This window comes from Nocardia sp. JMUB6875 (assembly GCF_041154655.1).
Taxonomy (GTDB): Bacteria; Actinomycetota; Actinomycetes; order Mycobacteriales; family Mycobacteriaceae; genus Nocardia.
The window spans coordinates 1-57,671 of record NZ_BAAFGR010000003.1 but is presented as its reverse complement, the minus strand read 5'-3'; the positions used below and the strand labels follow the sequence as shown (position 1 = coordinate 57,671).

At 68.8% G+C, this 57,671-nt stretch carries 42 protein-coding genes (1 of these 42 running past the window's edge); 23 read left to right on the top strand and 19 right to left on the bottom strand.

What is annotated here, in order from left to right; genetic code table 11:
• Nucleotides 1-776 carry the 3' portion of a plasmid pRiA4b ORF-3 family protein gene (locus tag ACAM49_RS01455; RefSeq protein ID WP_369633617.1) on the top strand. It extends 679 nt beyond the left edge of the window, so the window shows 776 of its 1,455 coding nt (coding positions 680-1,455); its start codon lies beyond the left edge, outside the window; the stop codon is at nucleotides 774-776.
• 429 nt (nucleotides 777-1,205) lie between these two features.
• On the opposite strand, the gene ACAM49_RS01450 is transcribed toward ACAM49_RS01455, so the two are convergent.
• From ACAM49_RS01450 to abaF, 4 genes are all read right to left on the bottom strand, one after another.
• Nucleotides 1,206-1,793, bottom strand: coding sequence for a Fic/DOC family protein (locus ACAM49_RS01450; protein ID WP_369633616.1), 588 nt, complete (start codon nucleotides 1,791-1,793; stop codon nucleotides 1,206-1,208).
• Nucleotides 1,790-2,101, bottom strand: a complete 312-nt coding sequence (locus ACAM49_RS01445) for a hypothetical protein (protein ID WP_369633615.1) — start codon at nucleotides 2,099-2,101, stop codon at nucleotides 1,790-1,792. The genes ACAM49_RS01450 and ACAM49_RS01445 overlap by 4 nt, the downstream gene beginning before the upstream one ends.
• A 258-nt stretch (nucleotides 2,102-2,359) precedes the next feature.
• Nucleotides 2,360-3,022 carry a GntR family transcriptional regulator gene (locus tag ACAM49_RS01440; protein ID WP_369633614.1) on the bottom strand — a complete coding sequence of 221 codons (663 nt, stop codon included), beginning with the start codon at nucleotides 3,020-3,022 and terminating at the stop codon, nucleotides 2,360-2,362.
• A gap of 48 nt (nucleotides 3,023-3,070) precedes the next feature.
• The gene (gene abaF, locus ACAM49_RS01435) at nucleotides 3,071-4,456 is read right to left on the bottom strand and encodes a fosfomycin efflux MFS transporter AbaF (protein ID WP_369633613.1); all 1,386 of its coding nucleotides are present in this window, start codon (nucleotides 4,454-4,456) and stop codon (nucleotides 3,071-3,073) included.
• Between the two features lie 174 nt (nucleotides 4,457-4,630).
• Between abaF and ACAM49_RS01430 the strand changes: the two genes are divergently transcribed.
• Genes ACAM49_RS01430 through ACAM49_RS01400 form a run of 7 tightly spaced genes read left to right on the top strand, consistent with a single transcriptional unit; the run spans nucleotide 4,631 to nucleotide 12,468 of the window.
• On the top strand, nucleotides 4,631-5,542 hold the full coding sequence (locus ACAM49_RS01430; RefSeq protein WP_369633673.1) for a dihydrodipicolinate synthase family protein: 912 nt from the start codon (nucleotides 4,631-4,633) through the stop codon (nucleotides 5,540-5,542).
• Complete coding sequence (locus tag ACAM49_RS01425; RefSeq protein ID WP_369633612.1) at nucleotides 5,539-7,002, top strand: aldehyde dehydrogenase family protein; 1,464 nt, start codon at nucleotides 5,539-5,541, stop codon at nucleotides 7,000-7,002. Before ACAM49_RS01430 ends, ACAM49_RS01425 begins: the two co-directional genes overlap by 4 nt.
• Nucleotides 6,999-8,219: an NAD(P)/FAD-dependent oxidoreductase gene (locus tag ACAM49_RS01420; protein WP_369633611.1), complete on the top strand. Its 1,221-nt coding sequence runs from the start codon at nucleotides 6,999-7,001 to the stop codon at nucleotides 8,217-8,219. Before ACAM49_RS01425 ends, ACAM49_RS01420 begins: the two co-directional genes overlap by 4 nt.
• Nucleotides 8,216-8,530, top strand: coding sequence for a (2Fe-2S)-binding protein (locus ACAM49_RS01415; protein WP_369633610.1), 315 nt, complete (start codon nucleotides 8,216-8,218; stop codon nucleotides 8,528-8,530). The genes ACAM49_RS01420 and ACAM49_RS01415 overlap by 4 nt, the downstream gene beginning before the upstream one ends.
• Complete coding sequence (locus ACAM49_RS01410; RefSeq protein ID WP_369633609.1) at nucleotides 8,527-9,993, top strand: FAD-dependent oxidoreductase; 1,467 nt, start codon at nucleotides 8,527-8,529, stop codon at nucleotides 9,991-9,993. Before ACAM49_RS01415 ends, ACAM49_RS01410 begins: the two co-directional genes overlap by 4 nt.
• A complete protein-coding gene (locus ACAM49_RS01405; RefSeq protein WP_369633608.1) occupies nucleotides 9,993-10,994 on the top strand; it encodes a proline racemase family protein in 1,002 nt (333 codons plus the stop codon). Before ACAM49_RS01410 ends, ACAM49_RS01405 begins: the two co-directional genes overlap by 1 nt.
• Before the next feature lie 55 nt (nucleotides 10,995-11,049).
• On the top strand, nucleotides 11,050-12,468 hold the full coding sequence (locus tag ACAM49_RS01400) for an amino acid permease (RefSeq protein WP_369633607.1): 1,419 nt from the start codon (nucleotides 11,050-11,052) through the stop codon (nucleotides 12,466-12,468).
• 101 nt (nucleotides 12,469-12,569) lie between these two features.
• Here the strand turns inward: ACAM49_RS01400 and ACAM49_RS01395 are convergent, their stop codons facing one another.
• From ACAM49_RS01395 to ACAM49_RS01375, 5 genes are read right to left on the bottom strand one after another with little or no spacing between them, the layout of a single operon-like run.
• The gene (locus tag ACAM49_RS01395) at nucleotides 12,570-13,811 is read right to left on the bottom strand and encodes a glycosyltransferase (protein WP_369633606.1); all 1,242 of its coding nucleotides are present in this window, start codon (nucleotides 13,809-13,811) and stop codon (nucleotides 12,570-12,572) included.
• Between the two features lie 3 nt (nucleotides 13,812-13,814).
• The gene (locus ACAM49_RS01390; RefSeq protein ID WP_369633605.1) at nucleotides 13,815-15,104 is read right to left on the bottom strand and encodes a glycosyltransferase; all 1,290 of its coding nucleotides are present in this window, start codon (nucleotides 15,102-15,104) and stop codon (nucleotides 13,815-13,817) included.
• 25 nt (nucleotides 15,105-15,129) lie between these two features.
• On the bottom strand, nucleotides 15,130-16,203 hold the full coding sequence (locus ACAM49_RS01385) for an alpha/beta hydrolase (RefSeq protein ID WP_369633604.1): 1,074 nt from the start codon (nucleotides 16,201-16,203) through the stop codon (nucleotides 15,130-15,132).
• Nucleotides 16,200-18,413, bottom strand: coding sequence for a thioester reductase domain-containing protein (locus ACAM49_RS01380; protein ID WP_369633603.1), 2,214 nt, complete (start codon nucleotides 18,411-18,413; stop codon nucleotides 16,200-16,202). The genes ACAM49_RS01385 and ACAM49_RS01380 overlap by 4 nt, the downstream gene beginning before the upstream one ends.
• On the bottom strand, nucleotides 18,410-28,525 hold the full coding sequence (locus ACAM49_RS01375; RefSeq protein ID WP_369633602.1) for an HAD-IIIC family phosphatase: 10,116 nt from the start codon (nucleotides 28,523-28,525) through the stop codon (nucleotides 18,410-18,412). Before ACAM49_RS01375 ends, ACAM49_RS01380 begins: the two co-directional genes overlap by 4 nt.
• A 186-nt stretch (nucleotides 28,526-28,711) precedes the next feature.
• On the opposite strand from ACAM49_RS01375, the gene ACAM49_RS01370 reads away from it, so the two are divergent.
• The 4 genes from ACAM49_RS01370 (at nucleotide 28,712) to ACAM49_RS01355 (ending at nucleotide 32,511) form a co-directional block, all read left to right on the top strand.
• The gene (locus tag ACAM49_RS01370) at nucleotides 28,712-30,040 is read left to right on the top strand and encodes a cytochrome P450 (protein WP_369633601.1); all 1,329 of its coding nucleotides are present in this window, start codon (nucleotides 28,712-28,714) and stop codon (nucleotides 30,038-30,040) included.
• Nucleotides 30,041-30,146: 106 nt separating this feature from the next.
• On the top strand, nucleotides 30,147-31,187 hold the full coding sequence (locus ACAM49_RS01365) for a medium chain dehydrogenase/reductase family protein (RefSeq protein ID WP_369633600.1): 1,041 nt from the start codon (nucleotides 30,147-30,149) through the stop codon (nucleotides 31,185-31,187).
• A 15-nt stretch (nucleotides 31,188-31,202) separates the two neighbouring features.
• The gene (locus ACAM49_RS01360) at nucleotides 31,203-31,970 is read left to right on the top strand and encodes an EI24 domain-containing protein (protein ID WP_369633599.1); all 768 of its coding nucleotides are present in this window, start codon (nucleotides 31,203-31,205) and stop codon (nucleotides 31,968-31,970) included.
• 34 nt (nucleotides 31,971-32,004) lie between these two features.
• Nucleotides 32,005-32,511 carry an STM3941 family protein gene (locus ACAM49_RS01355; protein WP_369633598.1) on the top strand — a complete coding sequence of 169 codons (507 nt, stop codon included), beginning with the start codon at nucleotides 32,005-32,007 and terminating at the stop codon, nucleotides 32,509-32,511.
• 9 nt (nucleotides 32,512-32,520) lie between these two features.
• Here the strand turns inward: ACAM49_RS01355 and ACAM49_RS01350 are convergent, their stop codons facing one another.
• Nucleotides 32,521-32,985 carry a hypothetical protein gene (locus ACAM49_RS01350; RefSeq protein WP_369633597.1) on the bottom strand — a complete coding sequence of 155 codons (465 nt, stop codon included), beginning with the start codon at nucleotides 32,983-32,985 and terminating at the stop codon, nucleotides 32,521-32,523.
• Nucleotides 32,986-33,393: 408 nt separating this feature from the next.
• On the opposite strand from ACAM49_RS01350, the gene ACAM49_RS01345 reads away from it, so the two are divergent.
• The gene (locus tag ACAM49_RS01345; protein WP_369633596.1) at nucleotides 33,394-34,875 is read left to right on the top strand and encodes a flavin-containing monooxygenase; all 1,482 of its coding nucleotides are present in this window, start codon (nucleotides 33,394-33,396) and stop codon (nucleotides 34,873-34,875) included.
• Nucleotides 34,876-34,878: 3 nt separating this feature from the next.
• Here ACAM49_RS01345 and ACAM49_RS01340 read toward each other — a convergent pair whose 3' ends face one another.
• Nucleotides 34,879-35,325, bottom strand: coding sequence for a PaaI family thioesterase (locus tag ACAM49_RS01340; RefSeq protein ID WP_369633595.1), 447 nt, complete (start codon nucleotides 35,323-35,325; stop codon nucleotides 34,879-34,881).
• Between the two features lie 78 nt (nucleotides 35,326-35,403).
• On the opposite strand from ACAM49_RS01340, the gene ACAM49_RS01335 reads away from it, so the two are divergent.
• Nucleotides 35,404-36,057, top strand: a complete 654-nt coding sequence (locus ACAM49_RS01335) for a winged helix-turn-helix transcriptional regulator (RefSeq protein WP_369633594.1) — start codon at nucleotides 35,404-35,406, stop codon at nucleotides 36,055-36,057.
• A gap of 10 nt (nucleotides 36,058-36,067) precedes the next feature.
• Here the strand turns inward: ACAM49_RS01335 and efeB are convergent, their stop codons facing one another.
• From efeB to ACAM49_RS01320, 3 genes are read right to left on the bottom strand one after another with little or no spacing between them, the layout of a single operon-like run.
• Nucleotides 36,068-37,300, bottom strand: coding sequence for an iron uptake transporter deferrochelatase/peroxidase subunit (gene efeB / locus ACAM49_RS01330; protein WP_369633593.1), 1,233 nt, complete (start codon nucleotides 37,298-37,300; stop codon nucleotides 36,068-36,070).
• Nucleotides 37,301-37,322: 22 nt separating this feature from the next.
• Entirely contained in the window at nucleotides 37,323-39,386 is a 2,064-nt protein-coding gene (gene efeU / locus ACAM49_RS01325; RefSeq protein WP_369633592.1) for an iron uptake transporter permease EfeU, read from the bottom strand.
• A gap of 38 nt (nucleotides 39,387-39,424) precedes the next feature.
• Nucleotides 39,425-39,910 (bottom strand): GtrA family protein, encoded by a 486-nt coding sequence (locus tag ACAM49_RS01320; protein ID WP_369633672.1) that lies wholly within the window; start codon nucleotides 39,908-39,910, stop codon nucleotides 39,425-39,427.
• A 156-nt stretch (nucleotides 39,911-40,066) separates the two neighbouring features.
• On the opposite strand from ACAM49_RS01320, the gene ACAM49_RS01315 reads away from it, so the two are divergent.
• The gene (locus ACAM49_RS01315; RefSeq protein WP_369633591.1) at nucleotides 40,067-42,310 is read left to right on the top strand and encodes a phosphocholine-specific phospholipase C; all 2,244 of its coding nucleotides are present in this window, start codon (nucleotides 40,067-40,069) and stop codon (nucleotides 42,308-42,310) included.
• 3 nt (nucleotides 42,311-42,313) lie between these two features.
• Here the strand turns inward: ACAM49_RS01315 and ACAM49_RS01310 are convergent, their stop codons facing one another.
• The gene (locus ACAM49_RS01310; RefSeq protein WP_369633590.1) at nucleotides 42,314-43,063 is read right to left on the bottom strand and encodes a hypothetical protein; all 750 of its coding nucleotides are present in this window, start codon (nucleotides 43,061-43,063) and stop codon (nucleotides 42,314-42,316) included.
• Between the two features lie 6 nt (nucleotides 43,064-43,069).
• Nucleotides 43,070-44,494: a lipase maturation factor family protein gene (locus tag ACAM49_RS01305; protein ID WP_369633589.1), complete on the bottom strand. Its 1,425-nt coding sequence runs from the start codon at nucleotides 44,492-44,494 to the stop codon at nucleotides 43,070-43,072.
• Between the two features lie 559 nt (nucleotides 44,495-45,053).
• Here ACAM49_RS01305 and ACAM49_RS01300 point away from each other — a divergent pair.
• From ACAM49_RS01300 to ACAM49_RS01290, 3 genes are all read left to right on the top strand, one after another.
• A complete protein-coding gene (locus ACAM49_RS01300) occupies nucleotides 45,054-47,300 on the top strand; it encodes a sensor histidine kinase (RefSeq protein WP_369633588.1) in 2,247 nt (748 codons plus the stop codon).
• Nucleotides 47,297-47,944, top strand: coding sequence for a response regulator (locus tag ACAM49_RS01295; RefSeq protein ID WP_369633587.1), 648 nt, complete (start codon nucleotides 47,297-47,299; stop codon nucleotides 47,942-47,944). Before ACAM49_RS01300 ends, ACAM49_RS01295 begins: the two co-directional genes overlap by 4 nt.
• A 100-nt stretch (nucleotides 47,945-48,044) precedes the next feature.
• The gene (locus ACAM49_RS01290; RefSeq protein WP_369633586.1) at nucleotides 48,045-48,473 is read left to right on the top strand and encodes a DoxX family protein; all 429 of its coding nucleotides are present in this window, start codon (nucleotides 48,045-48,047) and stop codon (nucleotides 48,471-48,473) included.
• 116 nt (nucleotides 48,474-48,589) lie between these two features.
• On the opposite strand, the gene ACAM49_RS01285 is transcribed toward ACAM49_RS01290, so the two are convergent.
• The 3 genes from ACAM49_RS01285 to ligD form a co-directional block, all read right to left on the bottom strand.
• On the bottom strand, nucleotides 48,590-48,784 hold the full coding sequence (locus ACAM49_RS01285) for a hypothetical protein (protein ID WP_369633585.1): 195 nt from the start codon (nucleotides 48,782-48,784) through the stop codon (nucleotides 48,590-48,592).
• Between the two features lie 55 nt (nucleotides 48,785-48,839).
• Nucleotides 48,840-49,232, bottom strand: coding sequence for a hypothetical protein (locus tag ACAM49_RS01280; protein WP_369633584.1), 393 nt, complete (start codon nucleotides 49,230-49,232; stop codon nucleotides 48,840-48,842).
• Nucleotides 49,233-49,685: 453 nt separating this feature from the next.
• Nucleotides 49,686-50,645, bottom strand: coding sequence for a non-homologous end-joining DNA ligase (gene ligD, locus ACAM49_RS01275; RefSeq protein ID WP_369633583.1), 960 nt, complete (start codon nucleotides 50,643-50,645; stop codon nucleotides 49,686-49,688).
• Between the two features lie 121 nt (nucleotides 50,646-50,766).
• Between ligD and ACAM49_RS01270 the strand changes: the two genes are divergently transcribed.
• The 5 genes from ACAM49_RS01270 to ACAM49_RS01250 all read left to right on the top strand — a co-directional run.
• Nucleotides 50,767-52,383, top strand: coding sequence for an FAD-binding protein (locus ACAM49_RS01270; protein WP_369633671.1), 1,617 nt, complete (start codon nucleotides 50,767-50,769; stop codon nucleotides 52,381-52,383).
• Nucleotides 52,384-52,481: 98 nt separating this feature from the next.
• Entirely contained in the window at nucleotides 52,482-54,080 is a 1,599-nt protein-coding gene (locus ACAM49_RS01265; RefSeq protein WP_369633582.1) for an adenylate/guanylate cyclase domain-containing protein, read from the top strand.
• Nucleotides 54,081-54,266: 186 nt separating this feature from the next.
• Nucleotides 54,267-55,667, top strand: a complete 1,401-nt coding sequence (locus ACAM49_RS01260) for a nucleobase:cation symporter-2 family protein (RefSeq protein ID WP_369633581.1) — start codon at nucleotides 54,267-54,269, stop codon at nucleotides 55,665-55,667.
• Between the two features lie 98 nt (nucleotides 55,668-55,765).
• Nucleotides 55,766-57,283 (top strand): cytochrome P450, encoded by a 1,518-nt coding sequence (locus ACAM49_RS01255; protein ID WP_369633580.1) that lies wholly within the window; start codon nucleotides 55,766-55,768, stop codon nucleotides 57,281-57,283.
• A gap of 9 nt (nucleotides 57,284-57,292) precedes the next feature.
• A partial coding sequence (locus ACAM49_RS01250; RefSeq protein WP_369633579.1) for a TetR/AcrR family transcriptional regulator occupies nucleotides 57,293-57,671 on the top strand: 379 nt, incomplete at its 3' end.

Genomic DNA, 57,671 nt, shown 5'->3' with positions numbered 1-57,671 from the left:
CCACCACCGACGCGATCACCGAAGACCTCCCCGCGGCCGTGGCATCGGTCATCCACGCCGCGCATGGGATGCTCCGCCGCAAGCTCCTGACGATGGCCGGCCGAGCCCATATCGGTGCACCCACATTGGTGGATACCGCGGTCGCCGAACGAACTCTCCACCGCTACCTGCGGCTGCTCGACCACGTCGGGGAGGGCATCACCCTCACCAACGCCGGCTACCTGCCACCCAAGATCGTCGAGGCGCTCTACACCGAACTCGGGATGAGCTCCGAATGGATCGGCAAAGGAAACCGCGAAGACCAAACCTACCCGGTCCTGTCCCTGCGGGAATCCGCCCAATCCCTGGGCTTGCTGCGCAAACATCGCGGCCGACTGCTACCGACGACCAAAGCTCGTGCGCTGCACGGTAACCCGATGGAACTGTGGCGGTATCTGGCCCGGCGTGTACCCGCGCTACTGAAACAGCCTTACCATCAGCACGGCGGCCTGCTGTACCTGCTGGCGCTGGCCGCCGACGACACCGGCGATCCACAGGAATTCGTCGCACGCACCCTGCCCGCACTCGGCTGGATGATCGACCACGACCACTTCGACGCCGCCATCTACGACGCCACCCGGCCGGTTCGTTACCTCCTCACCCAACTCGGCCTGCTCACGTGGCAGCCGACAGAACTTTCCAACGTGGAGATCCCGACCAAGGCCGCACAAGCCTTCGCACGCACCGTGCTCACGGAATTGCCCAGGCAGAGCACTACCACCGCAAAACAGCGATGATTCACGGCAGCCGCAATCGCGCTGATCGAAGCCGCGCAACAGGGCCTGCGGGAGCGAGGGCTGGACATCACCGTCGAGGAGATCGCGGTACTTGCCGGGCTGAGCACCGGACCGACCCTAATCCCGTTGTGGCAGACGGTGACCGCGCACCTATGCTTCCTGTTCACCCAAGCCGTCGTCCGCGATGGCGCCACGTCCCCGGAATTCGCGGTGGACCCGACCTGCCAAGCAACCGCCGCGGTCCTGCGCCAACGCCTCGACAGACCCACGAGACAGTGACGACAGCGGCGGCACTTCGCCGCCGTTCATTCGAACGCCACCGGCTGGCGCTGCTTGACGACTGAAGGTAGGCCAGATGCAAGTGCGAATTGCGATCAGGTGCGCAACCTTCCGACGAGACCCGACAGATCGCGTCTCGATGACGCTAGGTCAGTCAGAGGCACCGGATGGGCGCACGAGCGAGTCGAGCAACGTGTGCAACGGGTCGTTGTCGCCGCGCAATGACGCCATCGATGCGTGAACATTCTCCCCGGGATCAAGTCTGGACCAGTCGATCACCCAACCGGCCTCGCGGCCCAACTGATGAAAAAAGGCACGCTGGGTGCGCCCGTTGCCCTCGCGGAACGGATGGATCGCGTTGACTTCGGCCAGATAGTGCGTCAGCTTCGCGACGAAACCGGCTCGGTCCAACCCGCGGAGGTACCCGTCGGTCGCGAGTGCGGCGAACACCTCCGCCGCGTAGCTCACGATATGACGCGGAAGGCAGAACGGATCCGACTTGGCGATCCCGACAACCCGCACCTCCCCGGCCCACGGATATACATCACCGAAAATCTCCCGATGGAATGCGCACATGTGCGCCAAGTCGTATCGCCCCGGTACCGACCGCAGACCGAGATCGGCCAGTGCGGCCAAGCTCAGATCCGCTTCCACCTGTCGCAACAATGCGGCATCCACGATCCCCAGGCGGTTACGCAATACGCCCGATTCCGGGTCGATGTACGGGTCAACCGTCATGCGGCGCCGTGCAGACTCCGGACCAACTCCCGCATCCGCGACGTACTGATCTCGCCTCGCGCCCACTGCGCCATGATCACTTCGGCAGCGGGGCTCGCCGACTCGCCTTCCGCCCGCACCGACGCAGCCGCCTGAGCCAAGGATCGCGACCGCTCCGCAGTCAGCTCCTCGAACACTTCGAAAGGCACCATCACCGCCTCGGTCTTGCGATGAGACCCAACCCCCACAGGTCGGCTGTCACCTTTACGGAACCGCGCCAACAGACCCGAGAGCTGCTCCCGAGCTTCCCGCACCGACAAGGTTTCCATGAGAATAGTGTACCCAAATGTGTACACAATTGGCGACCGTTCAACTGGACGATCCACGAGAGTTCCCGGATGCCACCGCGTATTCTAGTGCACATGAACACGAGCCTCGGGCTCGTGAACCGGGTTCATGTGTTCAAGTCCCGCCTCGCGCACAACTCGAACACCCTCCCGCGGCAGTCGTGCCACGGGAGGGTGTCGTATTCCTCTCCAGCTTCGCGCACAGCCGCGAGCATCCTCTCGGCAAACCCTGTGCGGGGCTTACTCTTCGGGCTTGGCCCAGCGGCCGCGGGCCTGCTGGATGTGAGCGCGCAGGAAACGTTCGACGGCGTCCTGGTCGCGGGATTCCAGGAGGTCGACGATGGTGAGGTGTTCGCGGGCGACGTCCACCAGTTCGCCCTTCTTGGCCAGGGAGGCGAGGCCGAACAGGCGGGTGTGGTCGCGCAGGTCGGAGACCAGGGCGTTGAGGCGGGGGTTGTCGGCGTAGCCGAGCAGTGTGAGGTGGAAGATCTGGTCCGCGGCAGTGTATTCGACCAGGTCGCCGCCCTCCGCCCCCTCGACGATCTTTTCCGCGAGGGAGCGCAGATGCGGGAAGTCCGCGTCGGGGATCAGCGGGGTGACCTCGCGGACGACCGGCGGTTCGAGCAGCAGGCGGATGCGGGTGATGTCGTCGAGATCCTTCTCGGCGACCTCGGTGACGCGAAAACCCTTGTTGGGCACGATCGAGATGAGGTTCTCGCGGGCCAGATCCTGCATCGCCTCGCGGACCGGAGTGGCCGACACTCCGAAGCGCGCACCCAGGGTCGGAGCGGAGTACACCACGCCGGGTTCCATTTCACCGGCGATGATGGCCGCGCGCAGGGCCCGCGAGACCTTGTCGCGCAGGCTGACCTTTTCCACCTGGGTGAACTGGTCGATACTCACGTGCTCACCCCTGCCCAGGATTGTCCGACTCGATCGATTCACGACAGTCTATGCCATGTCACGTGGCATAGACTTCGTCCGGGTCGGCGCGGCGTCGGCGTCGACCGACCACAGGGACTTGCCCACGGTCTCCTCGGCCAGGCCGACCGCCACGACCGAGATCGCCGCGGCGGCAACCAGATACAGCGAGATCGGCACCGAGCTGTGGAAATGGTCGAACAGACTGATGGCGATGAGCGGGGCCAGTGATCCGGCCAGGATCGGGGCGACCTGATAGCAGAAGGACAGCGCCGTATAGCGCACGCGAGTGGGAAACATCTCGGTCATGAGGGCGGAATACGGTGCGTAGGTGCATGATTCGATGGCCAGACCGACGGTGATGGCCACGATGATGAGCGCGTAGTTCCCGGTGTCCATGAGCGGGAAGGCAGCGAAACCCCAGCCGGCGGTGAGCACGGCGCCGGTGAGGTACACCGGCCGCCGACCGATCAGGTCCGACAGCAGACCCGCCGCCGGAATCATGAAGAAGTGCAGCAGGTGTGCCACCAGCATGAGCGCCAGGATCGGCGCGGTGTCCACGTGCACGGCCAGCTTGAGGTAGGTGATCGAGAAGGTCACCACCAGGTAGTAGAGGATGTTCTCGGCGAACCGCGCGCCGATGCCGATGAGGACCTGCCGCCAGTGGTGGCGCAGCACCTCGACGATGCCGAGCGCGTGCCGCCGGTCGGCATCGGAACGCTGTTGCGCCGCAAGGAATATCGGCGCGTCGTCGACGCTGGAGCGCACCCAGTAGCCGACCAGCACCACAACGGCCGAGAGCCAGAAGCCGATGCGCCACCCCCAGGACAGGAACTGCGCCTCGGACAGATTCGCCGACAGCACCAGCATCACCACGGTCGCCAGCACGTTGCCCAGTGGCACGCCCGACTGCGGCCAGCTGGCCCAGAACCCGCGCCGGTCATCCGGACTGTGCTCACTGACCAGCAGCACCGCCCCGCCCCATTCACCGCCGAACGCGAAGCCCTGGATCAGGCGCAGGGTCACCAGCAGCACGGGCGCCCAGTAGCCGATCACGGCGAAGGTCGGCAGGCAGCCCATCAGGAAGGTGGTGATGCCGACGACCACCAGGCTCAGCTGCAGCAGCGCCTTGCGCCCGACGCGATCGCCGAAGTGCCCGAACAGGATTCCGCCGAAGGGCCGGGCCAGGAATCCGACCGCGTAGAGCGCGAAGGCCGCGATGACGCCGTCGATGGCATTGCCGCCGGAGCGGAAGAACACCTGACCGAAGACCAGCGCGGAGGCCGTCCCGTACAGGAAGAACTCGTACCACTCGGCGACCGCGCCGGCCATGGCCGCGGCCACGATCCGGCGCAGTCCGGCGGGCGGGCCCGAATCGGCTTGCTGGGCGGTCGCGGAGTCGTCTAGAGCGGTCATGATCCACCTTCATCAGTGATGTGTGACATTGCACCATAGGGTGGTGACCCGGATCACGCAAGCGGTTGACCGGGCATCACTCCATCACTTACCTTCAGTGCAATGTCACACATCACATGGTGGCAGGCGGCCGGGGCGCTCTCCCCCGGAACTTCTGACCTGATGGAGACTCGGATGTCCGAAACCACCACGACGTCGGCGAACAAGCCCTGGCACGGGGTGATCGTCGCGACCACCCTGCCGTTCACCGAGGACCTCTCGGTCGACTACGACGCCTACGCCGAGCACGTCCGGTTGCTGGCGGCCAATGGCTGCCACGGTGTGAGCCCCAACGGCTCGCTCGGTGAGTACCAGACCCTCGATGACACCGAGCGCGCCCGGGTGGTGACCACCGCCATCGAGGCCGCGCCGCAAGGCTTCTCGGTCATGCCGGGCATCGCCGCCTACGGTGCGCTGCAGGCCCGCAAATGGGCCGAGCAGGCCGCCGCGGCGGGCGCGGAATCGGTCATGCTGTTGCCGCCCAACATCTATCGCGGCAATCGGGAGGTCGTGCTCGACCACTATCGGACCGTCGCCGCGGTCGGCCTGCCCATCGTGGCCTACAACAATCCGATCGACACCCGCATCGACCTGACCCCCGACCTGCTGGCCGAACTGCACGCCGAGGGGCTGATCGTGGGCGTCAAGGAGTTCACCGGCGATGTCCGGCGCTTCTACGAGATCAAGGAACTGGCACCGGAACTCGACGTGCTCATCGGCTCCGACGACGTGGTGCTGGAACTGGGCATCGCGGGCGCGGTCGGCTGGGTGGCCGGATACCCCAACGCCATTCCGCAGGTGACCGTGGAGCTGTACAACGCGGCGGTCAACCGCGACCTGGACAAGGCGCTACCCCTGTACCGGGACCTGCACCCGCTGCTGCGCTGGGATTCCAAGACCGAGTTCGTGCACGCCATCAAGTTGTCGATGGATCTGGCCGGACGCCCCGGCGGGGCCTGCCGCCCACCGCGCATTCCGCTCGCATCCGAACTGATCGCCAAGATCACCGCCGACACCGAAGCGGTGCTGGCCAAGGGCTACCGATGATCGACACGACAGCCGAAGCGATCGCCGACACCACGGCACTCGAGGTCGATGCCGTGGTCGAGGCCGCGGCCGCCGCCGCACCGGCATGGGCGGCGACGGGTGCGGCCGGACGTGCCCGGGTGCTGGACGGCATCGCCGACCGGCTCGACGCCCGGGCCGCCGGCCTGATCGCCCTGGCGCAGCGCGAAACCCGGCTGTCAGCGCCACGATTGACCGCTGAAATGCGGCGCACCACCTTTCAACTGCGCTTGTTCGCCGAGACGGTGCGCGACGGCCGCTATCTGGATGTCCGCATCGACACCGCCGATGCCGAGTGGCCGATGGGTGCGCCCCGGCCGGATCTGCGCCGGATGAAGGTTCCGCTCGGCCCGGTCGTCAATTTCGCGGCCAGCAACTTCCCGTTCGCCTTCTCCGTCGCCGGTGGCGACACCGCCGCGGCCCTGGCCGCCGGTTGCCCGGTGATCGTGAAGGCGAGCCCGGGCCATCCGGCGCTGTCCCGGGCCGTCGGCGCGATCATCGCCGAGGCGCTGGACGAATACCGGTCCCCGCGTGGAGCTTTCGGACTGATCTTCGGACTCGACGCGGGCGTGCGTGCGCTGACCCATCCGGCCGTGGCCGCGGCGGCGTTCACCGGCTCCGGCAAGGGCGGGCGGGCCCTGTTCGACATCGCGAACGCCCGCCCGGTACCCATCCCGTTCTACGGTGAAATGGGTTCCGTCAACCCGGTTTTCGTCACCGCCACGGCCGCACGGAACCGGGCTGCGGAGATCACCGCCGGACTGCTGGGCGCGCTGTCGGCCAGCGCCGGCCAGCTGTGCACCAAGCCGGGGCTGATCGCGATCCCGGTGGGGTCACCGCTGCTGGACGAATTGGCGCGGTCGGCACCCGAACCGACCGGGGACATGCTCAATGGCGCGATCGAAGCCGGATTCATCGGGGCCGTCGAGCAATTCCGCGACCACCCCCGGGTCCGGATCCTCAGCGGCGGTGCGGCGGGCCGGACCCTGCTGCTGACCACCACCGCCCAGGACGTCCTCGCCGATCCGGAAGCGCTCATCCACGAGATGTTCGGCCCGGCAGCGCTGATCGTGACGTACCGCGACACCACCGAGCTACTCGAGCTCGCTCGCACGGTCGGCGGACAGCTGACGGTTTCGGTCTTCGGCGAGGAGGCCGACGCCACCGCGACCGTGCTCGTCGCCGAGGGTGTCGCGAGCGCGGGCCGGGTGCTGTGGAACAGCTGGCCCACCGGGCTCTCGGTGACCTACGCGCAACAGCACGGCGGTCCCTACCCGGCGACGACCGCGCCCACCGCGACCTCGGTGGGCACCGCCTCGCTCGAACGGTTCCTGCGCCCGGTGGTGTTCCAGTCGATGCCTCAGGACCTGTTACCGCCGGAACTGCGCGACGACAACCCGCTGTCCGTGCCGAGATCGGTGAACGGAGCTCGGGCGCAATGACATTCGACGACCCCGGCACATCGTCCGTGAGGGGGACCGATGTGCTCATCATCGGCGGCGGCGTGATCGGCTGCGCACTGGCCGACCGGCTGACGCTGGCGGGCCTGACGGTGCGGGTCTGCGAGGCGGGCGGGGTGGCGTCGGGGACCACGGCGCACGGCGAGGGCAATGTGCTGGTCTCCGACAAGGGTCCGGGTCCGGAGTTGGAGCTCGCGCGACTGTCGCGGCGGCTGTGGCCGGAGACGCTCCAGCGGATCGGCGAGCGGCTGCCCGCGGCCGTCGCCGCCGTCGAATGGGATCCCAAGGGCGGCATAGTCGTCGCCACCACCGAGGACGGGGCGGCCACGCTCGCAGCCTTCGCCGATGGCCAGCGGGCGGCCGGTGTGCGGTGCGAGGCGCTCGACGCGGCGCAGCTCACGGCGGCCGAGCCCGCGATCACCCCGTCGGCCACCGCTGCCGTCCACTACCCCGAGGACGCGCAGGTGCAGCCGGTCGCCGCGGCGACCGCCCTGCTCGCCGCGGCGACCACGGCCGGGGCGATCGTCGAAACCCGTTGTGCCGTCACCGGTTCGATCGTCGGCGGCGGGCAGCTGCTGGGGGTGCGGACCACCCGCGGCGACCGGTTCGCCGACGTGGTGATCAATGCCGCCGGGCCGTGGTCGGGCACCGTCTCGCGGGTGCTGGGCGCACCGATCGCGGTCAAACCGCGCCGCGGCGACGTGCTGATCACCGCTCCCCTGCCGCCGACCGTCTTCCACAAGGTCTATGACGCGGACTACGTCGGCGAGGTGGGCAATTCGGCGGCGGGCCTGCAAACCTCGACCGTGGTCGAGTCCACGCGCGGCGGGCCGCTGTTGCTGGGCTCGTCGCGGCGGCAGGCCGGCTTCGACGACCGCATCCGTCCCGACAGCCTGGCAGCGATCGCTCGCAAGGCCATGCGCCTGTTCCCGGTGCTCGCGGACGTGGCGATCATGCGCGCCTACGGCGGTTTCCGGCCCTATGTCGACGACCACCTGCCGGTCATCGGCCCGGATCCGCGCCTGCCCGGGCTGTGGCACGCGACCGGGCACGAGGGCGCGGGCATCGGGCTCGCCATCGGGACGGCGCAACTGGTCGCCACAGCCTTGACCGGCGAGCCGGGCCGGTTCGACAGCACCGCGTTCACCGTCGACCGACCGGCGGTCCTCAACCCGACGACGGAGTACGTATCACCATGAGCCCCTTCCTGATTCCCCCCGACCGTGACCGCCTCGGCCGCGCGGACCGGCCGCTGACCATTGTCGCCGACGGCGTCGAGGTGGCCGGTGTGCACGGTCAGACCCTCGCCACCGTGCTGCTCGCCGACGGCCGCGTCCACTGGCGCACCGCACGCGATGGCGGCGGGCGCGGTGTGTTCTGCGGTATCGGCGTCTGTTTCGACTGTGTCGCGACCGTCAACGGGGTGCCGGATGTCCGCCTGTGCCGCCGACCCGCTCGCGACGGCGACACCGTCACCGGTCAGAGCCGAGCCGAGCGGGGTGCGCGATGAACCGGCACGTGGTGGTGATCGGCGGCGGTCCGGCGGGGACCGCGGCGGCCGCGGCGGCACTGCGCCAGGGCGCGCGCGTCACGCTCATCGATTCCAACGAGGCCTTGGGCGGCCAGTACAACCGGCGCATTCCCGCCGCCTACGGGATCCGGCGGCCGCTGGCCATCGGCCACGGATACGCCGCCGCCGAGCGGCGGGCGCGCCTGCTGCTCGAGCATCCGCGCTGCGAGTATCTCGCCCGGGCGGCGGTGTATCACCTGGAGCGCCACCCCGAAGGCGGTTGCCCCACAGTGCGATTGCTGATCGGAGTCGAGGGCGAGCGGCGAACTCACCGCGAGGTGCGCGGTGACGCCCTGATCGTCGCGACCGGCGCCTACGACCGGGTGTGCCCGTTCCCCGGCTGGGACCTGCCCGGGGTCTACACCGCGGGCGCGGCGCAGACGCTGGTGAAAACCCAGCGGCTGCTCATCGGGCGATCGGTGCTGGTGTCGGGCACCGGCCCCTTCCTGCTGCCCGTCGCGCACTCGCTGGCGCAGGGCGGCGCCGAGATCCGGGCGGTGCTGGAAGCGAATCCGGCTCGCCGGATTCTGCGGCACTGGGCCGCCCGGCCGTGGGAGCTGCGGCACAGCGCGGGCAAGGCGGCCGAGCTGATCGAGTACGCGAGTTCCGGTCTGCGCCATCGGATTCCGCTGCGCACCTCGAGCGCGGTGATCGCCGTCGCGGGCAACGGCCGCGTGGAGGAGGCGACGGTGGCCCGGCTCGACGAACACTGGCGGCCGATCCCGGGCAGCGAAACGACCGTCGCGGTGGACGCGGTCGCCGTCTCGCACGGCTTCAGCCCGCAGCACGAACTCGCGGTCGCCGCCGGCGCGCGGCTGAACGCGGACGGCTTCGTCGAGGTCGATCGCGATCAGCGGACCAGCGAGGAAAAGGTCTGGGCCGCAGGGGAAATCACCGGAATCGGCGGCTCCCAGGCCGCCGCTGTCGAGGGAGCCGTGGCCGGAATCGCCGCGGCGGGCGGCGATCCGGACGCCGAGCGTGGCCTGCGCGCTCGGCACCGCACCGCCCGGCAGTTCATCGCCCGTCTCGCGGCCGCGCATCCGATCGGCGCCGCGGCGGCGCACTGGTCCCAACCCGGCACCGTCATCTGCCGGTGCGAGAACACCACCCGCGCCGAGTTGACCGCCGCCTGGGCCGGCGCGGCGGGCGACAGCTACCGCGCGGCCAAACTCGCCACCCGCGCCGGGCTCGGCCCGTGCCAGGGGCGCATCTGCGGGTCCGCCATCACCGCCTTGCGCACCACGCAGACCGCCGACGGTACCGGATCCGGTAACCAATGCCGCTACGGCACAGCCGATCTCGCCCCGTCCGGGCTGGCCGCCGCCACCCCCGCCTGGCGTCCGCTGGCCGCCGTCGTGCGCCTGCGTGAACTCGCCGAACTCGACACCGAAGGACAGTCCTGATGCACAGCAGCAGAATCATCTCCGCCATCGACACCCACACCGAGGGGATGCCGACCCGGGTGGTGACCGGCGGGGTCGGGACCATCCCCGGCAGCACCATGGCCGATCGGCGCGACCATTTCGTCGAAAACCTGGACGGGCTGCGGAAATTCCTGGTCAACGAGCCGCGCGGGCACGCGTCCATGAGCGGGGCGATCCTGCAACCCGCCACCACCGCCGACGGGCACTACGGCGTGCTGTTCATCGAGGTGAGCGGGCTGCTGCCGATGTGCGGGCACGGGACCATCGGTGTCGCGACCGCGCTGGTGGAGGCGGGCATGGTGCCGGTGACCGAACCGGTCACCGAGATCCGGCTGGACACACCCGCCGGGCGCGTCGTGGCGAGCGTGAATGTCACCGCCGGTCACGCGGATTCGGTGGCGTTGCGCAATGTGCCGTCCTACTGCGACAGCCTCGACAACGACGTCGAGGTGCCGGGAATCGGCGCGGTTAGCTACGACATGGCCTACGGCGGAAACTTCTACGCCATCGTCGATCTCGGCAAGCTCGGGCTGCCCTTCGACCGCGGCCACCAGGATCGGATTCTGGACGCCGGTCTGCGAATCATGCACGCCATCAACGAGTCCCGTCGCCCGGTGCACCGCGACGACGACCGGATCGGCGGGTGCAAGCACGTCCTGTTCCTGGACCCGGCCTCCGAGCCCGCGCACACCCGCAACGCCATGGCCATTCACCCGGGCTGGTTCGACCGCTCGCCCTGCGGTACCGGCACGTCCGCGCTGCTGGCCCGGCAGCACGCGCGGGGGCTGCTCTCCGGCGACCAGGTGCTGCGCAATGACTCCTTCATCGGCACCACCTTCTACGCGCGTGCGATCGAATCCACCAGCGTCGCAGGGCATCCCGCGATCGTGCCGGAGATCACCGGTCGCGCCTGGCTGACCGGCACCGCCAACTATCTGCTCGACCCGGCCGACCCGTTCCCCGAGGGCTTCGTCTTCTGAAGCCTCCCCCGTCCACCACCCCTAGTTGAAATATCACCACCTGAAAGGCGCGACAATGTCTGTCGTCACCCGCCGCCCTCGCCCACCCATCACCCTCGGCGGAATCATGCGCCGCATGCCCGTCACCGATGCCGACACCGGCGATTTCACCAAGAGCATGGGCCTATGGCAACTGGTCGCGCTGAGTCTGGGCGGCCTGGTCGGCGCGGGGGTGTTCTCCCTGGCCGGGGTCGTGGCCAACGAGGTGGCGGGCCCGGCCGTGCTCATCTCCTTCGCCATCGCCGTCATCGCCTCCGGCGCGGCGGGACTGTGCTACGCCGAATTCGCGGGCATGGTGCCCAAAGCCGGTTCGGCCTACACGTATTCGTATGTGGCACTGGGCGAGATCATCGGCTTCATGATCGGCTGGGACCTGCTGCTCGAATACACCGCCATCGTGTCGGTGGTGGCGATCGCGGTCTCCGGCTACCTCAACTACATCACCCACTACATCGGATTCGACCTTCCGACTTGGGCCCTGGGCGCGCCCGGCACCGGCGAGGGCCGCAAGATCGACCTGTTCGCCGTCGTCCTGTGCCTGCTGCTGGCCTTCCTGCTCTCCCGCGGCACCCGCGAATCCGCCCGCGTGCAAACCGGACTCGTCGCGGTGAAGATGGTCATCGTCGGCATCGTCGTGATCGCCGGGGCCTTCCATATCAAGGCGGGCAACTACACCCCGTTCTTCCCGTTCGGCGTCGGCGGCGCGGTATCGGGTGCGGCCCTGGCGTTCTTCGCGGTCTACGGCTACGACGCCATGAGCGCGGCCGCCGAGGAGTCCAAGGACGGTAAGAAACTGCTGCCCAAGGCCATTCTCATCAGCCTCGGCATCGCCTCGCTCGTCTACCTGTTGGTGTGCCTGGTCATCGTCGGCATGGTGAACTACGCCGACATCGATGTCGCCGCACCGTTCTCCAGCGCCTTCGACACCATCGGCATGGGGATTCTCGGTCTGGTCATCGCGGTCGGCGCGGTCGTCGGCGTCACCACCTCCGCGTTCGCCAATATGCTCGCCGTCACCCGTGTCGGATTCGCCATGAGCCGGGACGGCCTGCTGCCCGACTACTTCGGCAAGTGCAGTGAACGCAAGGTCCCCACCCGCGTCATCTGGCCGGTCGGCATCGTCTCCGCCCTGATCGCCGGGTTCCTGCCCATCCGCGAGGCCGCCGAACTCACCAATGTCGGCATTCTCATGGCCTTCATCGTGGTCGCCCTCGGAGTCATGCGCCTGCGCCGCACCCGCCCCGACGCCGAGCGCGCCTTCCGCACCCCCTGGGTCCCGGTCGTCCCACTCATCGGCATCGCCTTCTCGCTGTGGCTGATCAGCCACCTCGACGTCATCACCTGGGTCCGATTCATCGTCTGGCTCCTGCTCGGACTCGCCCTCTACGCGGGCTTCGGCTACCGCAACTCTGTCCTCGCCCGCTCCCAGCCTTAAACGGCGACCACGACACGGCGATCACCACATCCTCGGGCCTCGATCTCGTCGAGGCCCGAGGATGTTTGCGGTTGCATGGTCTATTCGCCTGTCGGGCACCGTTATTCGGAGAGGCTTGCGGTGTAGATCGACAGGATTCGGGTGATGTGATTCGACTGGCGGGGTTCGTCGGCGTGGGGGGATAGAGCCTTGCGCATCAGTGGGAGGCGGGTGCGATCAGCTGCCAGGCCCGCGAGTTCGGTGGCGAAGGATTGGACCGAGGGGGTGGGGGTGCGGATGCTGCCGTCCTCGGGCACGGTTTCGGAGAGTTCGGGGTCGCAGTAGAGCACCGGGAGGCCCATGGCCACGGCTTCCAGGAGGACCATGCCCTGGGTGTCGCAGTCGGAGGTGAGGAGGAGGACGTCGTGGGTGCGCATGGCGGTCAGGCAGGCGGATTGGTCTACTTCGCCGTGTAGGTGGACGCGGTGGGAGAGGTTTGCGGCGGTGATGGCCTTGCGGGCGTCTTCGGCGAGGGGGCCGCTGCCGTAGATGTCCAGGGTGCAGTTGTCGACCAGGCGGGCCGCTTCGATCGCTTCGAGAGGGCGCTTTTCCGGGGATAGGCGGCCGCACCACAGGGCGCGCAGCGGCTCGCTCGCGTTCGGCCCCGGCTCGGCCGCGTTCAGGTCCGGCTCGCTCGTGCCGCGGATGCGGTCGAGGAGGGCGTCGTCGATTCCGTTGGATACCACGTGAATCGGGCGATCTACGCCGCGGGCGGCGAGGCGCCGGGCGAAGTGGTGGGTTGGGACGATCACGTGGTCGGTGGCTTGTGCGTGGGCGATCAGGGGACGCCAGGCCAGGCGGGTGGTGCGGGTGTCGCCGGGGTAGGGCGGGTGGTTGCGCAGGGGGACGAACCAGCCGTGCAGGAGCCGCATGGTCAGGGCGGCCAGGAACGGTGCGGGGGAATACTTTTCGATGACCGTGTCGTCGCGGCTCTGCATGGTTTGAATGATCGGGATGCCGTGGCGGCGCGCGGCACGGATGCCGGAGATGCCGCAGCCGTATGTGGTGAGGGAGTGCACGAGGTCGAAGGGGCCGCGGTCGGTGAAGGCGGCGTCGATCAGGCGTTGGTTGGCGCGCGTCGGCAGTACCAGCGGCAGGCCGTTCGACATCGCGAACGGCATCGGGCGGAGAACGACCGTGTCGGGGTCGGGCGGCACGGATCCCGGAGCGGGAGCGGAGAATACGGTCACGCGGTGACCTTGCCCGCGCAGGGCGTCGCGCAGGGATCGCATGGCGGTCTGGACGCCGCCCAGGGTGGTCGGGTGGAAGTCGGTGAACAGTGCGATGTGCAGGGATTCGGCCATCGATCAGGCCGTGGCCGTGACGGAGAGCCGCTCCACCGCGTCCGCGGCGGACGGGATGCCGGTCTCGGCGGAGACCAGGCGGCCGAGTTCCGCTGCGCGACTGCGGGCTTCGGGCGTCAAGGTCCGGACGAGTGCGTCGTGGAGCCGGTCCTCGGTCAGTTTCGGGTACGGGAAGTCGGCGCCGACGCCGAGCGCCGATATCCGCCAGCCGTAGAAGAACTGGTCGCTGTGCACGCCGATCACCACCGCGGGCAGGCCGGCGCGCAGCACGTCGTGGGTGTTGCCGCTGCCGCCGTGATGGACGACCGCCCGGCAGCGCGGCAGGACGCGGTCGTAGTCGAAGGAGTCCAGGACGAACAGCCGGCGGTCGTAGCCGATGCCGCGCGGATAGCCCTCGCCCTTGACCGTGACCAGGGCGCGGACGCCCAGCCTGCGGCAGACGGTGGCGATGAGATCGCAGGCCGCGGTCGGGTCGAGGATCGGCATGCCGGTCAGGCAGAAGTAGACCGGCGACTCGCCCTCGTCGAGCCAGTCGGTCAGCGCCGGATCGACCGCCGCCTCGCCCCACGCCCCGCGCATGTGCGCCGGGAGGACCGGTGCGCCGACGACGGTCGAGCGGTCCGGCCAATCCGTGGGCTTGGGCAGCAGCACCGGACTCACCATGTGCACCAGCGGAATACCTTCCGCACGGATGCGGCGGAACGGATTCTGCGGCTTGCCGGGCAACCCCATCAGCTGGCGCACCCGCCGATCCATCTTGTGATACGCCACGCCGTAGGCGATTTCGAAGGCCGTGTAGCTGGCCAGCCGCAGTCGCCGCGACGACACCATCTGTTTGACCGTGAACGAGGACGGGAACTCCGCGGTGCGCTCGAGCGGATAGGGCAGCCCGCCGATCACCCGCTGCCCGGTCTTCTCCCGCCGCTCCATCGCCCACGGCAGCGTCGAGGCGCAGGACACGATCACATCCGCGGATTCGCAAGCGCCGCTGAGCACTTCGTGCATTCTCTCACCGCGCTCCCCCGCCATGATCTTCACCGTGTCCAGCATGATCTGCAGGAACGGCAGCGGATTCCCGGAGGACAGCCCGCGTTTGGCCGCGGGCGACTCCAGCAGTTCCGCGGAGTTGAAGGGAATGACGTGCGGTTCGAACCCCGAGCGCCGCACCACATCCGCGTAGTTCTCGGTGGCGGTCATCTCGACATGGTGTCCGCGCGAACGCAATTCGTCGGCCAGGGCGAGATACGGCTGATGATCGCCCCGGGTTCCCGCGGTCAGCAATGCGATACGCATACTCTCGAATCCAATCGTGATCTCGTCAGTCGACCGGCCCGGCCGTGATCTCGTCGAGGAAGTCGACGATGTACCCGAATACGTCCAGGGCCGCACCGCGGCCGATGAACGTGTCGAGGTGGCCGTAGGACGGTATTTCGGTGTAGCGCACATCGACGCCGGGATTGCGCGCCGACAGCACCTCGTAACACAGCTTGTTGGAGTCGACCCACGCCTCGTTTCGACTGCCGGACAACAGCAGTACCGGGCAATCGATCCGATCGGCCGCGGTGAGCGCGTTCTCCGGCAGCGCCCGATAGCGGTCGTCGTCGACATTCCACCGGACCACGGCATGCGCCAGCTCCATCTGCCGCAGATGCGGCAGCACCGACAGCGGCACCGCGCCGAACAGTTGCGCCAGCCGGTCGTGCGTGCGCGCGTCGAGGTGGTCGTGCTCGAACAGCTTGGCGCCCATACCCCAGCCGTACTGGACCAGCCGGCACGTCGGGTCGGGGCAGTCGCCCTTGCGCGACAGCGCCGCGTAGAGCAGGGTGCGCCGCGACCACAGCCCGACCTTGCGGAAGTCGGATTCGAGGTGGGTGATGCGCGATCCGAGCAGTTCACTGCCCACCAGCACGCGCATGCGCGCGGAGGTGCGGACCTTCGGCGTCAGGAATACACCCTGCGCGACCACGCCCGCCAATCCCGGGAGCAGCCCGGCGGTCAGGCTCAGCGACAGCGACAGCGCGCCGATGCAGTGCGCCACCACGAACAGCGGCCGATCCCCGATCCGCTCCTTGACCTGCGCGACCGCGGCGGGCAGGTCGTAGAGGGCGACATCGTCGAAGGTGTACGGGCGGCCGGATTCGTTGTAGGGCAGCGCGCAACTGCCACGCCAGTCCAGCAGCCAGGATTGATAGCCCGCATCGGCCAGCACGTCGGTGATATTGCGAATCTCGGGCAGCGCGAACATCTCCGAGGACACCCCGTGCCCGTGCACCAGCAGCACCGCGGGCGCGTCGGGCGGGCCGACGCGCCGCAGCCGCAGGTCGACGCCGTCGGCCGTGCGGAAGGAGATCGATTCTCCGGCAAGGGTTTCGGTGGCTCGAAGGCCCGTCATCGGCGCTGCTCCTTACGCATGGCCCGGCGCAGATCCAGCAGATCGGTGCCGACCCGCAGGACCGGCTCCATGAGACTCTTGCCGAGCTGACCTCCGAACCAGCTGAGCCACAACAGCTTCGCCAGCCGCTGCTGCCGCTCGGGTAGCCGCGGATCGATCTCGATACCGTCGATCTGATCGGGGAGGTAGGTGTGCATCGGCACCGTCACCTCGCCGGTGTAGATCGCGGGCTCGCCGGAGCGCCCGATCTCGATCACCTGCGTTCCGAGCTGACGCACCAGACGACGGCTGGCGGCGGCGAACTTGTAGCCTTCGAACCACCAGTCGCCACCCGATGAATCACGCAGTGTCAGTTGGTAATGCATGATCGGGTGCCGCATCTCGTGACGCAGCGGAGTGCCGTCGTGCGGCCGGATGGTCGCCGACCCCTCGACGGTGAGCGGCTGATCGTGCAGCACGGCGCATCGCAACTCACCGCTGACCGCGAGTGTGCGCGCGCTGAACACCTGGGCACTGCTCGCGACCGACAGGGAAAGCCGCAATTCACAGGGTATTTCAGCGTTCTCGCCGATCGCTCCGATGGTCCCTGCGAGCGTTTCGTTGAACCGCAGGTAGGGCTCGTCCTCCGAAGGCGGCCCGGCGACGGTCTCGAGCATCTTCCCGCGTGCCGCTGCCCCCGACGCCGGGGCAGGCAAACCCTGGGCCGCCACGAATGCCTCGGTCCGCGTGGCTGTCGAGGGCGGCGCGGTCACCATGGCCGCGAGCTGCCGCCGAGCCGCCGGGCTCTGCAATACCTGCGCGAGCGATTCCAGCTCCGGCACCGGTTCGTCCCGGATCGCCCGCACCACGTCCTCACACCACTGCTCCCAATGCAGCACCCGCACACCCAGACCACCCAGCGTGGTCTCGGCCATCAGCTGCTCGAGCGAGGTCGGCGCACCGGTGAGGTGATACGTACGCCCCCAGGCGCTCGGCGTGGCAACGATCTCTGCCGTCACCCGGCTGACCCAGTCCACAGGCGCCGAGTTCAAGTACCGGAATCCCGGCACGGTGCGAAATCGCATGAGCGCCGCGGAGATTCCGGCATTGAGATCGCGCGGATTGTGCGCCCCCGTCTCCGGATGACCACCGATCCCGCCCGGACGCAGCACGGTCGCCACGAGCCCATGCCGCGCCGCCCGCTCGAGCAATGCCTCCGCCGCCCACTTCGACCGGTCGTACCCGATCGGCAAGGCGGCGACATTGGAGGTCGGTTCATCCTCCCCGAGCGTTTCGGCTTCGGTCCCGTTGAATACCGCCAGCGACGAGACATGATGCAGTGGCTTGGGTCGACCGGCACACGCGAGCTCCGCAAGCGTCAACAGCCCCAGCACATTCGTCCGCCGCAACGAGGGATACCCGCGCAGAAAGTCGACCGCCGCACCGGCATTGACAATCGAGTCGACCTCGTCGGCCAGCCGCTCCCACCGCTGCTCGGACAATCCCAGCCGAGCCGACCGCAGATCCCCCGCCAACGGCGTCACCCGCCGCATCACCTCACGCGAAGCGGGCAGCGAATATCCCCGCAGCGCCTGCCGCAGCCGTTCGGCCGCAGCCTTGTCATCGTCAGCCCGAACCAGACACACCACCTGGGCTTCGCTGTGCCGCAATAAATCCAACAGCAGGTGGCTACCGAGGAACCCGGTGGCCCCGGTCAACAGAACGCACCGCGGCGCGACCCGCTCCGGCGGCCCCACCAGCGGAAGCCGATCGGCGCCCGCGAGATCGGCGAACAATTGGGCGAGATCATCGGAGTCCGTCAGGGCTTCGGGGTGGTCGGCCAGCCAGTGGTGCGCCAGCCTGCGCGGCCGCGCATCGAAGAACACCGTATCGAGATCGGGATCGATGCCCAGCTCACGACTCAGTGCCGCAAGCAATTCCACCGCTGCTACGGAGGTGCCGCCCGCGTCGAAGAAGTCGGTGTCGGCATCCATCGGCGTCAGGGCGAACCGATTCGCGACCGCGGTGATCGCCGCGCTCAACGTATCGGCGTCCCACTGCCGTGTGTCCGTACGCGGTGCGGGGGTAGCCCCGGCAGCGGGCGCGGACCCGGTGCGTGCGAGCAGGGCGGTGATATCCATTGCGGCGCTGCCACGTTCGAGGCTCTCGCCGCGTGCACGGCGGTCCAGGCCCGAGTTCCGTACGGAGATGCGCTCGTCCGAATCTGTCATCGTTCCTCCCCGGCCCGCTCGACTCGCGACTCCCAGGATCGGAACTCCCGCAACCGGTCCGGGGACACCGACACATCCAGCCGTTGCCCCTCGACGGTTCGGCCCGGCAGGCGTGCGGCCAGTCGCCGGGCGGGTTCGTTGCGGGCGGTGTGCTCGACCGTCATACGCACCGTTGTGCAGCCGAGGGTGTCGGCGCGCTCGGCTACCCGGTCGAGCAGGCGTTCCTCGACGCCGCGGCCGAGGGCTCGGCAGCTGAGTTGCCAGCCGTCGACCCACAGGTCGTCCCCGTCCTTGCGCAGGGCCAGAATCGAGATCAGTCCGTAGTCGCCGAACCGGTCGCGTGCGGTCGCGGTCCACACCTCGCCCTCCGCGCGCCACCGGTCGAGATCCTCGACGGTCACGGCGCCGAGGGTGAACTGGTTGGTTCGGCGGACGAGTTGGCGGGCGCGCTCGAGGGTGGCGTCGGTCAGCGGCTCGATATCGACCTCCAGTTCCAGTCGCTCCAGGAATTCCGCGAATTCCGTTGCGGCACGGATGGTGTCACGTTCGTTCTCCTGCCGGTAGAAGTCGGCGCGCAGCCGATCCTCCGCGGTCGTGGCGATCGGCGTCATCGGCCACAGTCGCGTCAGGAATGACTCCAGTTCCTCGGCGGGCGGGCACGTCACCGACAGCACCTCGGGCAGCTGCGCGCGCATGCGCGCCACTTCGACCGGGTTGTCGTCGAGGAAGCAGAAGCTGTCGAGTCCCAGCCGCAGCATCCGCGCGATCTCCTCCAGCCGCTCGGGCTTACCGCCCCAGACCGCGGAGACGGCCGCGAAATCATCACGGCGCAAGGGGCTTTCGGGGCGCTCCAGGATGGCCTCGACGATATCGGCGTCATTGTTGGTAACCAGCACCAGCAGCGTCCCCGCCGCGCGCCACTGGACCAGCCGCCGGGCCAGCGCCAGCCGCGGCGCATCGAAAACCACTGCGTCGGGGCCGCTCTCGCCCGCCGTACCGCTCCACAGGGTGCCGTCCCCGTCCACGGCGATCACCTTCGGCGCGGGTTCGCGCACGGCATCGATGGTCGCGACGAGGGTGAGCGCCACGGCCGCCTGGAACTCGGGCGAGAAGGGCACGTGCGCCAGCACCTCGGTGCGTTCGTCGAACGGGTTGTCCACCGGATGGTTCCGTGTCCACTCACCCGGCTCCAGCACCGCCACGCCCGCGACGTCCCGCAGCCGTTCGGCGACCAGCCGCTCCCAGGCGAGCAATCGTTCCTCGGTCCGCATCGACGGGAGTATGCCGACGACAACCGGCTTGCGCGTGCGTTCGGCCAATTCGCGCACGGCGGCCGGGTACTCGGCGGCGAGTTCGGTGAGCAGATCGTCGGAGATCGTGCCGAACCGTTCGAGATCGGTCGCCCGCAGCAATACGATGCCGAGCGCGGTCGAAGGCTGTGCGAAGACGCCCGCGGGGTCACGCAGACCCGCCAGCACCTGGTGATAGGGCGCCTCCGCGACACTGATCGCGGCGCCGGGAGCATCCGGAGCCTGCGCCGACGCCGCCACCACCAGCTCGGGCAGCCTGCCCAGCGCGAAGGTCGCCCCGAGCGCCACACGAGTGCCGGAAACCGCCGGCCGCGCCGCAGATTCAGGCCGGGCAGGAGCGCCCGGATCGGTGATCGCCGTCTCGACCATCGCCAGATACTGCGCGCCGAACTCGGCGCAGGTGTCCGCGTCGATGATGTCGCTGTTGTAGGTGAACCACACCTGCCCGGTATCCGGCAGCACCGCCACCATCAGGTCGAGATCGGAGTAGCCGGTGCTGACCGGCACCACCTCGGTCGCGGCGACCGCGGAGTTGGCGCGCAGATAGTTGAAGTACACCTCGACGAGCGGGGCGTTGTCGCGATGCAGGCCCTCCGCGGCCAATGCGGTGAGCACCTCCGCGAAACCCGCGCCGGGCACGAGCAGGGTCCGCAGCCGCTCACCGGTACGCCGCAGCACGTCGACGACCGGTTCATCGGCCGACACCGACGCCGGGAACGGCACGGGCACACCGAAATACCCGACGGCATCGGTGGCGTCGGCATGCATGCGGGTGTCCACCGGCACCGCCAGCGCGAACCGGTCGACCTGTTGCCGCCGGGCCAGCACCACGGTCAGCGCGCCGAGGAAGATCGCCGCGGGCGTGAGCCCGAGCTCGCGTGCTCGGTCCGCGACCCGGTCGTGCAGCCCGCCGGGCAGTTCGAGCGCGATCGCGCCCGCACCGTAACTGCGCTGCGCCGGGCGCGGATTCGCGAGCGTCAGCTCGAGTCGGCGCGCACCGGCGAAGGCTTCGCGCCACTGGCCGGTCGCGGCATCGCTACGGTCGCGCCCGCTGGGCTGGGCGGCGAGCAGCTGATGCATATCGCGGTTGGTCACCGAGTCGCCGAGCGGCGCACCGGTCAACTCCGCGGCGAGCTCACCGGCCACCAGCAGCATCGACTGCACGTCGCTCATGCTGTGATGCGCGCCGAAAAGCAGTACCGGATCGGCGGATTCGGCGTCGAGCATTTCGAAGCGCCAGAGCGGCCCGGTCTCCAGGTCGAACGGCCGGGCCATCAGTTCCCGGAAGCATTCCTGCACGACGGCGTCATCGAGATGATCGAGTTGCCGCCAGGACGCGAGTTCGCCGGGTTCCCTGTGGATTTCTAACTGTCTCCCGTGCTCGCCGGGACGGATGGTGGTGCGCAGCGCGGCATGTCGGCGGGCCAGTCGCGTCAACGCCTCCGACAGCTGGGCTTGGGTGATGCGCGCGGGCAGTCGCACGGCGACGCCGCCGGTCTGCGCGGCGCTGGGAATGCCGAGCTGCTCGGTGCGCAGCAGGCGCATCATGTCCCGCGTCACCGGTAGCACCTCGACCTCGGGCACCTCGGCGGACTCGTCCTCGTCGGCGCGAGAATCACCCTGCTGCAGTACTTCTGAGACGAGATGGTCGGCGAGATCGGTGAGGTTCTGCTCGGCCAGGATAACGCCGAGGGAAACCGAGATCCCGGTGTGCTCGCGCACCTTGTTGCGCAGCTCGATCGCCATCAGCGAGTCCAGGCCCAGACTCTGGAAGGTCTCCTGCGCCGACACCGTCTCGGATCCGGAATGGCCGAGCACCTGCCCGGTCCACTCGGCGATCGCGGATACCGCGAGCGCCGTGGCCTCCGGGCGAGGGAGCGACCGAAGTTGTTCGGCGAAGCGCGAATCCGCGGCCACATCGGCGCTCGAGTGGTCGGCGACGGCTCGGCGCGACGCCCTGCGGACCAGCCCGCGCAGCAGCGGCGGGACGGAGGGAGAGCGCCGTAGCACCTCGGTGTCGAGCAGCAGCGGCACCAGCAATGGATCGTCGACCCGCAGCGCGGCATCGAAACACGCCATGCCCTGCGGCACCGAGAACACACGCACACCCGCGCGCTCGATCCGCCGAATGTCGGCCTGGGCGTAGTGGTCGTGCATATCGACCTCCCACGCACCCCATGCCAGCGACTGGGCGGGCAGCCCGAGCGCCCGGCGGCGCAGCGCCAGCACATCGAGGTACGCATTGGCGGCCGCGTAGTTCGCCTGCCCGGGGGTGCCGAAAAGCCCGCCCGCCGCGGAGAACAGCACGAACATCGACAGGTCCCGATCCGCCGTCAGCTCGTGCAGGTGTTGTGCCGCATCGACTTTCGGGCGCAGCACCCGGTCGAGCCGCTCGGGTGTCAGCGAGGCGAGCACACCGTCATCGAGTACGCACGCCGCGTGGACCACACCGGCCAATGGCAGCCCGTCGAGCAACTCCGCCAGTGCCGAGCGATCGGTGAGGTCGCAAGCGGCGAATCGCACTCGCGCCCCGCGGTTTTCCAGATCGTCGCGCAGCGCACGCCCGCCCGGGCCGTCGATGCCACGGCGGCTCACCAGCACGAGATCTCGAACGCCGTACGCGTCCACCAGATGACGCGACAAGGCTGATCCGAGCCGGCCCGGCGCTCCGGTGACGAGTACGGCACCCTCCCCGGGCACCACCCGGCCCTCCACCGCACGTCCCATCGACTCCGGCAGTCGGGCCAACCGCGGCCGGAACACCGCACCCTCTCGCACCGCCAGTTGAGCCTCGCCGGTTGCGAGGAGTGCGGCGATATCCGGCTCCCCACCGGCCGTGTCGATCAGGACGATACGGCCGGGCTGTTCCGACTGAGCCGAGCGCACCAGCCCCCAGGCGACCGCGCCCGCCGGATCCGGCACCGCATCATCGGTGACGGCCACGGCGCCGCGGGTCCGGACGACCACGGTCGTCCGTTCGAATCGGCTGTCGCCGAGGATCGTTTGCAGCGAGGCCAGGACGTATTGTGCGGTCTGGTGCACCTGCTCGGGTGATTCACCCTCGGGCACGGACAGCACGATCGCGTCGGCGTCCCCGGCCGCGGCGGATTTCCACTCGCAGACCGTGCGTGCCCGCTCCGGCGTCGGCAGTGTGAGCTCCGTCCACTCCATACGGAACAGGCGGCGGTGCGCGGAGGCGACCGACGCGGCATCCCACTGTGCGGCGGGAACCGGGCGCAGCAGCACCGAGCCCGCCGACACCACGGGGCGTCCGCCGCGGTCAGTGGCGGACATGGTGATGGCGTTCGCGCCGGATCGGGTCAGCCGGACGCGCAAAGCCGTTGCGCCCGAGGCCCACAGCGCGACATCGGTCCACACGAACGGCAGCAGGGCATGCGCGCCGTCCTCGGCGAACAGGGCGGTGGCGTGCAGGGCGGCGTCGAGCAGGGCCGGATGGATGCCGAACCGCGCGGCGTCGGCATGCGCGGCGTCGGCGAGTTCGACCTCGGCGAAGATCTCGTCGTCCCGCCGCCAAGCCGACCGCAGCGCGCGGAACTGCGGGCCGTACTCGTGACCGCGCGCGAACAGCTCGCCGTAAAGGGCCTCGACATCGACCCGTTCCGCGTCCGCAGGAGGCCAGACCGATGAATTCACCTGCGGTGGAGCGATTTCGGATTCGTCGACCAGGCTGCCATCGGCATGCAACGTCCACCCGGCGTCGGGGTCGTTCTCGTCCCGGGCATAGATGCGCACTGTCCGACGCTCTTCGCTGCCGCCGACGACGGTCTGGATCCGTACCGCGCCACGCTCGGGAACCAGCAACGGGGCGCGCAGCACCAGTTCACGCACGACCGGGCTGTCCAGCTCGTCACCGGCCCGGATCGCCATCTCGACCAGGGCCGCGCCCGGCAGCAGCACCGCGTTCGGTCCCGCGTGATCGGCGACCCAGGGCTGCAGTCGCCGCGAGAGCCGCCCGGTCAGGATGACGCCGTTCGAATCCGGTTGCGGCACAATGGCACCCAGTACCGGGTGAGAAACCTCTTCGAGCCCGAGCGCCGCGGTATCGCGGTTGCTGCGCTCGGTCCAGAATCGCCGCTCGTCGAAGGCGTACGTGGGCAGATCGACCCGGCCGTATTCGGGAACCGAACCGGTCCAGTCGAGGTCGTGGCCCGCGACGTAGAGGGCGGCCTGCGCCCTGGCCAGGCTGGTCGGTCCGTCCTGGTCGCGTACCAGGGAACCCACCGCCACCACCTCGCGGTCGAGACCCTCCGACACCGACTGCACCGCCGCCGTCAGCGCGGGATCCACGCCCAGTTCGACGAAATACCGGAAGCCGTCGGCGATCATGCGCTCGATGGTGGGCATGAACAACACGGTTTGGCGCGCGTTCCGATACCAGTACTCGGGTTCGATCGGCTCGCCCGACACGAGTTCGCCCGTGACCGTCGAATACCACTGTGTGGCAGGCGCATTCGCGGTGACGTCGCCCAGTTCGGCCAACAGCGGTTCGCGGATGGCCTCGATCAGCCGGCTGTGCCCGCCGAAGCCGGTGCCCGAGGCACGGAGCCTGGTGTGGATCCCCTCCCGGCCGAGCTCGGCCAGCAGCGCCTCCACCGCGGCTTGTTCACCGCTCACCATCGTCGACCGTCGGACGTTGACGGCCGAGACCGTTACCCGGCCGCCGAACTCCGCCAGCCGAGCCCGGGTCTCCGCCTCGGGCAGGCCGACCAGCGCCATCGCACTCGGTTCGGGAACAGCGTGCATGAGGCGGCTGCGCGCGACGACAATCCGTGCGGCGTCACCCAATTCGAGCACACCGGCACAGTAGGCGGCGGCGACCTCGCCCTGCGAGTGGCCGACCACCGCGTCCGGGGTCACGCCCGCCGCGCGCCACACCGCCGCGAGCCCCGCCATGGCCGCAAACAGCAGCGGCTGCACGATGGGCGATTCCCACAGTTCGGCCACGGTCAGTTCGTTCAGCCGGTCCACCAGGGACCAGCCGAGCAATGCGCCGAATGCCTTGTCGCACTGCTCGAATTCGGCGCGGAACTCCTCGGAGCTGGTGAGCATGTCACGCGCCATCCCGGCCCATTGCGCACCCTGTCCGGGGAAGACGAACGCCGTCTTCGCATTGGTGAGCACCGCGCCCGCGCCGACGATGACATTCGCCGACGACTCGCCATCCACCAGCGCACGGAGCCCGCCGACCATCTCGTCCCGATCGGACGCCACCACGACGGCACGACGCTCGAACTTTGTGCGCTGCACTACCAGCGCGCGTGCCACCGGTCCCGGCGTCAGTCCCGGTTCGGCGGCCACCAGATCGAGCAGCCGCTCGGCCTGACCCCGCAACGAGGCCTGGCTTCGCGCCGAAATCGGCAGCAGCACAACCCCACTCCGGTCACCGCCCGAGATCTCGGGCGCTGCCACGGGTTCGGGCGTCGCTTCCTCGAGGATCAGGTGCGCGTTGGTACCGCTGAGCCCGAAGGCGCTCACCCCGGCCCGGCGCGGCCGATCTCCGCGCCGCCACGGCAGCGTCTCGGCCGCGACGGCCACCCCGCTGCGCTCCCAATCGACGTGCGCCGAAGGCACACTCGCGTTCAGGGTGGCGGGGATGCGCTCGTGCTGCAGTGCGAGAACGAGTTTGATGACACTGCCCACGCCCGCAGCGGCCTGCGTATGTCCCACATTGGATTTCAGCGATCCGATGCCGAGCGGACGTGCGGGATCGCGACCGGGTCCGAATACCCGCGCCAGCGCCCGCGCCTCGATCGGATCCCCTAGCGCGGTACCGGTGCCATGCGCCTCGACATAGTCGATATCGTGCGGCGCCAGGCCCGAGACCCGCAGCGCCGAACGCAGTACCTGTTCCTGCGCAGCGCCATTCGGTGCGCTGAGCCCCTGGCTGCGGCCGTCCTGATTGACGGCGGAACCGCGAATGACCGCGAGTACCCGATCCCCGTCCCGGCGCGCGTCACCGAGCCGTTTCAGCAGCACCAGCCCGGCGCCCTCGGCCCACACCGTGCCGTCCGCATCGGCGGAGAACGGCGCACACCTACCGGTCGGTGACAGGACACCCAGTTTGCACAGCTCGATGTGCGCGATCGGCGACATCAGCAACGTGGCGCCGCCCGCCAGGGCGAGATCACATTCGCCCGCCCGCAGGGCCTGCATCGCCGAATGCATGGCGACGATCGATGAGGAGCAGGCGGTGTCCATGGTGACCGCAGGACCGTGCAATCCCAGCGTGTAGGAGATCCGCCCGGAGGCGACACTCGGCGAAATCCCGGTTCCGACTTGACCATTGAGCTGTTCGGGCGCGGGATCGGCCAGGTAGCCGGTGCTGTACACGCCGAGGTATACGCCGGTCGAACTGCCGTGCAGGGTGCGCGGATCGCGGCCGGAGCGCTCGATCGCCTCCCACGCCAATTGCAGCATGATGCGCTGCTGCGGATCCATGACCGCGGCTTCGCGCGGGCCGATTCCGAAGAAGGCTGCGTCGAAGCGGTCGATGCCGTCGACATAGCCGCCGCGGAAGGTGTACGCCTTGCCGGTCGCGGTGGTGTCGGGGTCGTACAGGCCCTCGATATCCCAGCGGCCCGCGGGCAGCTCGCCGAGTGCGTCGCCATGGCCGTCGAGCAGTCGCCACAGCGCCTCGGGGGAATCCGCCCCGCCGGGGAATCGGCAGGCCATCGACAGAATCGCGATCGCGTCATCGTCCGCGTCGTCCTCGCGGGCATCCGCACCCTCGTCTGTCCCGGCAGCCGCGGCCTCGATCCCCGGCTCGATCGGCGCGGCGGGCGCGAGCGCCGTGGCCACGCCGTCGATCGTGGGATGGTCGAAGAACATATTGGTGTCGACGAAGCTCCCGACGAAGTCCGACAGCTCGATCACGAGCTCCACCAGATCGTTTGAGCCCAAACCGAATTCGACCAGCGGCCGATGCACATCGATGCGCTCGGGATCCAGCGCCGCCTGCTTGGCGACCTCCAGCACCAGCCAGGATCGGATCGCCTCCGCGGACGGCCCCGCCTCGGCGGCCTCGACCTCCGCGCTCGGCGCTTCCGGTTCGTAGTCGTACAGCTCGTCCTCGGGCGAGCGCAGCGGACCGGCTGTGAGCGCGAGCAATTCGCCGGACAGATAGGCCGCCCGGCACGCCGACCGCTGGATCTTCCCGCTACTGGTCTTGAAGATCGTCCCCGGCCGGATCAACAGCACCGTCTCGAGCGTGAGCCCGAACTCCGCCGAAACCGCCCCGCGCACAGCGTCTTCGATCGCGGCCAGTTCGCCGGGCTCCTCGGTCCGGACCTCGGCCACCACGACCGGTCGCTCCCCCGCCGCGAGCTCGACGGAGAATGCCGCGACGCAGCCCGGCCGAATGCCTGGATGCGCGGTCTCGACGGACGCTTCGATGTCCTGTGGATAGTGGTTGCGCCCGTCGATGATCAGCAGATCCTTGCTCCGGCCGGTGACGAACAGCTCTCCGCCGGAACGAATTCCGAGGTCACCGGTACGAAGGTAGCGCCGATCGTCACCGGGCAGCGTCGCCCCGAACACGTCCTCGGTGGCATGCGCGTCGCGAAAGTACCCGGCGGACACACTCTTTCCGCTGACCCAGATCTCTCCTTCTACCCCGTCCGCGCGCTCGGTACGGTGTTCGGGGTCGACGATCGCGATCGACATCCCCTCGACCGGCCGCCCGACACCGACCCACTCCCGGCGACTCTCGATCCCCGCGATCTCGCGAACCGTCGGCGCCTCGGTCGTGGACGAAGCGGTCACGATCAATGTGGCCTCGGCCAGCCCGTACACCGGCTGATGGGATTTCGCGCGGAACCCGACCCCGGCGAACGCCTCGCTGAACCGCCGCATGGTCGCGGCCCGTACCGGCTCCGAGCCGTTGAACGCCACCCGCCACCGGGCCAGATCCACCCCCTCGAGCTGCTCGGGCGTGATCTTGCGCGCGCACAGTTCGTAGGCGAAGTTCGGTCCGCCGCTGGTGTGGGCGCGATACGTGGAGATCGCCTTCAGCCAGCGCTCGGGCCGCTGCAGAAAATGCAGCGGCGACATCAGCACCGAATTCGCGCCCATGTAAATGGTGTGCAGGAGCGGCGCGATGAGTCCCATGTCGTGGTACATGGGCAGCCAGCTGGCGAACAGCGCGCCGTCCCACGAGTCGGCGATCGCGCGGTCGTGCCCGAGCCCGTCGGCCAGCGCGGCCTGATTGTGCAGCAGGTTCTCGTGGGTGAGCAGAACGCCGCGCGGCGCACTGGTGGACCCGGAGGTGTACTGGATGAACGCGACCGATGACGGCCCGAGATCCGGCTCCCGCCAGCGCATTGCCTCATCGTCGGCGATCAGATCGGTGGCCAGCCACGGCACCGCCGCCAGCTCGGGAATCTCGCCGTGCAATGCCGTCGCGTCCGCGACGACCTTCTGCGGCGCCAGCACGACGTCGACCTCGGCATGGGTCACCATGCGCCGCAGCCTGCGCAGGGAACGGTTGTCCCACTCGGGAAGTGGCGCGGGCACCGCGACCACACCGGCCGCCAGACACCCCAGGAACGCCTCGGCGAATTCCCGGCCCGCCGGATAGAGCAGCAGTGCCCGCGGCGCCGAATCCCGCCGGGGCGCCGACTCCCGCAGTGCGGCGCCGATCGCCCGCACCCGCAATCCCAGCTCGGCATACGAGACTTCGCGGACAACGCCGTCGACGTCACCACTGTCCAGGAACCGGTACACCAACTCGGCGGGCCGAGCTTCGACCTGAGCGAACAGTGTTTCGACGAAAGTGTTGACCACGAACTACTTCCTCTGACGGAAAACCGAGCCACGACAGAGCTATCCTTCCACCGCCGCCGGACCTGGGCGAGATCAAAGATCTCCCACCGGGGCCCCGAAAAATAGGGGCGGACAGAATACGACAATCATTGTGGCCAAGGGAATTTCGTAATTGCGCGGAGTCGATCCAGTGGCGAAGATGGCTGCGTGCTCCAGACCGCGATATCGCTGAACCAGCTGCCTCGGCTTCGTACCCGCCACATCGGCCGGCTCGGCGGACTCCTGCGGCCCGGCACGCACCAATCCCCACTGCTGGACCTGGGAAAACGGTTCGTGGTCTCGGCGCCCGGATTCCCCACCATGCTGGTCACCCACGACATGGACGATGTGCGTGAGGTATTCGCCAACCACGACGACTTCTCGATCGGGCAACTGCTGAGCCGCCTCTCCAGTCACGACCGCATGTTCGGCAAAGAGACCCTGATCTTCCTCGACGGCGAGGCGCACCGGCGGGAACGGCGATTGTTCTCACCGCCCTTCCAGAGCAAGGCTTTGCGCTCCTACGAGGACCTCATGGTGGAGGTGGTCGAGCGTGAACTCCCGAATTGGCCGGTGGGCGAGCCGATCGAGTTCCTGCGAGTCGGCTACGATCTGGCGATCGGCGTGCTGCTCGGCGTCGTCTTCGGCGATGTGGCGCCCGGCCGCCGGGAACGCCTGCGGGACGCGGTGCGGCAGTGGTTCGGCGAAATCGAAAGCCGCGGCTTCCTCGCCGTCACCCTGCTCACCCCGCTCCTCGGCGGCTACACCCCGCCCTATTTCCCGCTGCAGCGCCGCGAAGCCGATGTCGATGCGGTGATCATCGAGGAGATCACCGCGCGCAGAGCCACCCCCGGCCACGCCGAGAACCGCCGAGACATGCTGTCCCGCTATATCGATACCGACCTCGACCAGCACGACGACATCGCCCTGGCCCGTAATATGCGCGGAGTCCTGTTGGGCGCCTACGAAACCACCGCGATCACCCTCGGCTGGATCGCCGCCATGCTCGCCGCGCACCCCGAGGCCATGGCCGAACTCGACGCCGCCGCCGACTCCGGCGACCGAGACCGCCTCGACGCCTACCTCGACGCCGTCGTAGCCGAAACCATGCGCCTGCGCCCGGTCTCCCCCTTCACCGGTCGCCGCGCCCTACGCGACACAGTCATCAACGGCGTAGCAATCCCCAAGGGCGCCATGGTCATCGTCCCCGTCCTCCTCATCCACGAATCCGAACAGCACTACCCCGACCCCCTGACCTTCCGCCCCGAACGCTTCCTCACCGACCGCCCCAACGGCCACACCTGGCTCACCTTCGGCGCCGGCCCCCACCGCTGCCTCGGCGCCCAATTCGCCCTGGCCGAGGCCCGAATCCTCTTCCGCGTAATCCTCGAACACCGCCGCATCGAAACCACCCCCGGCCACCTGGAACCCCCACGCCGCTTCCACACCGGCCTCAGCCCCGCCGACAACGCCCGCATCACTCTCCAGCCTCGCTGATCCCGTATCCAAGTCCGCTGGGGATTGCGCCGATTCAGAGAGTGAGTGTACGGTCACTCATGTAACAGTGACTGACCAATCACTCATAGGCGAAGGGATCGAGACGATGTCGATCAAAACCACCACTGCCCTGGAGATCGTGCTGCCCGGGGAGGTTGAGCCCGAGGGGCTGCTTGTCACGCATCGGGAGATCGCTGCGCCAGGGCGGGGGCAGGCGCTGGTTCGGGTTGAGGCCAGCGGGGTTTCGTTCGCCGAGCAGCAGATGCGGCGGGGGAAGTACTACGACCAGCCTGCTTATCCGTTTGTACCGGGGTATGACCTGGTGGGGACGGTTGCGGCCGTCGGGGAGGGAGTCGATGCGGGGTTGGTCGGGACGCGGGTGGCGGCGCTGACGAAGATCGGCGGGTGGAGTAGCCATGCGCTACTGGATGCTGCCGATTTGGTGCCGGTGCCCGCCGGGTTGGATCCCGCCGATGCGGAAACCTTTGTGGTGAACGGGATTACGGCGTGGCAGATGCTGCATCGGATCGCGAAGGTGCGGGCGGGGCAGACCGTGCTGGTGCACGGGGCCAACGGGGGTGTGGGGTCGACGCTGGTGCAGTTGGCGCGGTTGGCCGGGGCGCGGGTGATCGGGACGGCGTCGGCGCGCAATGCCGAGCAGGTGCGGGCGCTGGGAGCGGAGCCGGTGGATTACCGCGGCGACATCGTCGCGCAGGTGCGGGCGCTCGCCCCCGAGGGCGTGGACGCGGTGTTCGATCACGTCGGCGGGGCGGGCATTGTCGATTCGTTCGGGCTGCTCGCCGACGGCGGGACGCTGGTCTCCTACGGCACGGCCGCCACCAAGGACGATGCGGGCAACTCCCGGCTCCCGGTGCTGAAGCTGATCGGCCGCCTGCTGTGGTGGAACGCGCTGCCCAACGGCCGCCACACCCACTTCTACAACATCTGGGCCGGTAAGCGCCGCCTGGCGAAGTTCCGCACCCAGCTCGCCGAGGATCTCGGCGCGGTGTTGGCGCTGGCCGCGCAGGGAGAACTGACCGCGCAGGTCGGCGCGCGGTTCCCGCTCTCGCAGGCCGCGCAGGCCCTCGCCACGGCCGAATCCCATTCCGTCACCGGCAAGGTCGTGCTCGTGGCGGACCCCCGCTGACAGTATCGTTCCGGCATGCGCGATTTCGGGGCGGGGTTCAGGTACCTCCTGTTGGGACAGCGATGGATGGCGCGGCATCCCCGGCAGTTCTGGTTCGGGGTGTTGCCGGGTTTGATCACGCTGGTCCTGTACGGGGCGGCGGTGGTCGCCATGGTGGTGTGGGGCGCGGATCTGGTGGATTCGCTCACCGGGTTCGCGGACGGGTGGCCCAGTCCGTGGCTGGGATTGTTCCGGGGGTTGTTCACCGTGGGGCTGATCGCGCTGGTCGCCTTGGTGGCGGTGCTGACGTTCACGGCGGTGACACTGCTGATCGGGCAGCCGTTCTACGAGGCGATCTCCGAGCGGGTGGATCGGTCGGTGTCGCCGGACGGTACCGCGCCGGAATCGGGGCTGCCGCTGTGGCGGGAGGTGTGGATCGGGATTCGCGACGGTGTCCGGATCCTGGTGCGCGCTCTGCTCTGGGCGGTGTTGTTGTTCGTGCTCGGGTTCATTCCGGTGGTGGGGCAGACCGTGGTGCCGGTGATCGCGGTGTTCGTCACCGGGTTCTTCCTCGCCCAGGAGCTGACCGGGGTCGCGTTGCAGCGGCGCGGAATACAGCTGCGGGAGCAGTTGACATTGCTGCGGTCACGCCGGTGGCTGACCTGGGGTTTCGGGCTTCCACTGGGGCTCGCCTTCCTGATCCCGGTGGTAGCCGTGTTCCTGATGCCCGGCGCCATCGCCGGGGCCACCCTGCTGTCGCGTGACCTGCTCCGCGAACCGACCGACAGCCTTTCCACAATTTGACGATAACCGCTCTCAACTGCATATTCTTGACCCCGTGCACACCCGTGACGGCGCCGCCACCGTCTATCACTCGTCGAAGCCCCGCATCCTGATGTACGCGGCGGGCGCCTTGTTCTTCATCGCGATCGGCGTGAAGCTCTTCCAGACCGGGGAGGCGAGCGCGATGTTCGTCGGGCTGCTCGCGGCCTTCTTCTTCCTGACCTACCTCGCCGTCACCCTCGCACTGCTGGTTCGGCGCTCACCCGAGTTGGTCATCACCCCCACCGGATTCACCCATCACCGCCGCGGATCGCTCGCGTGGGCCGAGATCGACCGCATTCGCGTCCAGGAGGTCGGCGGGCACCGCTTCCTCGAGGTCCTGCTGCACGACCCGGACGCCTACCTGACCCGCACCTCCCTCGTCAAACGCGTACTGGGACATGCCAATCGGGGCATCGGCTACAGCCCGGTGACGATCTCCACCCGCACCGTCCGAGCCTCGCTGCACGAGGTCGCCGAGGCCATGCGCCGCCACCACCCGGCCCTCCCGATCGAGGCGTAACCGGGCGGGTCACGCCGGGACGCGGTCGGGTCCCTGCAGGATCGCGAGGCGGACGGCCGCCAGCAGCACCGCCCGGTGCGGCAGGCACAGGCGGCCGGGTTCGGGTTCGCCGGCCCAGTGCCAGCCCGAGGGCTCGTCCGAGGTGGGCAGCAGGATCCGGCTGCCGCGGGCGGGAATGGTCACGCCGTGGTCTTGCAGGAATCTCCGGAGTCGTTGCGGGACAGCGTGATACGGCAGCGGCGGGGCCACCAGGAAGGTCCAGCGGCGGTCGCGGGGGTCGGCGATGGCGGGGGCCGAGGGCACCCACGACACCCGGAGCCGGACCTGGCGGGCGAGGGGCTCGGGCAGGGTCAGCGCCTCGATCGCCGCGCCGATGGTGATCAGGGGCCGGTCGGCGAACATCTCGACCGGTAGGCCGTAGCGCGCCCGCAGCAGATGGGCCGATTCATGGGTGGAACAGCACGATTCGAACATCGAGACCTCCATTGGCACGACGAGGGCGCACCCGGCGCCGGAAGGTGTCCGCGAATCCGTGGGGCGGACGCGAAGGCAGACGGAGGTTTCGCGTCGAGCGCGGACACCGGGCGAGTGGAGGCTCATCGTCCGGCACCGGGTGCGAGACATAGTTTCCGCCGGTCACCGTGCCGAGGGGGTGACGCGCGGATGGCATTCGGATGACCACCTGTAAAGCTGTGTCCCCCAACGCCGTCCCGGTCGCGGTGAGATCGCTCACCGGGCCGGCGCCCCTGCCCCGACCGGTCTACCTCGGCAAGGCCGCCCCCGTCGACCGCAACAACCCCGACCTCGGTCGATTGACATCGCTGGCGATTCCAAATACCGTCAGTATTTGAGTTCCGCAGGTATCCAACGAGGAGGTTGGGGATGGGCGCGCCACGGCAGCCTCGTATTGTCGTCATCGGGGCCGGGGTGTCCGGGATCGCTAGCGCTATTACGCTGCAGCGCAATGGGTTTCATGACTTCGTGATGTTGGAGAAGGGGTCCGATGTCGGCGGGGTGTGGCATTGGAACCATTACCCGGGGCTGACGTGTGATGTGCCGTCGCAGCTGTATCAGTTCGGGTTTGCGCCCAAGGCGGACTGGTCGCATGTGTTCGCGCCGGGGCCGGAGATTCAGCGGTATCTGGCGGATGTGGCGCGGCGGCACGGGCTGCTGCGGTCGCATGTGCGGTTGAATTCCGAGGTGGTGGCGGCCAACTTCACCGGGACCGAGTGGCAGGTCGAGACGGCCGATGGGACCCGTTACGAGGCGGACTTCGTGATCGCGGCGACCGGGGTGCTGCATCATCCGGCGGTGCCGGATATTCCGGGGCTCGGGGAATTCACCGGCGATCTGGTGCATACCGCGCGGTGGGACGACTCGCTGGTGACCGACGGGCGGCGGATCGCGGTGCTGGGTACGGGATCGACCGGGGTGCAGGTGGTTTCGGCGCTGCAGCCAAAGGCGGAGCGCATCACCCACTTCGTACGTAGTCCACAATGGGTCATCTGGGCTCCCATGCAGATTCCGCAGCCTGCGTTCGTCGGTGCGGTTCTGAACAAGCTGCCGCAGGTGAATCGCGCGCTGTACCAGGCGGGGATGGCCGGGGCCAAGCTGTTCACCGATGTGGTCACCCGCCCGAGCTGGCGGCGGCGCGCGGTGCAGGAGTACGCGCGCCTGAGCCTGCGGGCGCAGGTCGCCGAACCCGAACTGCGCGAGCAACTTACGCCTGATTACGAGCCACTGTGCAAGCGTCAGGTGTTGTCGGGCACGTACTACCGCGCTCTGCGTGCCCGCAATGCCGAGCTGGTCACCACGGCCATCGACGCGGTGACGCCGACCGGCATCCGGACCGCCGACGGCCGTCACCATGACGTCGATGTGATCGTGCTGGCCACCGGTTTCCGCGCCCACGATTACATGCGGCCGATGAATCTGACCGGGCGCGAGGGCATTTCGATCGACGACGCCTGGGAGAAGGGGCCGCGCGCCTATCGGATGACCGCGATTCCGGGTTTCCCCAACTTCTTCACGGTTCTCGGCCCGCACTCCCCCACCGGATCGATCCCGCTGCACCATGCCGCCGAGGTCACCGCCCGCTACATCACCCGCTGGATTCAGCGTTGGAGCACAGGCGAATTCGACACCGTCGAGGTCACCGAGGAAGCCACCGGGCGCTTCGAATCCGAGGTCGCCGAGGCCATGGGTCCGACGGTGTGGAATACCGGCTGCAACTCCTGGTATTTCACCGAGGGCGGCAGCATCGACCTGCTCCCGTTCGACCGCGCCACCATGGAATCGATGCTCGCCGAACCCGATCCGGGTGACTTCCACCTGCGCACCGTGCCGGCCTCGGACCGCGCCTAGCCGCTACCTCGGGCCGAAGATGGCGCAGGTTGTGGTGGCGTGGGCGTAGAGCTTGCCATCCGCGACGCCGATGAGTTGCGCCTCGGCGGTGGCGATGGTGCGCCCGACATGGATGGTCCGGCCGGTCGCGCGCAGTTTGCCGGTGTGGGCGAAGGCCGGGCGCACCAGATTCACATTGAGCTGGGCGGTGGTGTAGCCGGACCCGCCGGGTAGCAGGGTGCAGACCGCGGAGCCGAGGGCGGAGTCCAGCAGGGTAGCCAGGTAGCCGCCGTGGACGGAGCCCATGGGGTTGTAGAGGTGCTCGCCGGTCTCGCCCTCGAAGATCGCCAGTCCGGGCTCGGCGCCCACGAGTTCGAAGCCGAGGGTGGCGGAAATGGGCGGCTGCGGGCGGCGGCCGTCGATGATCGCGCGCAGGAAGTCCAGGCCGGTTTCGGGGTTCTCGCTGTTCACAAGGCCAAACTAGCGGGCACCCGCGAGCCGGGCGGTACGGAATCCGTACCATCGTGGAATGAGTGGATACGGGCGGTCATGAGTGGATACGGCCAGTTCTGTTCCATCGCGCGGGCGCTGGAGGTGCTCGGTGAGCGGTGGAGCCTGCTGATCGTGCGGGAACTGCTGCTCGGCGAACGGCGGTTCGGCGATATCCAGCGCGGCATCCCGCGCATTTCGAAGACCATGCTGTCCACGCGGCTGAAGGAATTGGAACGCGCCGGTGTCCTGGCTCGCGACGGTGACGGCTACGCGCTCACCGAGGCCGGACAGGCCCTCACGCCGCTGCTGAAGGAGCTCGGCGGGTGGGCGGCGCGCTGGGATCCGCGCGGGTTGCTGCCCGAGCATCTGGACCCCGACGCGCTCCTGTGGGACCTGCACCGGCGGCTGGTGCCCGAAAACCTGCCCACCGCACCGACTCTCGTGGAATTCCGGTTCACCGAACGCGATCGGCGGCCCTACTATCTGCTGGCCAGGCGACCGGACGTCACCGTCTGCGACGAGGACGGCGGGCACCCGGTCGCCCTGCACATCGAGGCGAATCTCGAGGCGCTGACCCGGTATTGGCTCGGCGAGGTGAGCTGGGCGCACCTGCTGCGCGAGCACCTGATCACGCTCACCGGGCCCGCCGCCCTGCGCCGCGCCTTCCCGACCTGGTTTTCGGGATACCTGCTCGCCGCCGAGCCCGCGTGAGCGCCGCCGGTCAGGACAGCAGCGCGCGGGCGTACCAGTCGTTGGCATCGACGACGCCTGGCAGCACGAAGAAGTAGCCGCCGCCGAAGGGCTGCACGTAGTCGGTCAAAGGCTCACCGGCCAAACGGGTTTGGATGGTCTCGAACTGCCGCTGGATGTCCTGCTGGAAGCAGGTGAAGATGTGGCCGGTGGCGAGATTGCCGTTCGGGTCGACGCCCAGATCGTAGTTGTAGGACCGGCGCAGCAGCTGCTGGTTGTCGGTCTCGGGCGTGCGCGGGTTGGCCAGGCGGATGTGGGCGTCGGCGGGGATGACGGTGCCGTCGGGGTCGGCGGCGTAGTTCGGAATGTCGAATTCCTTCGAACCGTCCAGGGGCGCACCGGATTCGCGGCGACGCCCGAACATGTTCTCCTGCTCGGCGATCGAGACGCGGTCCCAGAATTCGACGAGCATGCGGATGAGCCGGACCACCTGGTAGGTGCCGCCCTTGGTCCAGGCCGGTTCGTCCGCGGCGTCGACCCAGACCAGGTCGGCGGCGCCGGAGCCGGTCGGATTGGCGGTGCCGTCTTTGAAGCCGAGCAGGTTGCGCCCGGTGCCCGACGGGCGCGGCGGCGAGTTGTAACCCTGGATCTTCCAGCGCAATTGGAGCGCGCCGCGGGTGTGGCGGGTGATGTCGCGAATGGCGTGGTGGACGGTGTCGGGATTGTGGCCGCACAGCTGCAGCAGCACATCGCCGTGCAGCCACGCCGGGTCCGGGGAATCGTCGGGGAAGATCCGCATCGGGGTCAGGTGCGCGGGCTTGCGATCGGCCAGGCCGAAGCGCTGGTCGAACAGGCTCGCACCGACGCCGGTGGTGATGGTCAGACCATCTGCCGGAATATCCGGACCGAGCACCGCGCTGTCGGCGGGCGGATAACTCGGGCCCGGATCCTGCGGCGCGCCACCGGTGGTGAGGGCGCGGGCGCGCACGGTCAGCGTCTTCATGAGCTCGGTGAATTCCGTGCGATCGGCCGCGGTCACATCGAATGCCGCGAAGCAGGAGGCGTTCTGGCGATCGGCGGGGGCCGGGGTGAGGATGCCCGCCTGGCGTTCGCCGTGGAACGGGTAGGCCGGGGTGAGTGCGGCCTGCCCGCCCGCGGACGCGGCGTCGACCCGGGCACCCTCGACGAGCACGCCCGCGGTCAGGGCGGTTCCGGCCGCGCCCGCGGCGGCGCCGGAGAGGAAGCGGCGGCGGCTGACAGTCATGGTGGAAGTCCTTCGGTGAGAGTCAGTTCGCTTTGGTTTCCAGCAGCCGCGGCACCCGGGCCAGCGACTCCAAGGCCCCGCCCAGCGCGGCGGCCACCGCCTGCCGGGCCGGTTGCGGCGTCTGCGCGGGCGCGCGCCAGCGGCCGTTGTCCCGGGTGGCCAGCAGCGCCGCGCGCAGCTTCTCGAGCTTGGCGGTGAGTTCCGGGCGCAGCTTCGGGTCGCGCTCGTCGACCAGCGGGCCGAGCTGGTCCAGGACCACGCGGGTGACCTCGATATCGGCCAGCGTCATCGGATAGGCCGCGCCGCCGCCCAGATCGTCGAGGCCCGAGAGATGGTCGCGCAGCGCGTCTTCCAGGATCTCGTGGGCGCGAATCGGCAGGGTGGCCGGATCGCCCGCGATATCGGTGCTGGTCAGACCATCTGCAATGGCGGCGATATCGACGCCGAGCTTGTCGACCACGGGCAGCAGCTGCTCGGGGCTCTGGCCGTGCCACAGGCCGTATTCCAGCCGGTGCATGCCGGTGAAGTCCGGATCGTCGACACCGCCCGGCAGGCCGCCGGGCAGTCCGTCGACGCGGGTCCCGGCATCGCCGAAGCTGTTGTAGGACGCGCCGACCCGCTCCCATTCCTGCTGCGCCAGCAGCCAATCGGCCTGTGCGGCGGGGATATTGCGCGCCCTCATATCCCGGCCCACCGTGCCGACGGCGGCGGTGAGCCGGATCAGGACCTGCCGCACGTAGGCCTGGTAGGCGTCATTGGGGCCGCGCAGATCGCTGGTGCGTGCGGGCTTGAAGGCCAAGGGCGCGTCGGTCTGCGGCCCGGTGGCCCGCACGCGCGGCGAGGACAGCGCGGGACGGCCCGACATCAGGCAGACGATGGTGTAGTAGCCCGGATTCAGGGTGGCGGTGAGTTCGGCGGTGGTGCCCGGACCGATGTTCTCGATCTCGCCCGCGACCGCGCCGTCGGCGTCGACCAGATCGATCTCGCCGGACTTGCCCGAGGAGTTGTGCACGGAGATGGTCTGGGTGCCGGTGCTGGCCGAAGTCCATTCGGGCGCACAGGCATCGGCGGTCACGGTGACCGTCTCGGCGGAATTCGGACCGGCCGACGGCAGCAGCGCGATGGCGGTCACGGCGGCGAGCACCGGAACCAGGACCAGCGTCGCCCCGACCAGCACCGGGCGGGGACCGGCGACGCGCTCCCACCAGTCCGCGTGCGCGGCTTCGGATTCCGGCTCGGCCGCAACGGGCGTGGCAGGGCGCTCCACGCGGCCCGCCCGGACGAACAGCGGAATCACCGTGGCCAGGTACGCGATCCACGACACCACCTGCAGCACCGTCATCTTCGGCGAGAGGTTGGTGATGCCGGTGAGAATCGAGACCCACCAGGAATTCGGATCGACATGCGCGGTCAGGTCGAAGGCGATCCAGCGCGCGCCGGGCAGCCAGCCCGCCTCCTGCAGGTCACCCAGACCGTAGGCGAGCACGCCCGCGGCGATCACGATGAGCAGCACCGCGGTCCGGTTGAAGAAGACACCGAGATTGAGCCGCACGGACTGCCGGAACAGCAACCAGCACAGCGCGATCGCCAGCACCAGCCCGACGGCCGCGCCCACCAGCGGCACCGCCGTCGATCCGGCCGCCTTGATGGCGGTCCACACGAACAGCGTGGTCTCGAGCCCCTCACGCCCGACGGCCAGGAAGGCCGTCACCGCGAGCACGCCCGCACCCAGCCCGGCGGCCCGCGCCACCTCGCCGCGCAGCTGCCCCGACAGCGAGGCCCCGGTGCGCCGCATCCAGAAGATCATGGCGGTCACCAACGCCACGGCCAGCACGCTCAGCACGCCCGCCACCGCCGCCCGCGCCGAACTGGTCAGCACAGCGGTCGAATAGGTCAGCACCGCCGCGAAACTCGCCGCCACCGACACCGCGCCGAGGACCCCCAGCCACACCGGCGTGGTCGACACCGGCCGCTCGGCCGTGGACAGCCGGCGCACGGCCGCGAGCAGGATGGTCACCACCAACCCCGCCTCGAGTCCCTCCCGCAGGCAGATCAGCAGATTGGGCACAGCCTCGGCATAACTCACGGCTGCCAAGGTAAGCCACACCTACCCCTGAATGTGTGTCAGGTCCAATTCCGGAAGACGATCCAGCGCATCGAGGTGTACATGAACAGGCCCTCGCCGAGGGCGCCGAGGATGCGGGCGAGGCGGTAGTCGAGGCCGAGGGCGGCGACGGCGCTGGTCACGCCGAGGATGAAGATCAGGTAGTTGAGCAGGACCACTACGACGTAGACGGCGAGTTGGGGGCCGACGGCCGCGTGGGATTCGAAGTTGAGGGTGCGGTTGAGCAGGTAGCTGAGCCCGAAAGCGGTGCAGTAGGCGACGGTTACGGCGATCGGCAGCGGCGCCACCACGTGCAATGCGGTGAGTAGCAGCAGGTCCACGCCGAAGGTGAAGGCGCTCACGAGCAGGTAGCCGACGAAGGTCGGCGCGACGTGCCGCCGCAGCCGGGCCGGGAGCAGCGCGACCACCCGATCGCACACCAGATGGAACCAGCGCACCGCCCGAGGCGTGCGCGCCGACTCCGCACCGTCGCGCATCGTCTCCATCCGCACCAGGCCACGGTGTCATCGCCACATGACCGCCGGGTGATCATCAGGCCAACTCCGCCGGACAGCGAACGCCGACAATGCGAGTTCGGGGACCGGACGGTAGCGTCTGCCGCGCCGAGAGGCTGGGGACGGACGACGGATCGGAGATTTCTGATGAGACGTGGATTCGCCAGAACGAATCGGCGGACGGTACTGGGTTCGATGCTGGCCGCGGGTGCGGCGGGCGTGGCCGGACTGCCCGAGGGCATGGCCGAGGCGCTGGCGGAACCGGGACGTGCGGGCTCACTGGATCAGGTTCAGCACGTGGTGATCCTGATGCAGGAGAACCGGTCCTTCGATCACTACTTCGGAACCATGAGCGGTGTCAGGGGTTTCGGCGACAAGCGCGCCGTGCGGTTGCCCGCGGGCGGTTACGACCCGGTCCTGCAGGCGGCCATGGATACCGCGCTGGCGGGCGGGCCGGGAACCGATCTGGGCAGCGGGTCGGCGGGGACCGGCAGTGCGAGCGGGTCGGCGGGTGGTGACCGCCGCGACGCCTTCCATCAGCCGGATGCGTTCAGCAGCACCGGATTCCTGCTGCCCTGGCATGTCGACACCACCCGGGTGGACGGGCAGGATCTCGGCGATCTGGCGCACGACTGGAACACCACGCACATGGCGTGGGCGGGCGGTGCGTACAACTCGTGGATCGCGGCCAAGTCCAAGATGACCATGGGCTATTTCACCGAGGCCGATATTCCGTTCCATCGCGCCCTGGCCGCCGCGTTCACCATCTGCGACCATTACTTCTGCTCGATTCAGGGACCCACCACGCCGAATCGGCTGTTCCACTGGACCGGCACCATCGACGCGGCCGGGCGCGCGGGCGGACCCGCGGCGTCCAATCCGCCGGATTACCGGCCTGTGTACCGCTGGACCACCTATCCGGAACGCCTGCAGCAGGCCGGGATCTCGTGGCAGGTGTACGCCGACTCGCACAGCGGCAATGCCTTCCTCGGCGACTACGGCGACAACCCGCTGTGGCTGTTCCGGGCCTATCACGACGCGGCGGCCTCGTCCGATCCGGCGGTGCGGCAGCTGGCCGACCGGGCCAAGGTGACCACAACCGGTATGACGCCCGCGCCCGCCGGGGTGGACGGCAGCGATGTCGATTATGCTCTGCGGCAGTTCATTTCCGATTGTGCCGCGGGCAGTCTGCCGCAGGTGTCCTGGGTGGTCGCGCCCGCCGGTTACACCGAGCACCCCGCGTATCGTCCGGCCGACGGGGCCGCCTACATCCAGCGCGTCTTGAAGGCGCTGTGGGACAACCCGAAACTGTGGGAGTCGACGGTCCTGCTGGTCAACTACGACGAGAACGACGGCTTCTTCGATCATCTGGTGCCGCCGACCGCGCCGCCGGGCACTCCGGACGAGATCCTGCCGTCGATCGAAATCACCGGGACCGACCTGAATTCCGGCTCGGCGACGCTGGGCATGTCATCGGGTTCGGCGGGGATGGACACGCTCATCAGCCGTGCCGGGGCACTGCTGGGCGGGAGTTCGCCGATCGGGCTGGGGCCGCGCGTGCCGATGCTGGTGATCTCGCCGTGGAGCCGCGGCGGCTGGGTGAATTCACAAGTGTTCGACCACACTTCGGTGCTGCGCTTCCTCGAACAGTGGACCGGCGTCTTCGAACCGAACATCTCGGCGTGGCGGCGGGCCGTGTGCGGCGACCTGACCAGCTGCTTCGATTTCGGCAAGCGCGACACCAGCATTCCCACGCTGCCCGACGCCAATGCCGAGCGCGCCCGCGCGGCCGGGCAGACGAACCTGCCCAAGCCCACTCCGCCGTCGCCGGGCGGGCAGCAGATGCCGGTGCAGGACGGGGGTCGGGCCAAGGCGCGGCCGCTGCCGTATCAGCCGGTCGCGTGGCTGGAGGTGGCCGGGTCGACCGCGACGGTCCGGTACGGCAATCAGGGTTCGGTCGCCATGCCGTTCCAAACCTTTGCCTACCATGACAATTCGATCCGCCAGACCGTGGTGGACGCGGGCGGCACGGCCCAGGAGCGGTTCCAAATCGGCGGCTCCTACGACTTCGCGGTCCACGCGCCCAACGGATTCCTGGTCGAGGCCTCGGGCACGACCGAAACCGCCGCCCTCGCCGCGACGGCCGCGGTCGGCGGCAGCGCCGGTCAACCCACTTTCGTTGTCACCGTGCGCAATTCCGGTGCATCGGCGCTGACCGTCCAGGTGGGCGGCGGTTCCGCCATGACCATCGACGCCGGAGCCGAACGCGATATCACCGCGCCGCTCGACCAGGGCTGGTACGACCTCACCCTCACGCTGGCCGGAAACTCCGCCTGGGTCAGGCATTTCGCCGGTCACCTGGAGAACGGCAGCGCGAGCAGCACGGCGTGACGGTCAGGATTCGAAGGCGGCACGCCATTCGGGCAGGGCGTCGGGATCGGCACGCAGGTATCTGAGCGACTGCTTCATGTAGACGCGGGGATTCGTATCAAGATGGCGTGCCCACGCCGGTTTCGGATCCCCGCGCATGACGGTCCAGCAGGCCAGCGCATAGCCGTACATCGGCTGGGACAGATAACCGAGACGCTGCCAGCGCCAACCGCGACTGTTCTGCGAGAACTGGAACGCCGCATTCGCATTGAAGACGCCGAGCCCCAGGAACACGGTCGCCAGATCGGTGAGCTGCTCACCGTCGTGCCGCTCGGGGTCGATGCGGCGCTCCCCCACCAGGCGTTCGTGGGCCAGCTCATGGGCGATCGTCGCCACCAGGGTGATCGGCGACCGCAACCGCCCCAGCTCGAGCGACACCACCGACCGGCCGTGTTCGACCCGGTAGTGCCCGGCCTCGTGGCTCGGCGATCCCGCCAGGTACGGGAGCTGATCGGAGAGGCTGGGGCCCACCGAGTCGAACTCCACCACAATGCGATCCCGGCCCACACCCATGTACCCGGCCACCCGATCGACCACGGCCAGCACCTCCGCGTGGGACCCGCTGTAGGCATCCGGGAAGAAGTCCGAGGTGGGCAGAACCACCGGCGTGCGCAGGGTGCGCGGACCGAATTCCGCCGCGCACCAGCGCAGCATCTCCTCGACCCAGATCCGCTCCAGCTGATCCACCGGAGCGCGCGGCCGGAAAAATCCCATGCCGCATTATGTCCGCCGCGCGACCGGAGCGCGCCTCGAGGAAATCGGCGGCGCGTACTCGCTCACCACGGCGCGAACCCACCACGCGTGGGTGTCGAGGAGCTCGCGGACGGTGGTGAAGCGGTATTCGTAGAGCCGGGCGCGGACCCAGCGGGGCGGCGCGTCGGGGAAGGGATTGTGGCGCAGCAGGCGCAGTGTCGCCGGGTCGTTGCGCAGCAGGCGTTCGAGGAATTCGCCGAACCAGGGGCGGGCGTAGGAGGGCGAGTGGGCCGCGAACCAGAGCAGCCAGTCCAGGCGCAGGTGGTAGGGAGCCCATTGGCGTGGAAGCCGGTGCGGGTCACCGGGTTTGCCCTTGAATCCGTACTCGCGCCAGTGCGTGTGGTCGGTCAGTACCGAATCCTCGGTGCCTTCGATCACCACCTCGTAGCGGACGCGGTCGATGCTGCCGAACGCCCCGAAGGTGTTGATGAGATGGAAAGGATTATAGGACTGGTTCATTCGCTGACGGCTGGACAGCATATTGCGGACCGGCAGATAGCTGAGCACCACGGTGATACCGGCGAATGCGAAGACCAGCACCGTGAACCATAGCGGCGAATTCGGCATATTCGGTGCCGCAGCGGGATTCGATATCGCCGAGCACGCGAGCACGATGGTCAGCCAGTTCAGCCACGCGAAGTTGCCCGACAACACCAGCCACAGCTGCGTGACGATGATGATCGCCGCCGCCATGCTCGCCACGGGTTGCGGCGCGAACAACCCGAATGGAATCACCAGCTGCGCAACATGATTGGACGCCACCTCGATCTTGTGCAGCGGCTTGGGCAGGTGGTGGAAGAACCAGCTCAGCGGCCCCGGCATGGGCTGGGTCTCGTGGTGGTAGTACAGGCAGGTCAGATCCCGCCAGCACCGATCGCCCCGCAGCTTGATCAGCCCGGCCCCGAACTCCACCCGGAACACCAGCCACCGCGCCAGCCACAGTGTCAGCACCGGCGGGGCCACCTCGTCGTTGCCGAGGAAGATCACCAGGAATCCGGCCTCGAGCAGCAGTGATTCCCATCCGAACGAGTACCAGACCTGGCCCACATTGACGATCGACAGGTACGCGGCCCACAGCAGCAGCCACACCGCCATGGCCGCCCACAGCGGCAGCAGATCCGCCACCCCGGCCACCAGCGCGGCCGCCACCAGCGCCCCGCTCCAGGCCACGGCCGCGAAGAACCGATCGGAGTAGTGCAGGTGAAACACGCTGGGCGACAAGCGGAACGGCCGCCGTGCCACATAGCGTGGCACCGGCAGCATGCCGTGCTCGCCGATCAGCGCCTTGAACTGCCGGGCCGCCGCGACGAAGGCGATCACATAGACGGCCGCGACCCCGCGCTCGACCACCTGCCGAGCGAGCCAGTACTCCGGTGCGATGAACCACTCCATCCCGCGCCTCCTGCGCCGGTGCATGTGGCATACCCGTTCACCGGAAAGCCTACTCAGCGCGGGACGAAAGGGCAGGTCAGGGACGCTTGCGGGCGGATCAGTGTGGAATGAAGGCCGTGACTATGCCGACGATATTGGCGATGATGCCGGTGACCTGGCTCGTCATACTCAGCGCGGACGAACCCAACTGGAGGATTTCGTTACTCATGAGGCCTCTTCCTAAGACTGCGTCGTGATAGGGAGGGACTGCCTGTTCGAAATCACTCGACAGCGTAGGCCGTCGGAGGCGGCCTGATCGCCCGGCCGGGGTCGCGGCGGCATCGCGGTTTCGACACGTTCTCGCGGCAACACATTCCGGCTGGTCGGCGCTGCCCCGGGCGGCCGTTAGCTCCCCGCCCGCCAACGGCCGCGGGCGCAGCAGCGGTACAGGCCGGAGCCGCACACCGTTCCGCACGGTCGAGAATGCCGGAACCGGACAAGTCTGTCTGTCGGACGTTCGACGGACAGCGGCCCCGGCGACCCGCATGCTCGGCCGCACCGGCTTCGGTACCGTGTCCGGGTGCCGCGCGACCCCCAACCGACCCATGCCGCGGTCGCGCAGGAAGCGATGTTGCTGGCCATCCGATTCCGGCACGCGGCCTGCCTGCTGCTGACCGTCGTGCACCTGGCGAGCGGCGCGACCGATCCGGCTCCCGGACACGCGGTCACCGTCCTGCTGGCGGTGTGGTCGGCGGCGCGGCTGTGGGGCCGGCGGCTCGGGCCGTGGTGGACCGCGGCCGACCTCGCGGTGGTCGCCATCTATCTGCTGGGCACCACGAGCGTGGCCGCGTCCGGGATCGGCACCAAGGACCTCATCGATGTGAAGGTCGTGGCCGCGACGGTCATCTCGGTGGGCATCGCCGAACGCGTCCGGGTGTCGGCCGCGGTGACCGTGGTGATCCTGCTGCTGCTCTACCACGCCAATCGCGAGACGCCCGGCCTCACGCCGTGGAGCTTCCTGTCCGATCTCGCGGTCGGCTACCTGGTGGTCGAATGGCTGCTGGCCGTCGGGGTGCGCCGGGTGGTGCTGCGTGCGGCGACCGTGCACGACCGGACCGTGACCGCGGCCGCCGACTCCCGCATCGCGAGCCGGGTCGCGGCCGCGCGGCGGCGCTACGAGCATGAGCAGTGGGCGGTCATGCACGACACCGCGGCCGCCACCCTGCTGATGGTCGGACAGGGCGCGGCCGCGGATCCCGAGCGCATCGCACGGCAGGCGGCCCGCGATCTCACCGTGCTGGACTCCGGCATCCCGCTGCCCGGCGACGAGGCCGAGGCCGACCTGTCGAAGCTGTTGCGGGAGTTGAGCACCGCCTGCGCCACCCCGGTCACGCTGCGCACACCCGGTCCGCTGCGGATTCCCCGCGCACTGGCGTGGACGGTCACCGCCGCGGCCCGCGAGGCGCTCACCAATGTCGACCGGCACGCCCACGCGAGCGAGGTGGTGATCACTGCCGGAGCGGGTCGCCTGGTCATCGCCGACAACGGCATCGGATTCGACGGGCCGCCCGGCGAGGACCGCTACGGCATCCGGCACTCCATCATCGAGCGGGTGCGGGAGGTCGGCGGCGATGCCGAGATCATTAGCGCCCGCGGCCGCGGCACCGAGGTCCGGCTCAGCTGGCCGGCCACCGAACCCGCTGCCGCCGAAGCGGATTCGTTCGACGAGTCCGAGGCCGACACCGGAATCGAGCGGCTCGGAAGGAATTTCGGCTACGGCATGGTGGGCATCGCCGTGGTGGACACCCTGCTGCAGTCCACGCTCACCACGGCGGCCGCCACACCGCCCACGGTGGTGAACGCGCTGCTGGTCGCGACCAATGTGGGGTGTGCGCTGGCGGCGCTGATCCGACGCCGCGGCGAGCCCGTCACCCTCGCGCTGATGGCCCTCGCGACCGCCGCCTCGCTGGTGCTCACCGCGTGGCTGCCGGTGGATGCCGTTCTCGCGGGCGCGAATTGGTCGATCGGCGCGTCCGGTTGGGCCGTGGTCGCGCTCGGCTTTCGGCTGCCGCCGCGGCTGGCACTGTCGGCGTTGACCGCCTGGTGGGTGCTGGTGTGCGCGGTGATCCTGGTGCGCGCGCCGAGCGCGGAGAACCTCACGGTGCTCGGGTATCACACCGCCGCCATTTTCTTCCTGCAGGTGTTCACCGCCTGGTTCGCGGCCACCCTCGACCGCGCGGCCACGCAGGCGGCCGCCTTGCACGGGGAACGTCTGCGGCATCGCACCACCGACGCGGTCGCGCGCATGCACGAACAGGAGTGCGTGCGCCGCTATCGCGAACTGCTGACCGAATTCACGCCGCTGCTACGAGGTTTGGCCGACGGCAGCCTGAGCCCTGATGATGCGGGCGTGCGGAGCGCCGCCCGCACCGAGTACGCCCGGCTGCGCCGCCTGTTCACCCAGCGCGACGGCGTCGGGCATGCGCTGCTCGCGGACTTGCGCACCGGCATCGACGCCGCCGAACGGCGCGGAGTGGCGGTCACCGTCGAAACCGCGCCCGCCGCACTCGAACTGCCCGACGCGGTGCGCGGACACTTGGTGGCCGCGACCCGGATCATGCTGGACGCCAGCCGTTCCCGCGCCCGCGTGGTGGTGACCGCCGACGCCTCCGGCTGCACGGTCAGCGCGCTCGGCGACTGCCCGATCGAAACCCTCGACCAACTGTCCACCCTGACCGACCCCGCCGTCCACACCGAGGTGGTCACCGCCGGCGAATTGCTCTGGGCGCGACTGCATCACCGCTTCGAGCCCGAGGGAGCCCGATGATCCGCATCGCCATAGTCGACGACCACCCCCTCATCCGCGACGGCGTCCGCGGCTGGTGCGCCGCCGCAGACCCCCACATCCAGGTCGCCGCCGACCACCCCGACCCCGCGGCCTTCCTCGCCGCGACCGGCCCCGATCGAGGCACCCTCGACGCGGTGGTCTTCGACCTCCAATTCGACCAACGCTCCCCCGATCTCACCGCCCTGGCCACCATCTGCGCCCGCGGCCACCGCGTAGTCATCTACTCCCAGCACACCGAACCCCACCTCGTCCGCGACTGCCTGGACCTGGGCGCGGTCACCTACCTCTCCAAAACCGAAGGCCGCGACCACCTCATCGCCGCCCTCAACGCCGCCGCCGAAGTCCGCCCCTACCTCAGCCCCACCATGGCCCGAGCCATGAGCACCGACGCCGACGACCGCCCCAAACTCTCCCACCGAGAACGCGAAGTCCTCCTGGCCTGGTTCCAAACCGAATCCAAAGCCCTGGTAGCCCAACAGCTCTACATCACCGTCGGCACGGTCAACACCTACCTCGAACGCATCCGAGCCAAGTACGCCTCGGTGGGCCGCTCAGCCCCGACGAAGGCAGCCCTCGTAGCCCGAGCCATCCACGACGGCCTGATCACCCCCGACGATCTCTGAAAAATTCTTTCGATCGCGGCGATGAGTTTTCCGAACCGCCCCCGTCCTAACCGGTGAACGCGCTACCAACCCGGCGCTACAACCCAGAAGGACCAGGAAAATGACCGCCATCACCGCCACCCAGACCACCACCACCGTCCACCCCGGCAAGATCCGCAACCGCGTCCTCTGGACCCTCCAGATCGTGCTCGGCCTGTTCTTCATCATCGCCTCCGGCGGCCCCAAGCTCGTCATGCCCCAGACCTTGATCGACAACAACCACACCGCCGCTTCGATTTCGTTGGGGCTGCTGGTCTTCATCGGCCTGGCCGAGGTCGCAGGCGGCATCGGCCTCATGGTCCCCCGCCTGACCGCCGCCGCCGCGAGCGGCCTGGCGATCGTCACGTTCCTCGCCGCCGGTTACAACGCCTTCCTGGCCCAGACCCCGGAGCTGGCCCCGTTCCCGCTGGTGCTGTCGGCGATCTTCGTCTGGATCGCCTACGAGCGGCGCGCCTCCCTCACCGCCCTGGGCGCAATGATCAAGCGATGACCCACCCATAACGCCCGGCTACCGGCGGCATCCAGCCGCCGGTAGCCGCGTTGTGCGTTGCGGGGACGGTCCGGTCGGGTTGGTCGGACCGTCCCAGCGTTCTAGTCAGGCGAGCGCTACGCGGAGGGGCTGGCGATCAGGCACCACAGCGCGAGAGCGGGGTCGAGGTTGCACCATCCGCCCGAAACCGGTTCGGTTGTAGCCGGAGTGGGGGATTCGAGCGGGGCCGGGGAAGCCATGGCCGGGGCGGCGGCGGTCACGGTCGCCGCAGCGATCAGTGCGCCGACAAGAACTCCACGCTTCACGAACATTCGAAACTCCTCGGAACAAGATCGATGACTGCTATGGGGTCAAGGGTCGGGTGAATCAGACTGCGAGGCAGGCAGATCCGACATTGATGCCGGTTCCGATGTCCACGGGTTGCCGGATCTGAGCCGTGGCATTCGGCTGAACGGCGTAGATGTAGGTGACCTTCGTGGACGACGGAGTCCAGGTCGCCTTCGCTACACCGCCGACGGGCTTCGCCTCGGCGAATCCACTGGGGCCCTGGCCTTCTTCGAAGAAGTAGACGGTCTGGCTGTCGTCGTCGACCGACACCGTCACGGTGTACGAGCAGGTCGTCCCATAACGGTGAGTGCCGAAAGTGGAGGCGGGGGCGATCGCGATACTGGTGACGGTCGCGGATGCCGATGGCGCCGACAAGGCCGTGAGCGTCGCGGCGACGCCCAGCCCCGCAGCCGCCACAGCGGCCCGTTTCATACTGTACGACTTCGATATTCGCGGCACGAGTGATCGAACTCCTGTCAGCTGTCAGGGTCGGCGACATCGGGCGATCCGATATCCCTCACACACGGACCTGCCTGCCCGCGTGATCATTCCCGACCTATTCGTCGGATGATCCGATGCAGCCGTTAGCCACCCCCACGCCCCCAAAACTCGGGTCTGGTAGCAAATATCAGTCCGCCCCCCAACGACAAGCAAGCGACGAGAATGCAATCCGGTAGGCAAATCACGAGAAGGGTTGCACCCCAGTGCATTCTCGTGGATTCAGCCGAGCCATGGGGAGTCGCGCTGGTCCTGGTGGTGCTAGCGTTGTAGACAATGGCGAACTCTTGCCTGACCTCACCGTCCGCGTATTCGATCACGTGCTCGGGATCGGTCACGCCTCGAGCCCATTGGTGAGTCCTTGCCGGCTGATTCGCGGTCGAGGGGCTAGTCACCTTCCTCGTCGAGGTCGACTTCGATTTTGTCGCGGTCGGCCCATTCGAGGAGGGGGTCGAGGTTGAAGACGGCTTCGTCGATGCCGGCGTGGAGGTCGCCTAGTTCGGCGTAGCGGGCGGGGACGGTTTTCATGGTGAAGTCGGCGGGGTGGATTTCGGGGATTTCGTTCCAGCGCACCGGGGTTGAGACTGTGGCTTCGGGGATGCCGCGGACGGAGTAGGCGGCGGCGATGGTGTGGTCGCGGGCGTTCTGGTTGTAGTCGACGAAGAGTTGGGCGGGGTCGCGGTCCTTGCGCCACCAGGCGGTGGTGACGTCTTCGGGGGCGCGGCGTTCTACCTCGCGGGCGAAGGCCAGGGCGGCTCGGCGGAGGTCTTGGAAGCCGTAGCGGGGATCGATGCGGACGTAGATGTGTAATCCCTTGCCGCCGGAGGTTTTCGGCCAGCCGACGGCACCCAGGTCGTCGAGGACCTCGTGTGCCACTTCGGCCACTCGTTGGACTCGGGACCATGGGCAGTCGGGCATGGGGTCGAGGTCGATGCGCCATTCGTCGGGGAGTTCGGTGTCGAAGCGGCGGGAGTTCCAGGGGTGGAACTCGACGGTCGACATCTGGACTGCCCAGATCACGTCGGCGAGTTTGTCGACGCAGAGTTCATCTGCGGTGCGGCCGTAGCGGGGGAAGTAGAGCTGGACGGTGGGGATCCAGTCGGGTGCGCCGCCGGGGATTCGCTTCTGGTGGACCTTGCCGCCGGGCAGGCCCTTGGGGAAGCGGTGCAGCATGCACGGCCGGTCCCGCAGTGCGTTGACGATGCCGTCGCCGACGCTCAGGTAGTACTGGACGAGGTCGAGCTTGGTCGCCCCGGTCTCCGGGAAGTACACCCGGTCCGGATTGGACACGCGCACCGTGTGCTCGCCGACCTCCACCTCGATCGACGGAGCTGACTTGCTGGCCACCCGTCCGACGGTAACCGGCATTCGGGTCGCCCGCATGCCGCGACGCGAAGGATGTGGTGAACTAGAACACGTTATAGTTTCTGGCGATTCGGGCAGTGCTAGCCGGTTTTTCGTGCGAAAGGTGGTCGCAACGGTGCGGACCTGGGATTCTTCGGCCGATGTCGTGGTGGTCGGATACGGCGGCGCGGGGGTCGCGGCGGCCTTGGCGGCGCGGGAATCCGGGGCCGAGGTGCTGGCGCTGGACCGATACCTGGGCGGCGGGGCGACCGCGCTGTCGGGCGGCATCGTCTACGCGGGCGCCGGCACCTGGGTGCAGCGGGCGGCCGGGGTCGAGGACGACGTCGAGAACATGCTGGCGTATCTGCGGGCCGAGGTCGGCGACACCGTGAGCGAGGCGACGCTGCGGCGGTTCTGCGAGGAGTCGCCGGCCATGATCGACTGGCTGACCCGCAACGGGGTGCCGTTCCAGCCGTCGCTGTGCCCGTTCAAGACCTCGTACCCGACCGACGACTACTACCTCTACTACTCGGGCAGCGAAAATTCCGGCGGCTTCCGGGAATTGGCGACACCGCGCCAGCGCGGGCACCGTGCGCACGGGCGCGGTGTCTCCGGCAAGAAGTTGTTCGGACCGCTCGCCGCGACCGCCGCGAAGAACGGCGTCCGCGTCCAGATCGGCACCAGGGCAACGAAACTCGTGGTCGAGGACGGACGGGTGACCGGAGTCGAGGCGACCACGATCAGCGGCGCGCCGCTCGCGGTGCAGCGCCGGTTCGCCGCGCTCGCCAAGATTTCGGCGAAACCCGGTGTGTACCACCAGGGTTTACGCAAGGCGGTGCAACTGCTGCTGGACCGTATCGAGCGTCGCTACGGCCGCGCGATACGAATCCAGGCCCGCTCCGGCGTCATCCTCACCACCGGTGGCTTCATCGCCAATGGCGAGATGGTAAAGCACTACGCACCCGAGTACCCGTGGGACGAGGGCCTGCCCCTGGGCACGGCGGGTGACGACGGCAGCGGCATCACCCTGGCCCAACAGCTGGGCGCGGCCACCGGCCGCATGGACGTGCTCTCGACCTGGCGCTTCATCGCCCCGCCCAGCGCCTTCTTCGGTTCGATCGCGGTGAATGCCAACGGGCAGCGCATGATCGACGAATCCCGCTACGGCGCGGCGCTGGGCCAGGCCATCGCCACCGCACCGGGCCACCGGGCCTGGCTGCTCATCGACGCCGGGGTGGCCGCCGAGGCGCGGCGGCAGATCGGCAAGCAGTCGGTGTGGTTCCAGCGCATGCAGGCCGAGCGGCTACTGAAGATGGGCAGTGTGACCGGGCGGACCGTCGAGGAGGTCGCGGCCCGCGCGGGCATCGAGCCGTCGACGCTGCGCGAGACCGTGGACGCGCACAATCGCGCCATCCAGCAGAACCTGCCCGACCCGATGGGCAAGCCGGACGACATCCGCCGCCCCCTGCACTCGGGTCCCTTTGTGCTGCTGGATATCTCGTTCAAGTCCCGGCTCACCTACCCGATGCCGATGCTGACCCTCGGCGGCCTGATCGTGGACGAGGAGTCCGGCGCGGTGCAAACCGAATCCGGCGCCGCCATCCCCGGCCTGTTCGCCGCGGGCCGGGCCGCCGTCGGCATCTGCTCGAACTCGTATGTCAGCGGCCTGTCCCTGGCCGACTGCGTCTACTCCGGCCGCCGCGCGGGCACCCACGCCGTGGAGCTCGCCGCCACCCACTGACACCACCGGACGCGGCGACCGGGGGATCTCCCGGTTCCCGCCCTCCGGTCGAGGGGCCGGTCCCGGGATTCCACCGGCACACCCCTTACGCTGCGACTATGGCCGATGACCAGGTCTCGACCGACGCTCTGGGGCCCTCGCCGTGGGGTTCCCGGCTGCTGGGCCCGGCCGAGGAACAGGCCTGGATGCAGCGGCTGCGGGTGCAGACCCTGCTCACCGTCGGGCTGACGGTGGCGAATCTGACCGGCATGGCCGTGGCCACCCTGCTGATCACCTTCGTGCTACCGGGGCCGCCACTGCTGACCCGCGCGATGGTGCCGCTCAATTTCATCGCCGCGCCGCTGTATTCGTTCACCGCACTGGCGGTCGGGCTGTGGTGGGGCTCGGTGGTCGGATTGCGGACGCTGCGCTGGTCGCGGGAACCGGATCGGGTGCCGACCATCCCCGAGCAGGCGGCCACCGCGGCCCTGCCCCGCAAGCTGGTCTTCTCGCAGGCGTTGCTGTGGCTCGGCGGTCTGCTGGTACTGACGCCGCTGTACGCCCGCGTGGATCTGTCGTTCGTGCCGAAGCTGGTGCTGGGCATCGTATTCAGCGCGATCGTGGTGTGCGCCAACAGCTATCTGATCGCGGAGTTCGCGCTGCGCCCCATCACCGCGCGGGTGCTCGAGGCCGCGCCGTCGCGCCCGCGGCGCGGGCTGGGCCTGTTCGGCCGCACCGTGGTGGTGTGGGTGCTGGGCACCGGTGTGCCGGTGGCGCTGATCATGTCGGTGGCGGTGCTGGCGCTGGCCGGATGGCAGGCCGATCGGCAGCGGCTGGGGATCGCGGTGCTGGCGCTGGGCGGAGCGACGCTGGTGTTCGGGCTGCTGCTCATGATGCTCACGCTCTCGGCGGCGGTCGCGCCGATCCGGGCGGTGCGCACCGCCATGCGCCGCGTCGAGGAGGGCGATCTGCGGGTCGCCGTCACCGTGTACGACGGCACCGAATTGGGTGAATTGCAAAGCGGTTTCAACCACATGCTGACCGGACTGCGCGAGCGCGAGAAGATGCGCGACCTGTTCGGCCGCCATGTCGGCCACGATGTCGCCGAGGTGGCCCTGGCCCGCGATCCCGAACTCGGCGGTACCGAATGCGAAGCGGCCGCGCTGTTCATCGACATCATCGGCTCCACCACCATGACCGCCACCCGCCCGGCCGCCGAGGTGGTGGCCATCCTCAATGACTTCTTCACCCTCGTGGTCGACGAGGTGGAACGCTGCGGCGGCTTGATCAACAAGTTCGAGGGCGATGCCGCGCTGGCCGTATTCGGCACTCCCGCACCGCATTCCGATGCCGCCGGGGCCGCGTTGATGGCGGCCCGCAGTATTCGCCGTCGGCTGGCGTACGCGGCGACCGAGTTCGACGCCGGGATCGGGGTGGCCGCGGGCCGGGTGATCGCGGGCAATGTCGGGTCGCATCGCCGATACGAGTTCACCGTCATCGGCGACGCGGTCAATGAGGCGGCGCGGCTGTGCGAGCTGGCCAAGAACGACGAGATGCGGGTGCTGACCTCCGCGACCACCATCGCCGCCGCGGGCACCCGCGAGCAGATCCATTGGCGGCTGGGCGAATCGGTGACCCTGCGCGGGCGGACCCGGCCGACCCGACTGGCCCGCCCGCGCGTGCCCGATCGGGTCTCGGGCGTTGGCACGCCCCGGTAACTGGAGAGAAGCCAATATCAGCCGTCTGCCCGATTCTGGAGGAAAATACGAATAGGGCCGGGGGCCACGCCGATACGGCTGGACAATCGAACAATCTGCTGCGGGACAGGTATTTCCTGCGCCATTATTCGGGTCGTGGCGGCGACCTGCCCAGGGTCGAAGTCCACGTGTTCCAGGAGGCTTCTCATGCAAATGCGCTTCTCGCGCCCCTCCCGCAAACCCGAAACCGGTGACGCGAACCCACCCCCGCCACGGCATCCCGTCGACGAAATCCCCCCGGCGCCACGGCTGGCGCTGCTCGGACTGCAGCACCTGGCGATCATGTACGCCGGCGCGGTCGCGGTGCCGCTGCTGGTCGGCGGTGCGCTGAAACTCTCGCCCCACACCATCGGCCTGCTCGTCAATGCCGACCTGCTGGTGTCCGGCATCATCACCGTCATCCAGGCCGTCGGCATCGGCCGGATCCTCGGCGTGCGGCTGCCCGTGGTCGCGGGCGCCACCTTCACCGTGGTCTCGCCCATGATCCTGATCGCGCAGGAGTTCGGCGGCGGCGAGGCCGGACTGCCGACCGTGTACGGCGCGATCCTGGTGTCGGGCATTTTCGGCCTGCTCATCGCGCGGTTCTTCGCCAGTGTGGTGCGGTTCTTCCCGCCGCTGGTGTCGGGCTGCGTGATCTGTGTGATCGGGCTGTCGCTGATCGGCGCGGATGCCGGGCTGATCGCCGGTGACGATCCGAAAGCGGCCGACTACGGCCAGATTTCGCATATCGCGCTCGCCGGTCTGGTGATCGCGCTGATCGTGGTCATCCACCGCTTCGCGCGCGGGCTGATCAGCCAGCTGGCGGTGTTGATCAGCATGGCGATCGGCACGCTGGTGGCGGTGCCCATGCATCTGGTCGACATGTCGAATGTCGGGTCCGCGGCCTGGTTCGGCATCTCCAAGCCGTTCACCTTCGGCGCGCCGGAATTCCATGTCGGCGCGATCATCTCTATGTGCGTGGTCATGCTGGTGACCTTCACCGAGTCGACCGCGGATATGGTCGCCGTCGCCGAAATGGTCGACAAGGAACTGGAACCCGCCGATCTGTCGCGCGGTCTGGCCGCCGACGGCCTGTCCGCGGTGCTGGCCGGATTCATGAACTCCTTCCCCGACACCGCCTTTGCCGAGAATGTCGGTCTGGTGGGCTTGACGGGTGTGCGCAGCCGCTGGGTGGTCGCGGCCTGCGGCGGCATGCTGGTGGCGCTGGGTCTGGTGCCCAAGGTCGGCAGTGTGGTCGCGGCGCTGCCGGGTCCGGTGGTCGGCGGCGCGGCCACGGTCATGTTCGCCATGGTGACCGCGGTCGGTTTGCGGGTACTGCACAAGGTGCGCTTCGACGGGACCAACAACATGCTGATCATCGCGGTCACGCTGTCGGTGGCGCTGCTGCCGGCGGTGGCGCCGAACATCTACACGAAGTTCCCGACCAATTTCCAGATGATCGCGGCCAGCCCGATCACCTCGGCGGTGATCGTGGTGTTCGTGCTGAACCTGGTGTTCAACCACTGGGGTGCGGGTAAGCGGGAAGAGGTCACGGCCGGGACGCACTGATTTTTCGCGGCGCATTCGGTCATTGACTGGGGCATGCTGTCTCACTACTTTGAGTGGGACAGCATGTCTCATAGTCATGATGGCAAGGGGGCCGCGATATGGCCGAATCTTCGACAGCTCTGCACCCGCCCAAGTGGGCGCCGACCTTCCTGCGCTGGCACGACACCGAGATCGGATGGTGGGAATCCTGGCGGCTGGCCCTCGGTGTGATTCCCCGGGTGCGTGACCACACGGTGCTCGATTACGCGGCGGCCCTGCCCGGTGCGGACGATGTGATCGTGGCGCGGGTGCCGTTCGCGCGATTCGTCGTGGTGCGCAGCCCGGAGCTGGTGCGGCAGGTGCTGGTGACCAATCAGAACAACTACGCCAAGAGCCCCGAGTACGACATGCTCGCGGTGGCGTTCGGGCGCGGACTGGTCACCGACTTCAATGAGGAACAGTGGCAACGCAATCGGCGGCTGGTGCAGGGGATCTTCGCCAAGCGCAATGTGGACGGCTTCGCGCCGGTGATGGTGGCGGCCGCGCAGGACGCCGTGGAGCGCATCCGGACCCTGGCCGCGGCCGACGAGATCGTGGATGTCGGAGCCGAAATGAACCGGCTCACTTTGGATGTCACCTCGCGGACGATGTTCGGCACCGAGATCACCGGGCCCATGTCGGAGGTGGTACTGGAACGGCTGCTGCGCTTCTTCGGGCGCGGGTTCATGACCAATCTCAGCCATCCGCTGCACAACATCTCGGCCTGGATGCTGCAGCGGCGCGGAGGTGTCGAGGCTGCCAATTCCCGTGTGCCGCTGCGTATCATGCGCGCAGCGGGCTGGGTTGTCGAGCCGCGGGCGATGCGGGATCTGCGGCACGCCGAGCGGGTGGTGGACGGGCTCATCGCCGACCATCGTGCCGGGCGCATAGCGGCCAAGGACAATCTGCTGGCGCTGCTCATGGCCGCCGAGGATCCCGAGACCGGTTACCGCTACAGCGATCAGGAGATCCACGACGAGCTCATGACCTTCATCGGGGCCGGAATGGAAACCACCGCAACGGCTCTGGGCTGGGTGTGGCAGCTGCTGGCCGAGCATCCCGAGGCGCGGGAGCGGCTGCGGCAGGAGGTGCGCACGGTGCTCGGCGATCGCCCCGCCACCGCCGCCGATCTGGAGCGCCTGCCGTGGACCCAGGCCGTGGTCGCCGAGACCATGCGCGTGCTGCCGCCGGTCATCGGATTGGCCAGGACCGCAAAGGATTACGACACGCTGGGCGGCTACCGGATCAAGCCCGGCACCACCGTCGCCGTCATCCTGCACGCCCTGCACCACCACCAGCGGGTGTGGGAGCGGCCCGACGAATTCGACCCGAGTCGGTTCCTGCCCGAGAACCTCGCCCGCGAGCAGAAGCGCGCCGCCATCCCGTTCGGCGCGGGCAAACGCATGTGTGTGGCCTCGGGTTTCGCGAGCATGGAGGCCGCCCTGGTGGTGGCCACCTTCGCCCAGCACCTGGAGTTCGACGCGGTCTCCCCCGAGCGGGTGCGCCGCCAGATCTCCTTCACCGGCGGCCCCGACGGACCGCTGCCCATGCGCCCCCGGTTCCTCCCGCCGGTCCACCCTGTGAACACCGCCGTATAGTCGAATCCCGTGAAACCGCCCACCCATCTGCGCCCGCACCGCAGACGTTCGGGCGGTCAGCGCTGGGACGAGCACAATACGGCCCGCCGCACCGCCATCCTCGAGGCCCTCATCGCCCTGATCGAGGAGAACGATCCCGGCGCGGAGATCTCCACCCAGCAGATCGCCGACCGCGCGGGCCTGGCCCGCTCGGTCGTCTACCGCCAGTTCCAGAACCGCGAGGACCTCGACGCCCGCGCCCGCGAACTCATCTTCGACCACTACCTGGCCGAACTCGAGGACATCATGGTCCTGGACCCCGCGAAGACGGTCGAGGACATCATCTTCGACATCATGAGCACCGTCGTGCACTGGACCGGCAACCACCCCCGCCTCTACCGCTTCGTCC

Coding starts and splice junctions, on each gene's coding strand:
- ACAM49_RS01305 (WP_369633589.1), bottom strand. CDS start 44,494: ATGGAGTGGTTCATCGCACCGGAGTACTGGCTCGCTCGGCAGGTGGTC.
- ACAM49_RS01410 (WP_369633609.1), top strand. CDS start 8,527: ATGAACCGGCACGTGGTGGTGATCGGCGGCGGTCCGGCGGGGACCGCG.
- ACAM49_RS01395 (WP_369633606.1), bottom strand. CDS start 13,811: ATGGCCGAATCCCTGCACATCGCACTGTTCACCGACTTCCACCCGACC.
- ACAM49_RS01385 (WP_369633604.1), bottom strand. CDS start 16,203: ATGACGGGCCTTCGAGCCACCGAAACCCTTGCCGGAGAATCGATCTCC.
- ACAM49_RS01450 (WP_369633616.1), bottom strand. CDS start 1,793: ATGACGGTTGACCCGTACATCGACCCGGAATCGGGCGTATTGCGTAAC.
- ACAM49_RS01365 (WP_369633600.1), top strand. CDS start 30,147: ATGTCGATCAAAACCACCACTGCCCTGGAGATCGTGCTGCCCGGGGAG.
- ACAM49_RS01295 (WP_369633587.1), top strand. CDS start 47,297: ATGATCCGCATCGCCATAGTCGACGACCACCCCCTCATCCGCGACGGC.
- ACAM49_RS01415 (WP_369633610.1), top strand. CDS start 8,216: ATGAGCCCCTTCCTGATTCCCCCCGACCGTGACCGCCTCGGCCGCGCG.
- ACAM49_RS01335 (WP_369633594.1), top strand. CDS start 35,404: ATGAGTGGATACGGCCAGTTCTGTTCCATCGCGCGGGCGCTGGAGGTG.
- ACAM49_RS01425 (WP_369633612.1), top strand. CDS start 5,539: ATGATCGACACGACAGCCGAAGCGATCGCCGACACCACGGCACTCGAG.
- ACAM49_RS01390 (WP_369633605.1), bottom strand. CDS start 15,104: ATGCGTATCGCATTGCTGACCGCGGGAACCCGGGGCGATCATCAGCCG.
- ACAM49_RS01360 (WP_369633599.1), top strand. CDS start 31,203: ATGCGCGATTTCGGGGCGGGGTTCAGGTACCTCCTGTTGGGACAGCGA.
- ACAM49_RS01445 (WP_369633615.1), bottom strand. CDS start 2,101: ATGGAAACCTTGTCGGTGCGGGAAGCTCGGGAGCAGCTCTCGGGTCTG.
- ACAM49_RS01260 (WP_369633581.1), top strand. CDS start 54,267: ATGCAAATGCGCTTCTCGCGCCCCTCCCGCAAACCCGAAACCGGTGAC.
- ACAM49_RS01350 (WP_369633597.1), bottom strand. CDS start 32,985: ATGTTCGAATCGTGCTGTTCCACCCATGAATCGGCCCATCTGCTGCGG.
- abaF (WP_369633613.1), bottom strand. CDS start 4,456: ATGACCGCTCTAGACGACTCCGCGACCGCCCAGCAAGCCGATTCGGGC.
- ACAM49_RS01380 (WP_369633603.1), bottom strand. CDS start 18,413: ATGACAGATTCGGACGAGCGCATCTCCGTACGGAACTCGGGCCTGGAC.
- ACAM49_RS01405 (WP_369633608.1), top strand. CDS start 9,993: ATGCACAGCAGCAGAATCATCTCCGCCATCGACACCCACACCGAGGGG.
- ACAM49_RS01430 (WP_369633673.1), top strand. CDS start 4,631: ATGTCCGAAACCACCACGACGTCGGCGAACAAGCCCTGGCACGGGGTG.
- ACAM49_RS01290 (WP_369633586.1), top strand. CDS start 48,045: ATGACCGCCATCACCGCCACCCAGACCACCACCACCGTCCACCCCGGC.
- ACAM49_RS01345 (WP_369633596.1), top strand. CDS start 33,394: ATGGGCGCGCCACGGCAGCCTCGTATTGTCGTCATCGGGGCCGGGGTG.
- ACAM49_RS01420 (WP_369633611.1), top strand. CDS start 6,999: ATGACATTCGACGACCCCGGCACATCGTCCGTGAGGGGGACCGATGTG.
- ACAM49_RS01280 (WP_369633584.1), bottom strand. CDS start 49,232: ATGAAACGGGCCGCTGTGGCGGCTGCGGGGCTGGGCGTCGCCGCGACG.
- efeB (WP_369633593.1), bottom strand. CDS start 37,300: ATGACTGTCAGCCGCCGCCGCTTCCTCTCCGGCGCCGCCGCGGGCGCG.
- ACAM49_RS01310 (WP_369633590.1), bottom strand. CDS start 43,063: ATGGGATTTTTCCGGCCGCGCGCTCCGGTGGATCAGCTGGAGCGGATC.
- ACAM49_RS01285 (WP_369633585.1), bottom strand. CDS start 48,784: ATGTTCGTGAAGCGTGGAGTTCTTGTCGGCGCACTGATCGCTGCGGCG.
- ACAM49_RS01265 (WP_369633582.1), top strand. CDS start 52,482: ATGGCCGATGACCAGGTCTCGACCGACGCTCTGGGGCCCTCGCCGTGG.
- ACAM49_RS01320 (WP_369633672.1), bottom strand. CDS start 39,910: ATGGAGACGATGCGCGACGGTGCGGAGTCGGCGCGCACGCCTCGGGCG.
- ACAM49_RS01255 (WP_369633580.1), top strand. CDS start 55,766: ATGGCCGAATCTTCGACAGCTCTGCACCCGCCCAAGTGGGCGCCGACC.
- ACAM49_RS01315 (WP_369633591.1), top strand. CDS start 40,067: ATGAGACGTGGATTCGCCAGAACGAATCGGCGGACGGTACTGGGTTCG.
- ACAM49_RS01400 (WP_369633607.1), top strand. CDS start 11,050: ATGTCTGTCGTCACCCGCCGCCCTCGCCCACCCATCACCCTCGGCGGA.